34 protein-coding genes and 2 riboswitches (2 of these 36 cut by a window edge) are annotated in these 57671 nt (G+C 46.9%); of the genes, 28 read left to right on the top strand and 6 right to left on the bottom strand.

The window, feature by feature from the left end:
• The 8 genes from MWG26_RS05725 to MWG26_RS05760 all read left to right on the top strand — a co-directional run.
• On the top strand, positions 1-1154 hold the 3' portion of the coding sequence (locus MWG26_RS05725) for a cache domain-containing sensor histidine kinase (protein WP_025655095.1). The gene continues 667 nt to the left of window position 1, outside the view; 1154 of the gene's 1821 nt are visible here — the last part of the coding sequence; its start codon lies off the left edge, out of view; its stop codon occupies positions 1152-1154.
• Complete coding sequence (locus MWG26_RS05730; protein ID WP_117440758.1) at positions 1147-2733, top strand: response regulator; 1587 nt, start codon at positions 1147-1149, stop codon at positions 2731-2733. Before MWG26_RS05725 ends, MWG26_RS05730 begins: the two co-directional genes overlap by 8 nt.
• A 322-nt stretch (positions 2734-3055) precedes the next feature.
• A complete protein-coding gene (locus MWG26_RS05735; protein ID WP_025655097.1) occupies positions 3056-4084 on the top strand; it encodes a sugar ABC transporter substrate-binding protein in 1029 nt (342 codons plus the stop codon).
• 70 nt (positions 4085-4154) lie between these two features.
• The gene (locus MWG26_RS05740; protein WP_117440757.1) at positions 4155-5657 is read left to right on the top strand and encodes a sugar ABC transporter ATP-binding protein; all 1503 of its coding nucleotides are present in this window, start codon (positions 4155-4157) and stop codon (positions 5655-5657) included.
• The gene (locus MWG26_RS05745) at positions 5654-6625 is read left to right on the top strand and encodes an ABC transporter permease (RefSeq protein WP_025655098.1); all 972 of its coding nucleotides are present in this window, start codon (positions 5654-5656) and stop codon (positions 6623-6625) included. Before MWG26_RS05740 ends, MWG26_RS05745 begins: the two co-directional genes overlap by 4 nt.
• Before the next feature lie 17 nt (positions 6626-6642).
• Positions 6643-7803, top strand: a complete 1161-nt coding sequence (locus tag MWG26_RS05750; protein WP_044926544.1) for a uroporphyrinogen decarboxylase/cobalamine-independent methonine synthase family protein — start codon at positions 6643-6645, stop codon at positions 7801-7803.
• 877 nt (positions 7804-8680) lie between these two features.
• Positions 8681-12223, top strand: a complete 3543-nt coding sequence (gene nifJ, locus MWG26_RS05755) for a pyruvate:ferredoxin (flavodoxin) oxidoreductase (protein WP_025655100.1) — start codon at positions 8681-8683, stop codon at positions 12221-12223.
• Positions 12224-12364: 141 nt separating this feature from the next.
• Positions 12365-13858 (top strand): MutS-related protein, encoded by a 1494-nt coding sequence (locus MWG26_RS05760; protein ID WP_049915507.1) that lies wholly within the window; start codon positions 12365-12367, stop codon positions 13856-13858.
• A gap of 176 nt (positions 13859-14034) precedes the next feature.
• Here the strand turns inward: MWG26_RS05760 and MWG26_RS05765 are convergent, their stop codons facing one another.
• Both MWG26_RS05765 and MWG26_RS05770 read right to left on the bottom strand, forming a co-directional pair.
• Positions 14035-14958, bottom strand: coding sequence for a magnesium transporter CorA family protein (locus MWG26_RS05765; protein ID WP_025655101.1), 924 nt, complete (start codon positions 14956-14958; stop codon positions 14035-14037).
• A 192-nt stretch (positions 14959-15150) separates the two neighbouring features.
• Positions 15151-15372, bottom strand: a complete 222-nt coding sequence (locus MWG26_RS05770; RefSeq protein WP_309295970.1) for a helix-turn-helix domain-containing protein — start codon at positions 15370-15372, stop codon at positions 15151-15153.
• Between the two features lie 224 nt (positions 15373-15596).
• Positions 15597-15797, top strand: a riboswitch (cobalamin riboswitch).
• Between the two features lie 184 nt (positions 15798-15981).
• Here MWG26_RS05770 and MWG26_RS05775 point away from each other — a divergent pair.
• The 15 genes from MWG26_RS05775 to MWG26_RS05845 all read left to right on the top strand — a co-directional run bounded on the left by MWG26_RS05775 (position 15982) and on the right by MWG26_RS05845 (position 45443).
• Positions 15982-16857 carry a leucine-rich repeat domain-containing protein gene (locus MWG26_RS05775; protein ID WP_244062705.1) on the top strand — a complete coding sequence of 292 codons (876 nt, stop codon included), beginning with the start codon at positions 15982-15984 and terminating at the stop codon, positions 16855-16857.
• A gap of 47 nt (positions 16858-16904) precedes the next feature.
• A complete protein-coding gene (locus MWG26_RS05780; RefSeq protein WP_025655104.1) occupies positions 16905-17684 on the top strand; it encodes a sugar phosphate isomerase/epimerase family protein in 780 nt (259 codons plus the stop codon).
• A gap of 223 nt (positions 17685-17907) precedes the next feature.
• Positions 17908-18100, top strand: a riboswitch (cobalamin riboswitch).
• A gap of 269 nt (positions 18101-18369) precedes the next feature.
• Entirely contained in the window at positions 18370-22581 is a 4212-nt protein-coding gene (locus MWG26_RS05785; protein WP_025655106.1) for a cadherin-like beta sandwich domain-containing protein, read from the top strand.
• Positions 22582-22603: 22 nt separating this feature from the next.
• Positions 22604-26335 (top strand): cadherin-like beta sandwich domain-containing protein, encoded by a 3732-nt coding sequence (locus MWG26_RS05790; protein ID WP_117440756.1) that lies wholly within the window; start codon positions 22604-22606, stop codon positions 26333-26335.
• Between the two features lie 96 nt (positions 26336-26431).
• Positions 26432-27814: a cohesin domain-containing protein gene (locus MWG26_RS05795; protein ID WP_025655109.1), complete on the top strand. Its 1383-nt coding sequence runs from the start codon at positions 26432-26434 to the stop codon at positions 27812-27814.
• A gap of 213 nt (positions 27815-28027) precedes the next feature.
• Positions 28028-30277, top strand: a complete 2250-nt coding sequence (locus tag MWG26_RS05800) for a hypothetical protein (RefSeq protein WP_055154550.1) — start codon at positions 28028-28030, stop codon at positions 30275-30277.
• A 35-nt stretch (positions 30278-30312) separates the two neighbouring features.
• Entirely contained in the window at positions 30313-31248 is a 936-nt protein-coding gene (locus MWG26_RS05805) for an AAA family ATPase (protein WP_117440755.1), read from the top strand.
• Between the two features lie 10 nt (positions 31249-31258).
• Positions 31259-32434, top strand: coding sequence for a DUF58 domain-containing protein (locus MWG26_RS05810; protein ID WP_025655113.1), 1176 nt, complete (start codon positions 31259-31261; stop codon positions 32432-32434).
• A 67-nt stretch (positions 32435-32501) separates the two neighbouring features.
• Complete coding sequence (locus MWG26_RS05815) at positions 32502-34916, top strand: transglutaminase-like domain-containing protein (RefSeq protein WP_025655114.1); 2415 nt, start codon at positions 32502-32504, stop codon at positions 34914-34916.
• Between the two features lie 52 nt (positions 34917-34968).
• A complete protein-coding gene (locus MWG26_RS05820) occupies positions 34969-39909 on the top strand; it encodes a hypothetical protein (RefSeq protein ID WP_117440754.1) in 4941 nt (1646 codons plus the stop codon).
• A gap of 32 nt (positions 39910-39941) precedes the next feature.
• On the top strand, positions 39942-41336 hold the full coding sequence (locus MWG26_RS05825; RefSeq protein ID WP_129879220.1) for a hypothetical protein: 1395 nt from the start codon (positions 39942-39944) through the stop codon (positions 41334-41336).
• Between the two features lie 27 nt (positions 41337-41363).
• Entirely contained in the window at positions 41364-41936 is a 573-nt protein-coding gene (locus MWG26_RS05830; protein ID WP_025655118.1) for a DUF4430 domain-containing protein, read from the top strand.
• Positions 41933-42814 carry an energy-coupling factor transporter transmembrane component T gene (locus MWG26_RS05835; RefSeq protein ID WP_025655119.1) on the top strand — a complete coding sequence of 294 codons (882 nt, stop codon included), beginning with the start codon at positions 41933-41935 and terminating at the stop codon, positions 42812-42814. The genes MWG26_RS05830 and MWG26_RS05835 overlap by 4 nt, the downstream gene beginning before the upstream one ends.
• 149 nt (positions 42815-42963) lie before the next feature.
• Positions 42964-44700, top strand: a complete 1737-nt coding sequence (locus tag MWG26_RS05840) for an ABC transporter ATP-binding protein (protein ID WP_025655120.1) — start codon at positions 42964-42966, stop codon at positions 44698-44700.
• Entirely contained in the window at positions 44679-45443 is a 765-nt protein-coding gene (locus MWG26_RS05845; RefSeq protein ID WP_025655121.1) for an ECF transporter S component, read from the top strand. Before MWG26_RS05840 ends, MWG26_RS05845 begins: the two co-directional genes overlap by 22 nt.
• Before the next feature lie 263 nt (positions 45444-45706).
• On the opposite strand, the gene MWG26_RS05850 is transcribed toward MWG26_RS05845, so the two are convergent.
• A complete protein-coding gene (locus tag MWG26_RS05850; protein ID WP_025655122.1) occupies positions 45707-46366 on the bottom strand; it encodes a Dph6-related ATP pyrophosphatase in 660 nt (219 codons plus the stop codon).
• Positions 46367-46679: 313 nt separating this feature from the next.
• Between MWG26_RS05850 and MWG26_RS05855 the strand changes: the two genes are divergently transcribed.
• Entirely contained in the window at positions 46680-47138 is a 459-nt protein-coding gene (locus MWG26_RS05855; protein ID WP_025655123.1) for a DIP1984 family protein, read from the top strand.
• 539 nt (positions 47139-47677) lie between these two features.
• Here the strand turns inward: MWG26_RS05855 and MWG26_RS05860 are convergent.
• The 3 genes from MWG26_RS05860 to MWG26_RS05870 form a co-directional block, all read right to left on the bottom strand.
• Positions 47678-49243 carry a hypothetical protein gene (locus tag MWG26_RS05860; protein ID WP_025655124.1) on the bottom strand — a complete coding sequence of 522 codons (1566 nt, stop codon included), beginning with the start codon at positions 49241-49243 and terminating at the stop codon, positions 47678-47680.
• 17 nt (positions 49244-49260) lie between these two features.
• Positions 49261-50994, bottom strand: a complete 1734-nt coding sequence (gene ade / locus MWG26_RS05865; protein WP_025655125.1) for an adenine deaminase — start codon at positions 50992-50994, stop codon at positions 49261-49263.
• Between the two features lie 92 nt (positions 50995-51086).
• Positions 51087-52868, bottom strand: a complete 1782-nt coding sequence (locus MWG26_RS05870; RefSeq protein WP_025655126.1) for an adenine deaminase — start codon at positions 52866-52868, stop codon at positions 51087-51089.
• Between the two features lie 509 nt (positions 52869-53377).
• On the opposite strand from MWG26_RS05870, the gene MWG26_RS05875 reads away from it, so the two are divergent.
• From MWG26_RS05875 to MWG26_RS05890, 4 genes are all read left to right on the top strand, one after another.
• Complete coding sequence (locus MWG26_RS05875; RefSeq protein ID WP_025655127.1) at positions 53378-53959, top strand: glycerol-3-phosphate responsive antiterminator; 582 nt, start codon at positions 53378-53380, stop codon at positions 53957-53959.
• A 70-nt stretch (positions 53960-54029) separates the two neighbouring features.
• A complete protein-coding gene (glpK, locus tag MWG26_RS05880; protein WP_117440753.1) occupies positions 54030-55526 on the top strand; it encodes a glycerol kinase GlpK in 1497 nt (498 codons plus the stop codon).
• 81 nt (positions 55527-55607) lie between these two features.
• The gene (locus MWG26_RS05885; RefSeq protein ID WP_025655128.1) at positions 55608-56111 is read left to right on the top strand and encodes an L-2-amino-thiazoline-4-carboxylic acid hydrolase; all 504 of its coding nucleotides are present in this window, start codon (positions 55608-55610) and stop codon (positions 56109-56111) included.
• Positions 56112-56780: 669 nt separating this feature from the next.
• Positions 56781-57671, top strand: partial view of an NAD(P)/FAD-dependent oxidoreductase gene (locus tag MWG26_RS05890; RefSeq protein ID WP_025655129.1) — the 5' portion only. 546 nt of this gene lie beyond the right edge of the window; 891 of the gene's 1437 nt are visible here — the first part of the coding sequence; the start codon lies at positions 56781-56783; the stop codon falls past the right edge of the window.

The raw sequence follows: 57671 nt of genomic DNA on the forward strand, positions 1-57671 counted from the left end.
GGGACGGGCAGGTGAAGCTCTATGACGATGACAGAGTTACGCTGATCTGTGAAAATGGCATAGCAGGCCATGAGGAAGTGGTGGAAGCAATGCCAGAAGTTCTGGAGGCATCCAGGTTTCTGACATATTGGAAAAAAGATTTCCCGGAAAAAGATTTTGGGACCATATCGAAGTTTATTACGGCCTATCAGCAGCTCCACACGAATGACTGGATTATCGCCTATTACATGCCTCAGGCAGCATACTACAGTCTATTGATCACCGTGCTGGCGGTGTCGGTTATCGTAACGATCCTCCTGATTGTGATAAGCGGGTACATATCTTACCGGGTAGCTGGCAGCATTACCAGGCCGATTCTGTCCCTTAAGAAGTCCGTGGAAAAGGTGCAGGAAGGGAATTTTGAAATAGCGGTTACATGCGAATCAGAGGACGAGATCGGGGAGCTGGGGAGCCAGTTTAATGTCATGGTTGTGGAAATACGGAACCTCATGGAGCGCATTCAGAAGGAACACGAGCGGCAGCGCCACTATGAACTGCTTCTGCTCCAGGCACAGATCAATCCCCATTTCTTATATAACACGCTGGATTCCCTTATGTGGCTGATCCGCATGAACGAACAGAAGGATGCAGAGAACATGCTGGAGGCCCTGACCCGTTTCTTTAAAACAGGGTTAAACAATGGGAGAGAAGAAGTGTCCTTAAAGTATGAAATTTCGAATGTAGAAAGCTATCTGACGATTCAGCTTATGAGATATAAGAAGAAGCTTTCATTTTCCATATATCTGGAAGATGATATCAGAAATTTTGTCCTCCCGAAGCTGATTCTCCAGCCCCTGGTAGAAAACTCGATTTACCATGGAATCAAGGGAAAAGAGGACGGAGGAAAGATCCGGATTGACTGCAGGAGAGAAAATGGGAGGATCGTTCTTATGGTGGAAGACAGCGGGCTCGGAATGCCAAAGGAACGCTGCCGGAAAATCCAGAGACAGCTCTCGGAAGGGGTTGTGGAGGAATCTGAGAGCTACGGGCTTACCAATGTGAACGAGCGGCTGAAGCTTTTCTACGGAGCTGCGTGCAGGATGAAGGTTGAGAGCGAAGAAGGGGCAGGGACGAGAGTTCTGATCGAGATAAGAGAGGAGCGTATGCATGTATAGATTGGTGATAGCAGACGATGATGAAATACAGCTGAAAGGAATGTGCTGTGCGTTTCCATGGGAAGAGCTGGGGATTGAGGTGGCAGCCGGGGTCGAGGATGGGGATCAGGCGCTGGAAGCTGCGATTGAAAAGCAGGCGGATATCCTTCTGACAGATATTAAGATGTCAAATATGGACGGGCTGCGCCTGACGGAACAGATCAAAAAGCAGTGTCCGGAGATCCAGGTGGTCATCATGAGTGCTTATGATGATTTTCAATTTGCACAGAAGGCGCTGCGGCTGGGGGTGGACGATTATCTCCTGAAGCCGATTGACCTGAGCCAGCTCCGGGAGACGATGCGACAGATTGTATATCAGAAAAATGAAAAGAAACGGGCGGAGACTCTGAGAAAACACAGCAGCGGGCTGGAAGAGATCGTGCTTGAGGATGAAAAGATCCTCGAGGAGACCTTTTTTCAAAACGTGCTGAATCAGAAATACACAAGAGAAGTGTGCCGTAAACTGGAGAAGCCTTTTCAGAAACAGGAGAGTCAAAAGTGGCTTGTCATGGAGGCCATGTTTGACGATGATGAGAAGGAGGCGGAAATAAACCAGATCGTGAAGAGCGTCTGCCGGATACGCGGATACCAGTATATCTGTAGTTTTGGCCACAGGCTGATCTGCTGCTGGGGCAGCGGGGAAAGGATAGAAGCGGATGCTGGCAGCTTCAAAGAAGAATGCAGAAAAAGGATACGGGAGAGAAATATGCCAGCCACAATATCATTTATCATGGGGCCGGCGGTATCGGAGTTATACTACCTGGGTCTGTCGTACGAAAAAGTCCGCCAGATATGCAGCTACCAGTTCAGCGAGGAAAAGGGCAAGGATTTGACGGAGAAAGATCTGGATAAATATTTTGACCAGCATCATACCGTAAATAAAAGTCTTGTGGAATATCTGGCAAAATTAGTTCTGATGGGAAATACGGAGATGATCCATGAGTATGTGGAAAGGCTGAAAAATAACCTGAGGTATACGGGAAGTGATTCTTTGCTGATGCTGTCCTTTTCTCTGAGTTCCATTTTAGGGGAGCTGGGGAAAACCCGGCAGCTCACTGAAACTGGTGAAGCCGGTCTGGATGAAGTATACCGTCATGTGATCAAACAAAAAACGCTGGACGATGCAATGGAGCTTCTGGAAACGGAACTGCTAAAGATGGCTGATCATTTCAAGGCCGGAGATGCCATATCCAACGATCAGATGATCAAGAAGGCATGTGAGTATATAGAAGAGCATTTTGCCGAGCCGGGCCTCCGGATTGGTGAAGTTGCGGGGCATACGGGATTAAGTCCCAATTATTTCAGTTCGGTCTTTACGGAAGTGACAGGGGAAAGTTTTACAGATTATCTGATCGGCAGAAGGATGAAAGAGGCCCAGCTGCTCCTGACGAACTCCGATTATAAGATCCAGGAGATTGGCTATATGTCGGGATATGATAACCCTGCTTATTTTAGTGCGGCTTTTAAGAAATATACAGGTGTCAGTGTTTCACAATATAAAAAAATGATTAAAGGAATCGGGGGCGGAGAGAGCGTATAGCATCCGCCTTCTTTTTTATATAATAGGACAGCGCTCGGCACTTTCCTATTATATAAAACCCTCCGGAGGATGCACAAGCCGTGATAAGATATATAGCCGTAAAGCGTCATCGCGTCGCCAAAGTGCGCAAGCCCCTCATGAGTGAGGAGGGGAAGTTGAAGTGGGCTTGCCCACTTTGTTATTTTAATCCGAATTCTGATAAAAATGAAAGAGAGTATGATATCTAAAGTTTTTCGTATGATATTGGATTATCAGATTGGACAATGAAAATTATAATAGAACTATCTTAAATAGAACTGTTTAAATAGGAAGGAGAAAGTTTATGAAAAAGAAAGTTTTAAGTATTCTGGTAGCAGCTGTAATGGTGATGTCCCTTGGGGCATGCAGCCTGGTGAAGACTTCGGACGATTCAGCAGGAGGTTCTTCCGACACGAAAAAGAAAGAGGACGGAACCCTGAAGGTAGGGTATACCGTACAAAGCATGGAGAATGCGTATTTTGTTTCCATTGTGGAGGGGATGAAGGCAGCGGCCAAAGAAAAAGGCATTGAGCTGGTAGTTGCAGATGCTGCCGCGGATGCGTCCAAGCATATCAGTCAGATTGAAGACTTTGTATCCCAGGGAGTGGATGCCATCATCATCAGTCCAGTGGATCAGGAAGCGCCGGCAGATGCGGTAAAGAAGGCACAGGAAGCAGGAATACCGGTTATCAGCCTTGACCAGGAAGTAAAGGGTTCGGATGCATTTTTCGGTATCGATGAAGAAGAATACGGACGGCTTGGCGGAGAGCTTGCAGGGCAATGGCTGAACGAAAAAGAAAGCGACGGCACAATCGAGGATATTGCAAATGATAAGGGCGAGATCGAGGTCGTGGTTGTCCGCTATGACCAGATACCGTCAGTCATCAAACGTGCAGACGGCTTAAAACAGGGGCTGGAAGACACCTATACCGGCGACAAGAAGATCAACTATGTCTACGAGCAGAATGCCGCGGATGCCGATACAGGTTATAACCTGTCCGAAACAGCCCTCACGTCCAATCCAGGAGTCTCAATGTTCATCTGCATCAACGATTCCTCCGCGCTGGGCGTATACGAATCCTGCCTCACACATAAAGAGCACACACCGGACAATACTTGTATCATCGGTCTGGATGCACTGCCGGAAGCGCTCAAGCTGATCTCCCAGGATACAATGTATCAGGGAACCGTAGACATCAAGCCCGCCGAAAAAGGCGCGGAAGTATTGGATTTAGTCCAGGATGTACTGGAAAACGGACCGAAATCAGAACAGATCGTCTATGAAATGAGCCAGGTAACAAAAGAGAACATTGGAGATTATGATATTGAATAGGCGCTGAAAATCAAGTGTATATTTTAAGAAAATTCTGAAAATGGAGGGCAAAGGGGTCTGACCCCTATGAATGATGGAGCAGAAAATACTTGAGTTAAGACATATTACGAAGCTTTATCCCGGTGTGGTGGCCCTTGATGACGTCTCCCTGGGGTTTTCCCGGGGAGAGGTGCATGCGATTGTCGGTGAAAATGGAGCAGGCAAATCTACTTTTATTAAAGTGATTACCGGAGCTATTGCACCGACGCAGGGGACTCTCATATTTGAAGGAAAACAAATCGAGGACAATACGCCGCAGAAATCGATGGCGCTGGGGATCACGGCGATCTATCAGGAGCTTAATCTTCTGAAACACTTGTCTGTGGCAGAAAATATTTATTATAACCGGTACCGGAAAAAAAGAGGGCTTATTGATTTTCGTGGGATGGAAGAGGATGCGGCAAAGGTTTTAGACAGACTTGGCGTGAAAATAGATCCTAAAATGCTGGTGAAAGACCTGTCGGTCGGTTATCAGCAGCTTGTGGAAATCGCAAAGTCACTTTCACAGGATGTGAAGGTTATGATTATGGATGAGCCGTCCGCTGCTCTGACAAACAGTGAACTACAGTATTTGTTTGAGATTGTAAAAACCTTGAAGCAGGAAGGCATGGCAATCCTGTACATTTCTCACCGTATGGAAGAAATATTTCAATTGTGTGATAAAGTGTCTGTTTTCCGTGACGGGCATTACATAAAAACAATGGATGTAAAAGACACCACACAGGAAGAACTGATACGGCTGATGGTAAACCGGGAGTTAAATGATACGTTTCCGGAATTTATTCCGGATAGAGGCGAAAAAGTTCTGGAGGTACAAAACGTATGTACCGAGCTCTTAAAAGATGTATCTTTTGAGGCCTACCGCGGTGAAAGGCTCGGATTTGCAGGACTGGTCGGCGCCGGGCGTACAGAGACGGCAAGGGCGGTATACGGGGCGGATAAGATGCAGAAGGGAGAGATCCGGATCAAGGGGCGTCCCGTAAATATCCAGTCTCCGGAGGATGCCATAAAACATGGGATTGCACTGATTCCCGAGGACAGGAAGCAGCAGGGGCTGTTTTTGAACATGTCTGTTAAGGATAATATTAGTTTTGTATACGCGCCCCGGATTACAAATGTTCTTGGATTGATTAACCGAAATAAAGAAGAGGAAGCCTGCCGGCAGCAGATTGAGAAGCTGACCGTAAAAACTCCGACTATGCGGCAGCTTGTCAAGAACTTAAGCGGCGGAAACCAGCAGAAAGTTATTCTGGGAAAATGGCTCCTCATGAACTGTGATATCATCATCTTTGATGAGCCTACACGGGGGATTGATGTGGGAGCGAAACAGGAAATATACGAACTGATCAATGAACTGGCGAGACAGGGGAAAGCCGTGATCCTAATCTCCTCAGAGCTCCCGGAGCTGATGGGGATGTCTGACCGTGTTATCGTCATGGCAGAAGGGCGGATATCGGGCGAACTGAAAAAAGAGCAGATTCATCAGGAAAAAATATTAGAATTGGCGTCTAAGGCACAGGAGGTTATGTCATGAAGGAAAAGATGAATGCAAACAAAAAGAAAATAGAGTGGAATAATATGGGTATTATTATTGCATTAGCGGTAATGGTCATATTCTTTTCCTTTTCCACAACTTCATTTCTGACACCGAATAACCTGGCAAATATTGCCCGTCAGATTTCCATAGTTGGAATCTGCGCCGTTGGTATGACATGTGTGATTCTGACCGGCGGCATCGACCTCTCAATCGGATCATTGATCGGAGTTGTCGTCGTGACATGCGCTGCCTTAATGAGTAATGGCGTCAATCCCGTTCTCGTTGTATTCATAGGATTTGCCATTGGCATTGTGATAGGTATCATTAATGCAACCTGCATTACCTGTCTGAAAATACCGCCAATTATCACAACTCTCGGCATGATGATAAGCCTCAGGGGAGCCACCTATCTGATATCAGGTGGAATGCCTATCTATGGAATCCCCGAAGGATTCAAGATACTGGGGCAGGGGAGTATCGGACTGGTTCCAATCTCCATGATCATCATGGTGCTGGTATTTATCTTTGGATATATTATGCTGGGAAAAACGGTTTTTGGCAGGAGGATTTATGGCATAGGAGGCAACGAGGAGACAACCAGGCTGTCGGGAGTGAATGTTAAAAAGGAAATATATAAAATCTACACTATGGTAGGATTTCTGGGCGCTCTGGCTTCACTCATACTGATGTCAAGGGTGAACAGCGGGCAGCCGAGTGCAGGAGACGGTTACGAAATGGACATAATTACGGCCGTAGTCCTGGGCGGGGTAAGTGTCAGCGGCGGAGAAGGGAAACTGTCAAAGGTAATCGTGGGAGTTGTATTCATGGGAGTCCTTGCGAACGGCATGATGATGCTCAATATCAACGAATACTGGCAGCGGGTTGTGAAAGGAATCGTGCTGATTGTGGCGGTCGCCGTGGATATCCGGTCAAGGGAAAAGAAGGCAAAGCTAAAAACAGCGTAATGCAGAGGGAGACTTTTATGGAAAATACAAACTTAAATACCCAGGCGGCATCCTGTAAGGCTTGCCCTGCGGGCGGATCCGCAGTTAACTGCAGAACAATGTATGACCTGGGCCTGGAAACAAAACCAGATTTTTTAGAATGTATGAAACGGATATACGCGTGGTATGACGGAGAAGTTCTGGACCGTGTGCCCATACGGTTTTCGGCCCACAATGAAGAGTATGACACTGCAGATTCAGCGGACAGCTGGGGCAGTCTGAAAGAACGGTGGTTTGATACAGAATATCAGGTATCGGCCTTTGAAAAAAATTTAGATGCAAACCAATGGCTGGGGGAAACGTTCCCCATCTATTTTCCAAATCTGGGTCCCAACTTTTTCGCTGCGGTGCTGGCAGACTGCGAACTGGAATTCGGGGAAGTGACTTCCTGGTGCGAACCGCAGATATTCAGTGAGGAGGATCTGGAGAAAATATGTTTTCATCCCGGCAGCAGCTATTACCAGAAAATGCTGGAGATGATGGACTATGCTCTAGAGCGGTGTGAAGGGCGTTTTATGGTCGGCTATACGGATATGCACCCGAGCCTGGACTGTGCAGCAGCCCTGCGCGGGACGCAGGAGCTGTGTATGGATATGTACGACGACATAGAATTTGTAAAAAAACTGGTACAAAAATGTTTTGACCCCTTTTTCCCGATGATGGAAGTATTCCATGACAAGCTAAAACAAAAGAGGCAGCTTTCTGTCTCGTGGATGGATATCCCCTCCTATGGGACGATGCATATACCAAGCTGCGATATGGGGGCGATGATCTCCCAGGAATTCTTCAATGAGATCTCTCTGCCATATATAAAGAAAGAAAGCGAACACTTCGATCATAACATCTTTCACCTGGACGGAAAAGGCGTCGCAAACCATATTGACGAAATACTAAAAATCGATCAGATACAGGCCATCCAGTGGGTGCAGGGCGTAGGAGCGGATAAACCAATCATGCAGTGGGTGCCGTTCATCAAAAAGATACAGGCAGCGGGTAAAAGCATCGTTGTAGATCTCGAGCCGCAGGAACTGGAACCTTTTATAGATGCAGTATCCCCAAAGGGAATCTATCTGTGCATGAACGAAAAAAATCCAGAGGCACAAAAACAAATCATAGCGCGGTTGCTGAAGTGGGGGTAGTAGTGTGTGTGTGTGGGTGGGTGACTTGGGGGACGCCTGGGGAAAGGAGGAGACGGGGCGCGGCACAGGAGGCATATGTGGTTTTACTGGGCGGTCTATTTGCTAACTGCCACTAAAGGGGAAACAGCCGGATTTTATGGAACCGAAGGGATTCACCGCGTTTTCTGATGAAAACGCGGCTCAGCCCTTCTTGAAATTTGTTTTGGAAAACAAATTTCATCCATAAAATCCGGCTGTTTCCCCTTAAGTGGCAGTAACGCGCATTCTATGCCCAGTAAAACCACATATGCCTCCTGTGCCGCGCCCCGTCTCCTCCTTTCCCCAGGCTGGTTCTTCCAGACAGCAGGAAAGACCAGACCCCCTCGTGGAGACTACTGAGCGTGGCGGCGTATGAATCCGTTTGGGGGAACGTACAACTAATGGGGAGTGAAGGAGAGCTTTCTGGAATATAGACTTTAGCAAAAGAAAAAACATATTAATAGTTAAATTATAATGCAAAACGCCAGCACAAATCCGCAGTTCCTTTACAATCCCCTCTGGGATTTGCTCTTAACTGCCGATTGGATGCAACAGCGAATGACAAGGCGGGGACGGTGGGCGGCGGGGGCATGTACCTTCATTTTACTTCCGCTTTCTTCTACAGCTTCTTCGCGAAGTGTCAGGACATTTCACCAGCAGACATGCCCCCGCCGCCCACCGTCCCCGCCTTGTCATTCGCGTCCCCCATTCAAAATCAAGAAAAACGCCCAACCCGTTGTACTCAAAAATAAACAAAAAATGGGGTACCCTGACTAGACTTTTGCCGATTTAGGCGATATAATGGAAGCACATGTGAAAAAATAAACTTTTACAATGTAATTTTAAGGAGGAACAAGAAATGGCAAGAAAAATGAAGACCATGGATGGTAACCAGGCAGCAGCTCACGTGTCATATGCATATACGGAAGTTGCAGCAATATACCCAATCACACCATCATCTGTTATGCCAGAACATATCGATGAATGGGCTACCGAGGGCAGAGAGAACATTTTTGGACAAACTGTTCAGGTAACAGAGATGCAGTCTGAAGCGGGTGCGGCCGGAGCTGTACATGGATCATTAGCAGCGGGAGCTTTGACAACCACATTTACAGCATCTCAGGGATTGCTTTTGATGATCCCTAACTTATATAAAGTAGCCGGAGAACAATTACCAGGAGTATTCAACGTATCAGCACGTGCAATTGCAAGCCATGCACTGTCCATTTTCGGTGACCACTCTGACGTTTATGCCTGTCGCCAGACAGGAGCAGCTATGCTCTGTGAAGGCAGTGTACAGGAGGTAATGGACCTGACAGCAGTTGCACACTGTGCAGCACTTGAAGGAAAGATTCCATTTATCAATTTCTTTGACGGATTCAGAACATCCCACGAGATCCAGAAGATCGAAGCATGGGATTATGAAGACTTGAAAGATATGGTAAACATGGACGCCATCGACGCATTCCGTGCACACGCACTGAATCCGAACCACCCATGCCATAGAGGTTCCGCTCAGAATCCTGATATCTTCTTCCAGGCAAGAGAAGCATGCAATCCTTATTATGATGCTCTTCCGGGAATCGTTCAGAATTACATGGACAAGGTGAATGCCAAGATTGGTACAGATTATAAATTGTTTAACTACTATGGAGCAGAAGACGCAGAGCGCGTGATCGTAGCGATGGGTTCTGCATGTGACACAATCGAGGAGACGATTGATTACCTGCTTGCTGCAGGCGAGAAAGTCGGCGTTGTCAAAGTACGCCTTTACAGACCATTCTGCGCAGAGGCTCTGATCAATGCGATTCCTGAGACTGTTAAGACAATTTCTGTACTTGACAGAACAAAAGAGCCGGGAGCGCTTGGTGAGCCATTATACCTGGACGTTGTAGCTGCACTCAAAGGCTCCAAGTTTGATGCAGTTCCGGTATTCTCAGGACGTTACGGCTTAGGATCCAAAGACACAACACCAGCTCAGATCGTAGCTGTATTTAATAACACAGAGAAACAGAAATTCACAATCGGTATCGAAGATGATGTGACAAATCTGTCTCTGGATGCAGGCGCTCCGCTTGTAACGACTCCGGAAGGAACAATCAACTGTAAGTTCTGGGGACTTGGAGCAGACGGTACTGTCGGCGCTAACAAGAACTCCATCAAGATCATTGGTGACAACACAGACATGTACGCACAGGCTTACTTTGACTATGACTCTAAGAAGTCCGGCGGCGTTACGATGTCCCACTTACGTTTTGGTAAGAAACCGATCAAGTCAACATACCTGATCAGACAGGCTAACTTTGTAGCATGCCACAACCCATCTTATATTGACAAATATAACATGGTTCAGGAGCTGGTTGACGGAGGAACATTCCTTCTGAACTGCCCGTGGGATGCCGAAGGACTTGACAAACACTTACCGGGACAGGTAAAAGCGTTTATCGCAAACCACGGCATCAAGTTCTACACAATCGATGGTATCAAGATTGGTAAGGAGATCGGACTTGGCGGACGTATCAATACAGTTCTTCAGTCAGCATTCTTCAAACTCGCAGCGATCATTCCGGAAGAGGAAGCAATTGACCTGATGAAGAAAGCAGCTAAGGCTACTTACGGAAGAAAAGGTGACAAGATCGTACAGATGAACTACGATGCAATCGATGCAGGCGCTAAGCAGGTTGTAGAAGTTACAGTTCCGGAGAGCTGGAAAGATGCAGCTGACGAAGGCCTGACAACTCCGCATGTAAATGAAAAAGGCAAGAGAGAAATCGTTGATTTCGTTAAGAATATCCAGGCAAAAGTAAATGCACAGGAAGGAAATTCACTACCGGTATCCGCATTTAAGGATTATGTAGATGGTTCTACACCGTCAGGTACTTCCGCATACGAGAAACGCGGTATCGCAGTAGATATTCCGATGTGGAAACCAGAGAACTGTATCCAGTGTAACCGCTGTGCATATGTCTGCCCGCACGCAGTTATCCGTCCGGTTGCCCTGACAGAAGAAGAGGCAGCGAAAGTTCCGGAAGGATTCCAGACAATCGATATGGTTGGTATGCCAAACATGAAGTTTGCTATCACAGTATCTGCATATGACTGTACAGGATGTGGATCATGTGCGAATGTCTGCCCGGGCAAGAAGGGTGAAAAAGCTCTTGTTATGGAAAACATGGAAGCAAATGCAGGCGTACAGGAATACTTCGACTTTGGCAGAGAGATCCCTGTAAAACCGGAAGTTGTAACTAAGTTCAAAGAGACAACCGTTAAGGGAAGCCAGTTCAAACAGCCGCTGCTCGAATTCTCTGGAGCATGTGCAGGATGTGGTGAGACACCTTACGCGAAATTAATCACACAGTTATTCGGTGAGAGAATGTACATTGCAAATGCAACAGGATGTTCCTCTATCTGGGGCAACTCTTCACCGTCCACACCATACACAGTAACACCAGAGGGCAAAGGACCGGCATGGTGCAACTCTCTGTTCGAAGATAACGCAGAGTTTGGATATGGTATGCTGCTCGCTCAGAATACAATCAGAGAGAGAATGAAAGGCCACGTTGAGAAACTTGCTGAGAATGCAGGAAACGAAGACGTTAAGGCTGCAGCTCAGGATTACCTGGATACATTTGCAAGCGGCGCTACAAACGGAACAGCTACAGACAAGCTGGTTGCAGCTCTGGAAGCATGTGGCTGTGATTCCGAAGATAAGGCAGAACTGCTGAAGCACAAGGATTTCCTTGCTAAGAAATCCCAGTGGATCTTTGGTGGTGACGGATGGGCTTATGATATTGGATTCGGCGGCGTTGACCATGTACTGGCAAGTGGACAGGACATCAACATCATGGTATTTGATACAGAAGTTTACTCCAACACTGGCGGACAGTCATCCAAGGCTACCAAGACAGGTGCAACTGCACAGTTTGCAGCAGGCGGAAAAGAAACAAAGAAAAAAGACCTTGCCGGAATCGCTATGAGCTATGGTTATGTATATGTAGCGCAGATCGCTATGGGTGCTGATTACAACCAGACAGTAAAAGCAATTGCAGAGGCAGAGGCATATCCGGGACCATCACTCATCATCGCTTACGCTCCATGTATCAACCATGGTATTAAGAAAGGTATGAGCAAAGCTCAGACCGAGGAGCAGCTGGCAGTAGAATGTGGTTACTGGAACAACTTCAGATTCAATCCGGCAGCTGAGGGTGCGAAGTTCACACTGGACAGCAAAGAGCCAAAACAGGATGAATACCAGGCATTCCTTGACGGGGAAGTTCGTTACAATGCCCTGAAGAGAGCAAATCCAGAAAAAGCTGAAAAACTCTTTGCAAAGAATGAGAAAGAAGCTATGGAAAGATATGCTTACCTGAAGAAACTGGTTACTCTTTACGGAGAGGAATAAAAAGGCCGGTCTTCCCGCGGGAAGCGGCAGGTAATAAAAGGGGCGGTACACTTATTACAGTGTACCGCCTTTTAGATATAGCCGGCTATATGCATGGCCGGATAATGTCCTACGAGACGAGCTTGATTGTGAGGAGTCTGTATGAACGAAAATATATTTGTTGCACTGCTGATCGTCGGTATTCTTGTTATATTCTTCCTTATCTCTTTCTTTGACCAGAAAAGAAGGCTGCGGAAAATGAAACGGAGAATGCTTTACTATTACGGACGAGACAGAGAAATTGAATATTCGGACGAAATTCTTTCTGTGATCGGAGCCTATACTGAGGCAAAAGATACCATGGTGGACGACATCACATGGAATGACCTGGATTTGGATTCCGTATTTATGAAGATGAACCATACATGGTCTTTTGCAGGGGAGGACTACCTGTATTATCTGATGCATATCCCGGCTGAGGGGCCGGTAACCTGCGGGGAACAGGAGGAAATGATCAGTTACTATCAAACCCATGAAAAAGAGCGTCTGCAGATGCAGATGGAATTTGCAGCAATCGGTAAGAATCATTCGTCTTCCGCCTACCATTATATTATGAACAGCATCCATCTAAGTAAAAATGTTCCGATCCAGCACTATGGGGCGCTGCTGCTTCTGATCGTGTCAGTCATATGTGTAATCGCTGCCCCAGCTACAGGAATTGGACTTTTGATTCTCTGTATGGGCGTGAATATCGCGTTGTATATGTCTCAGAGGAGAAAACTGGAAGCATCCATACAGGCGCTTCACCTCTTTTTGAAGCTGGAGGGAAGTGCGGGGAGAATCCTGAAAAGAAAGCTTGTCTGCAGTGAGGAATACCGGAAGCGGCTGGAACAGGATTATAAAAAGCTGAAAAAACAGATTGGCAATGTATCATTTATTAAATCAGGAAACGCAGACAGCCAGTCATTGACGGAAATCGTGTTGGATTATATCCGGATGATTTCTCATGTAGACTGTATTCAGTTCTACAAGTGTATGAAAAGGCTGGAAAAATCTATAGATGTGGTGGAAGATATCATCAGTACTATGGGCTTTCTGGAGAGTCTCATATCCATAGGTTCTCTGCGGGAGTCGCTGCCGTATTACTGTATTCCTGAATTTACGGAAGAACCTGTGCTTGAAATTGTGGATGCCTATCATCCGGAATTATCCGAACCGGTGCCGAACTCCGTGAAAGCAGAGCGCGGAATACTGATTACCGGATCCAATGCCTCGGGAAAGTCCACATTTCTGAAAACGATTGCCTTAAATGTTATACTGGCGCAGTCCATCCATACCTGTTCCGCCAGACAATATAAGGGTGCATGGTTCCGTGTATTTTCCTCCATGGCCCTGCGGGACAATCTGTATAATGGTGAGAGCTATTATATAGCAGAGATCCGTGCATTGAAAAGGATCTTTGACTGGGAGGGAAATGAGACAGTTCTCTGTTTTGTAGATGAAGTACTCAGGGGAACCAATACAGTGGAAAGAATTGCGGCTTCCACACAGGTACTGAAGAAGTTCAGCGAGCGGGGAATTCTCTGTTTTGCCGCAACTCATGACATTGAGCTGACTTACCTGCTGGAAGAACGGTACGGGAATTATCATTTCTAGGAACAGGTTCTTGAGGAGGAGGTAGTCTTTGACTATCTGCTCTATGAAGGAAGGTCCAATTCCAGAAATGCAATCCGGCTGCTGGAAATTCTCGGATATGATCCGGACATCACAGCCGGTGCAGAAAAGATGGTGGAAGGATTCCTGGCGACAGGAAAATGGACGCCGGCAGCCGGTTAATCAAACCAGTTTTTGATCTTAAACAGCCAGATCTCGACTAGTACAATCAGAAGACTGATGACACAGACCAGAATATAGCCATAAGGAGAATCCAGCTCCGGCATATTGACAAAATTCATACCGTACCATCCCGCAATCAGAGTCAGCGGCATGAATATAGTTGTGACAATCGTCAGGAACTTCATAATCTGGTTCTGGTGCATATCCACCTGAGTCTGATGCATCTCCCTCAGCTGCATGGAATACTCCTTGAGCATCTGGACATTGGAATACAGCCGCCCTGCCCGGTCAGCAAAAAGACCGAACAGGAGGCTGTTTTTTTCGTCCTCGGCACAGAAACCATCCGACGCGAAAGTCTCTCCCATATCCTGCAGCTGTTCATAGTAACTCCCTAAGACTGCGAGTTTTCTACGAATCTGAAAGATCTGACGGTTAAAAGAAGCATCATTTTTATCTAGAAGCTGTTCCTCAAGTGATGTCAAGTTTTCCTCAAAATGCTGGAGGAAGAAGACATCGTCCTTAATCAGATATTCCAAAAAAGCTGCAAAAAAGCGAAGAACAGAGGTGGGATGAGATAAAGGGATTTCCTTCATCTGTTCCAAAACAGAGGTGGAGAATCCCTGGTCATCAATAAAGACCAACTCTGTTCTTTCTATAAAAAAGGCAAAAGCGGACCGTTCTCCTGTCAGGGCTTCCCTGGACGGACATGAAAAGGAACCGGATATGAAATCCCCCATCATATCTGCCTTACAGTACTGAATGTTGGCAATCCCCTGCTTCATCATTCTGTAATGACCAGTTTCATGAAAAAGTTCTTCATATTCACTTGAGGTAAGAACAGTAACCAGGCCGGCCCCTTCCGGCAGGGCATCTCCCTCCTGGACCGAAGTTAATTTGTTGTATAAAATATATCTTACCATAGCTGGAATCTTCCTTTCTATACAGAGTGCGGATTCTCTTGCATAAAAACAAAGACATCCGAGTGGGTGAACAGTTACTGAGGAATCCATTTGGGCGTATACAGCAACGTTGAATAACCCCATCGAAAAGTCTGTTTTGGCCTGCTCGACATGTTTATCTAATTCTGATAGAATGAAAAAGGTAAACAGTAATTAGTTTTCCTCTTCCCTATCTGTGAATTCAACAACGTCGCAGATATCACAATTCAATATTTTACAGATATCCTGCAGCGTGTTCAAAGTGATGCTCTTATTTTTTCTGAGGGAGTCCAGTGTCCCGTTTGAAAAATGATATTCATTAATTAGTTTATATTGTGTGAGTCCCTTCTTTTTCAAGGTCTCCCACAATGGAGCGTAACTTATGATAATACTCACTCCCTTCATTCCGTTAAACTAATTATAGGAAAGATCGTAAAATTTCACATTGCCGGTAATCCGGCTATACTAAACGGTTCAGAGGGTAAGTGTTTATTAAATTGGTGTTATATGGGCGAGCCTGTAACAAACTGCGGAATAATGTATTTCTAAAAAAAACACATAAAGACCTGAAAAAATTTCCAACCTTTTAATAGTATATATGATAAACTAATAAAAAATAAAAACAATTACCGGCTTTAAGTTCCTGGCGCTATGTACAAGAGGGTGCAGGTGTCAGGCCAAGAGGGAACAAGGTGAGAATCCTTGACAGTCGTGCTACTGTATGCGTGTAGGTTTTTCAGAACCATTGTACACTGGGTGTATGAGAAGGGAAAAGCCGCGATTGCGTAAGTCAGGATACCTGCTTAGAGCTGCTGCCAGTTATTACACGCAATGATAAATGGAGTGGGAAATTGTCTTAGTTATGGTACAGTTTTTGCTGTAAGGGCAATTTTCTATTTGCATGTAATCAAACTGCGGCGGTGTAGGTAATCTGTTAATAGCAATCCATTTCGTATTGGATAAAGACAGAGGACGCAGCAAAAAACTGCGTCCCTTTATATTCAAATGGTTCAGTCTTTAAGTTTAGGAAAAGGGGAGAAACGTATGGCAGGGGTGGTATCTCTCTGGAAAGCATATGAGAAAGATACTCTGGATAAGGTGCAGGGGAAAAACAATGGAAACATAAAAGAATTGGTGGCAGACAGCCACTATAGAAAGATCGGCGAAAGGGCATTTAAAAACAATACAAAGCTCCGCCGTGTTATTCTGCCTGAAAATGTTGTGGAAATAGGGGCACAGAGTTTTTACAATACGATGCTGCGGGAAGTTGAGCTGAAAGGTACAATCTTAATCCGTAAGGAAGCATTTTATAACTGTACAAAGCTGAAGCAGGTAAAGCTTCCTAAAACTACTAACTTTATTGGAAACAGAGCGTTTGCGCAGTGCAAAAGTCTGGAGAGGATGGAGATTGATGTAGGCAGCATATGCAGAGAAGTGAAGGCGGAGGCTTTTTCCGGGTGTGTTAATCTAAAACACATTGCCCTTCCGGCAACGCTCGAAAAGATAGAGCGGCGGGCATTTTATAAATGTACGGCCCTGGAGCAGATTGTTTTGCCGGATAGATTAAGGGAGATCGGCGCAGAGGCTTTTTATCAGAACGCATTGACATCCTTGGAACTGCCGGAGGGACTAATAAAAATTGGGGACAGTGCATTTTTAAAATGCAACAGCCTGCAATATGCAAAGATTCCCTCAACTGTAAAAGTAATCGAAAAGTGGGCGTTTCATGGCTGCAACAGGCTGAAAGTGCTTGAGATTGGTCATGATCCCGAAGAGATCGGGCCATGGGTCATCAACCGCAGTGCAAAGATACGATGTAAAAAGGGCGGGGCAGTGGAAAAGTACTGCCGTGATTCAGGGTTTGAAACAGAATATATCTAGGTAAAAAAAGAATTCAGGGGAACAGTCTGAATCGGGAGTGGAATATTATGGTATATGCAAGTCATCTTCTTAAGGATGAAGAGATGAGACAGGTAGTAGAAGCGACTGATGTTGGGATCGAGAGTATTGAGTTCTCCATTTCTGAAAATCTGGACTGCCTGAATGAAAAGATCGTTGAATACATAGAACGGTTAGAATACATAGGTACCAGGAACCTGACACTGCATGGGCCATTTCTGGATTTGAATCCAATGGCATATGACTCCATGGTAAGGGCAGTGACAAAAGCCCGGTTTACGCAGACATATGAGGCTGCGAAGAGACTGGGGGCCAAAAAGATAATTTTCCATACGGGCTTTCTTCCCGGTGTGTATTATCTGACAGACTGGGCAAAACGAATGGCTGAGTTCTGGAATGAATTTATGGAAGGAAAAAGCGGTGTCCAGATTCTTATGGAGAATGTGTATGATAAGGAAATATCGCCGATGATTGAAGTGGAACAGAAGGTTGAATCCCCGGATTTTAAACTGTGCCTGGATATTGGCCATGCACATTGCTATTCGCCCAGATCTTTGAGTGACTGGATTCAGACGTTTGGAGAGCACGCGGGACATGTCCATATCCACGATAACTGTGGGGACAGGGATTCGCACCTGGGGCTGGGACGCGGGAATATACCGATAGACGAGACATTGGAAATGCTTATGGCGTACATGCCGGATGCAGACTATACGATTGAGTGCAGCATAATGGAAGATGTGCTGATGTCCGGCAGGGCAGTGAGCAGCTGCAGGGAGAAAATGCAGTCAGCAATGAAGACCGGGTGATAAATATCGAATATTTTTGCATATCTATCTAGAAAAATTACCAAAGTTATATCTGGAAAATGGTAGTCTGATACAGTCTGTTAATGCTCTGTGAAATTGTGAAAAGTTGCGGAATTTTTTGTGAAAAATGTGAGAAAACCGTGTGAAAAAACAGTGGACTTTTACTAGTTGATACTATATAATGAACTACATAGATTAAATAGATTATTGTTGTTAGTAAGTAATTAAATATATATATTGCGGTGCATTTCCCGGATAATCGGGAAATGATAATAGGGAAACCGGTGCAAAACCGGTACAGTCACCTCTACTGTAACGTGGACGAAGAAATGATATACCATTGGCATTTATATGCTGAGAAGGTGTTTCGGAGGATGAAGCGAAGTCAGAAAACCTGCCGTGATGATTGTTACGATGTATTTCTGGGATGAAGAAATAGTCCGTTTTGTATACTTAAAATATAATATAGTAAAAAAGATGAGCTCTTCTATCGGAATGATGGAAGAGCTTTTATTTTTAGTTATAGGGTATTGGTTTGAAATAAATAGTATAGATACGGAAAAGAACAGAAGAATGCATTACTAAAAGATAGCTAACAGTCAATGCATGAAACGGGATGCTGGCTGTTTCTATAGTACATTTCAAGCCTATGGCTAAAAAGGAGAAACAGGAGGGATTAAAAAGAATGAAACGAAAGAAAAGAACAAGAAGGGGGTTGTCCTGGCTATTGGCGGTGGCAGTGATAATGACCACCGTATTTGCTGGAGGAATGCCGGTTTTGGCAGAAGGAACTGCAGCGGATACGAATATGTTGTCTGAGATCAGCTTTTCTTCTGATCCAAATGAAGAGGGTGAACCTGTCAAACTAATATCAGAGGTTGACCCTGAAACAAAAGAATGCACAGTAGGTGTTGTTGAAGAGTCGGGGACATTGGGCATATGTGCAGTTTTGAAGGAAGAAGCTGCAGGAGCTACAATTGAGGCTAAGTACCAGAATATTTATAACGATAGCGTGACAACAGCAATGACCAGTGGTGAAGAACTGCTGTTAGACAACTTGGTCGAGTATGGCGGGATCAAAGGTGGAGAGGTTCATATCACTGTCACATTAGACGACAAGATAGAAGAATATACAGTACACGTGGTTCGATTAACGCCTCTTATGGAAATTTTGGTAAAAGATGGAGATAATTCATATTTGACCGGCTTTGATGGAAGCAAAACAGAGTACGAGATTACAGTTCCGGGTGGGACAGAATCAGTTGAAGTCAGCCTGGTGGCCATGGTGTGGGGAGATATTGATAATAATGTATACACTGTCAATGGTGAGCCTGCTGTATTAGAAGACGGTGCTTTCTACGCAACACGCCAGGTTCCATTAACGGAAGAAAAAACTACAATTGTCGCCAAAGCAGAAAAGGAAGGGACTGTCGGGAAAGAATATACTCTTAATATCATCAAAGATATTAAAAAAGTCGACCTGACCGTTACAACGAACCCCGCAGATGCCACTGTAACCATTACAGACGATGCCGGAGCGGCAGTCCAGGGAACAGATGGAGTTTACAGTCTGGAGGCCGGAAAAGATTACAACTATACGATCGAAAGAGAAGGATTTGTAACTCAGACAGGGACGGTTAATCTGACTGACTCAGAGACCAAAAACTTCACACTGGAGTCCGCGGAAGCACCGCTTCTCCTGAAAGGTATTGAAGGATATCAGGCTCAAAATGTTGTATTTGACGTACTTACAAAAGAGGCAACGCTGGTATGCGACACATCCACAAACGTTCAATTAAGAGTCAAGCTGCATCAAGGCACGACAGATAAAGACATGAAGGTCGTTTATACTTATACGGATAGCGCAGGCAAGGATGTAAATGTTGAATCTACGGCAAAGAATCAGTATGAGTCTATGGCAGGTGCTATAAAAGATGATGGCACTCCTAATGATATCACCATTACTGCTACAAAAGGCGGGGTAACAGAAGTTTATACCGTGCATATAAAACAGCTCACGATTCTGACAGGCCTGCAGTTGAATTATGAAAATGGAGATACACTGAAATTTGATCCTGCATTTAAAAAAACAACCACAGAGTATAGGGCGAAAGTTCTGAGTGATGTGAATGCGGTTAACATTACAGTTAAGAATCCGGCTGCTGGTAATTCAAAGGTAATGGTTAACGGAACAGAAGTGACCGGCTCAACCTATAAAATGGATTTGGTTAATGGTGAGAATAAGGCTGTTATTAAAGTGGAAAAAGGGGCAGCAGAGCAAACTTCCTATACCGTCATTATCGATAGAGTACAGAAAGTTGAATTATCCGTGCAGGTGAACCCCAAAGATGCATTGTTTACGATCTATGATGAGGAGAATGAGCGTATATGGCCGGAGAATGGCAAGTATAATCTTTTCCCAGGTGACGATTACAGCTATGCAGTAACAAAACTCGGATATGTAGGCCAGTCAGGTATTCTGAATATCAGCCAGTCCGAGACAAAAGAATTTGAACTGAAGAAGGCGGCAGAAATCACGCTTCCTGAACTTGATGCGGATTATCCGGGCTTCCGTTCCGGCCGCGACAATATGTCAGTTGTGGATGCAAAGACTCCCATTACTCCTGATTCCATTGAAGTAAAGTGGGAACGCCAGACGGGGGAATATGTTAAGCCGACTAGCGGAACAACACCGATCATCGTTGACAACAAAGTCTACACACTTTCAGGGAATAAACTTTATGTTCTGGATAAGGAAACAGGAGAGATCCTGAAGACAAGCGAGACAGTAACACCAACCACATTTGGTTTGATGCCTCCTACATACGCTGAGGGAATGCTCTTTGTACCGCTGGGGAATGGTACAATTCAGTGCTTTAATGCAGAAACACTGGAATCCCTTTGGGTTTATGAGGATCCGGCAGGCGGACGGAGCGAGAGTGCAATTCGTTATGATGATGGATATATCTATGTTGGATTCTTTACCACTAAAAAATCAGGTTTCGTTTGTATTTCCGTAACTGATGAAGATCCATCTCAGCAAACGGAAAGAAAGGCAGCAACCTGGAGAGATGACACTCTTGGCAGCTTTTATTGGGATGGCTGCTGGACCAATGAAAATTATGTAATCTTGTGTACCAATAATGGAGTATTAAACTGTATTGATAAGATGACCGGTGAGATTAAGCAGCAGGTAGATTTAGGAGAACAGGTTCGCTGCGATGTTTCCTATTATAATGGAAGAATTTATGTTGCCAGCCAAAAGGGCAAAGTCCATTCTTATAATTTGAAAGAGGACGGAACACTGGATACAGAGAATCTGATTAATCCGCTGCCTATAGGCGTGCAGAGTACGAGTACACCGGCCATATACAATAACCGACTTTATGTAGGTATTAACGGCGGTGAAATGTTCGGCGTAGAAGGCAATGCGATCCTGGTGGCAGATATCGATCCGAAGACAGGGGCAATGACACCGGCATATGCAGTACCGACAGATGGTTACTGCCAGACTTCCGGTTTGATTATTACCGGTTATGAAAAAGAAGACGGATATGTGTATGTATACTTCCTGGCTAATTCAGCACACGGACAGTTATACATGATTAAGGACAAAGCTGGCCTGAAAGAGGCTGATCCGGCATCCGGTTTATTCTATACACCGACTCATGAGCAGTATTGCATCGCAAGTGCGGTTGCAGACAGCGATGGCAATCTGTACTTAAAGAATGACTCCGCATGGCAGTTCGTATTAAAGCGTTCAGACGTATATCTGAAAGAGGTAAATATAGACGGCGGAAACGGAATTATAGACGGTGGAAAACCATTTGACGGAAGTATCAATTCCCACACGATTCAAGTGGATCCGGGAACAGAAAGCTTCAAGCTGGATCTGACTGCAAATGAAGGTACAGAGGTTATGATTAATGGAGTACCTGGTTCAATGCAGGATATCAAACTTGTTGACGGAAGAGCTGAGATTGAAGTACAGCTTAAGAAGGGCGGTACAGTCAGAACATTTACTTTCCATGTTGTAACAGGACCGGTAGTAAAAGAAATCAGGATTGATAATTCTCCGAATGAAGGAATGGCAAGTGCAGCGTATTCGTTAGATCCTGCATTTGATCCGATGACTACCGAATATACGGCAGGTGTTGACAAGGTTATGAGTGATGCGTATATCTGGCCGACGCTTATGAGTTCAAAAGATAAGATGACAATGACCGTTATCAGTGGAGTTTATAATAAGAACGAAGGCGATGAGATTAAGGGCAGCACGAATTACAAAGGTAACACATATTTTAATGTTTCCTTTGCTGACAGAGAAAATCCAACAATTGCAAAGGTGAAGCTGACTGTAGCTTCAGAGGATGGAACACAATCTAAAGATTATACATTTACCCTGTTTACGCAGAATGCGCTTCCGATTATTACAACTGATGATGGCGCTGTCTCAGAACGTACAGATAACAGTGCAAAGATTAATATGACATCGAATAAGGCGGCAGAGCTGTATTATCTGGTTCAGGCAGCGGATGCAGCAGCGCCGGACAGCGCTAAGATTATAGCAGAAGGAACAAAGGCAGATGTTGTGGAAGGCAAGAATACGATTGAAGTAACGGGCCTGCAAAGAAATGCACAGAAGCTCTATATGGTTCTGAAAGACGCATCAGGCGCCGAATCTGCAGTACGTATTCTGGATATCGCATCTGTGATTATATCCGGTGACATGAATGGCGATGGGAAATTAACCAACCTGGATGTATCCATGCTGTTGAACAAGGTAACAGCAAACGAAGATGTTGATCTGGAAACAGGAGACATCAATGGAGATGGAAAGATAAGCAATTTAGACGTATCTATGCTGTTGAATAAGGTAACAGCAGGCAATAATTAAAATAATTTAGAAGGATGATAAGATGAAGGCTGGAATAGCAGAACACAGAAAACAGAAAAAAAGATGGATGGCGGGAATATTGGCTATGCTGACTGCTTTTTCAGCCATTATCTGGCAGCCGTTAGTCACGAAGGCGGAGGAGACCATTCCTGTGGAGGAATTTGTTCCTGCGGAAGAATCCGTTCCTGTGGAAGAACCTGGTGAAACGGTTCCTCTCGAAGGAATTAAACTTAATAAAACCGGCCTGGTGATGAAGTCGGGAGACCAGAGAAGCCTGACAGCACAACTGCTTCCGGAAGATACAACTGAGCAGCCGGAAATCATATGGAATTCGGATGATACGGAAGTTGCAGTAGTGGAAGGAAACGGAAATGAGGCAATTATAACTGCAGCAGAAGGCGGCGGAGGCACGGCTGTCATAACAGCATCGGCAGGAGATTTTTCTGCTGAATGTCTCGTTCTGGTAACCGTGCGGGAGCCGTTACTGGAGAGTATCATCTTTATGCAGAATAGTTCTGGCAGCAATCGGTATGAACTCACAGAAGGAGTACCGGGCAGCAATGAGTATACGCTCAGAATTCCGGAGAACACCAATGTGCTGTATGCCAGGCCCCAGCTCAGAGATGATGTGATGGGAACGATTACAGCCAGGTTCATGGATTTGAATACTGGTCAGGAAACTGCGGTTGAGATGCCGGTAGACGAATCCACATCTCTGACCAATAATACTACCGGGCGGATTATCAATGCCTATGATACAGAACCAAAAGAGCTGGTACTGGAAGTGACGGCGGATGATTGGACGGAAATTTATCAGGTTCATATCGTAAGGGGAACCTATCTGGGTGATTTTAGTCTTACGGATGACAAGGGGGAAGAGATTCCCTATACCCCTGATTTTAAAAAGACCGTTTATGAGTATGCCGTGCATGTGCCCTCGACTGCCGAGCAGATCAGGATTAACCTGTCACCGGCGGAAGAGACCAGTACAAGTCTGATGGTGAATGGAGAACCGGCAGAAAACGGCAGTTACATTTTGCCGCTGCAGGGTCAGGATACAACGGCAGTTTTGAGTGCCGGTGATGGATACCAGTCATCGCCTTATGAATACCAGCTTTCTGTGTATGTGGATCCGGTCTGCCGCTTGGATGTAAAGGTAGAACCGGAGGATGCGGTGTTTGCCATTTATGATGCCGGACATGTGAAGCTGACCCCAAAAGACGGAAGCTATGAACTGGTCAGTGGGGACGAATATACATATACTGTTTCCGCAGAGGGATATCAGACGCAGAATGGAGCAATCAGACTAATACAAGATGAAGAGAGGACTTTTACCCTGCATAAATCTTCCGGCAGCGGGCTTGAAGAACTGGATGCGCAGTGGGGCGGATACTGGAAAAATGAAAGCAATCAGAACATAGTAGATGCCATGGCGCCGGCTGCCCGATTGGAGGCGGAGGTTTCATGGCAAAAGCAGTATGGTGAGAATGCTGATTATGGCAAGAGTGTCAGTGACGGAATTCTTGTGGAGAATTATATCTGCTGCTTCAACGGCAATATACTCATGTATTTGGATAAGGATACTGGTGAGATTGTAAAAAGCGTAAAGATGGCAGCATGGGGGAACAGCTCTTTTACGAAGCCGTTATATGCAGCCGGGATGATCTTTGTTCCGCTCAGCGATGGAAAACTGCAGGCGTTTAATGCAAGAACGCTGGAGTCTATGTGGATCTATAAAGATAATGTGGGCGGAAATGCGGCATCGGCGCTTCGATACGATTCCGGATATATATATGCCGCATTTGCAAATGGCAATCTGGTGTGTATCTCTATAAATGACGAGAACCCGAACAGCACAAATGAAGAAAAACTCGCAGTGTGGAAACAGTATGACAGTAAGGGATATTATAGAACCGGTGTTTATACCAGTGAAAAATATCTGTTTGCCTGCAGTCATTCCACAACGCTGTACTGCCTAGATAAAAAAACAGGAGAGATCGTGCAGAAGACCTCTCTGCCCTTAGAGGCCGGGGCGGCTTCGACAGCGGTCAGTTACGAAAACGGGCGAATATATTTTGCCACAGAAAATGGATATTTATACAGTTATACATTGGACGAAGATGGAAAGCTGGATACAGAAAGCAGCACATCCCTGAAGCTGGGAGGCGCAGTCTTTGGAACGCCCCTTGTCTACAATAACCGGGTCTACGTGGGCAGTGCATCCAAAGATAAGTATGGTGTTGTCCAGGGGCCGTATTACCTGAATGTTGTACAGATAGATGAAACCGCCGGAAGTTTGACACTGGCGTATCAGATGGAGACTGAATATGGAGCAAAAGGGCCGGGTACTCTGACAACAGCTTATGAACAGCAGGATGGATATGTATATGTATATTTCACCACTGACAGTCCAAACGGAATGCTGTACCTCTTAAAGGACAAGGCAGGCGCAGATGCGCCGGGAGAGGGAAGCGGTTTATTCTATCAGCAGAGAGAGGTCTCGGGGGCTGGAAGCGGAAGTGTATTGATTGATCAGGATGGACACATGTATATTCGTTATGAATCCGCATGGCTGTATGCCCTGCGTCCAACAGGGGTATATCTGGAGAGCGTAGAGCTGGCAGGAGGCAATCCGGTGCTGGATGGTGGCCGAGAGTTTGACGGACAGGCGGTAAAGCACAGTATTCTGCTGGATAGTGGTGAAGATAAGGTCACTCTTACCCTGAAGGCCAATGAGGGAACGACGGTCTCTGTGGACGGCAAGGAGGGGAATGTACAGGAGATAACATTGACAGACGGCCGGGCGGAGGTGACCGTGATTCTGACAAACGGGCAGGAGACCCGCAGTTATCAATTCACTATCCAGCAGAGAAGCAGCGATATATTATTGAAAAATCTGCAGGTGAGTTTTTCACCCATGGTAACTGTTATGGAGATGGAAATGGAACCGGCTTTCGAGCCGGAGCGTACAGATTATAAAGCCTCGATTTATGGTGAAAGCAGCCAGGCAGCTTATTATATCTGGCCAAGGCTGCCGGAGGGTTCTTCATCTACAATAAAAGTTACGGTCGAAAGCGGATCAAGTGCGGGGACAGAACTGAAGCCTGTGCCGATTTATCTTGGCAAGGAAGTGTTGCAGCGATATACATTACTTACATCGGGACTGATACCGACTGAGGTTGCGGTTACCGTAACGGCTGAGGACGGAAACACTCAAAAAGTATATAGAATTACCTTGTTTCAGAACAATGAGCAGCCCAAGATAACAGCTGGTTCAAACGCGCTGATTACCCGCGCGGAGAAAAGTGTGACGGTTCGTGTGAACGCGAGTATGGACGGATACTTATACTATCTGTCCGAGCAAAAGACAGCAGTCACAAAAATGCCTACGGCAGCCGAGATACGAAAGAATGGGAAAAGGATGGCAGTGAAGGCCGGGGAAAATACCGTGACCATTGATGGGTTCGACCGGGAAGCCGCTGTTCTCTATCTCTATGAGATGAGTTATGCACAACGCTGGAGCAGCGGCGTGCAGATTGATATACCGGCTTACACATTTGTGCCGGTCGATCCCTCAGGAAAAGGCGACCTGAATGGGGACGGTAAGATAACCAATTTAGATGTGAGTATTCTGCTGGATGCAGTCACGGCGGGGCGACCGTTGTCACCGGATATAGCAGATATGAATAATGACGGAAAAGTAACCAATGTAGATGTAAGTGCGCTGCTGGATCTGGTAACGAAGGGCAGCTAAAACGCTTAGGGTGCCAGAAAAAGAGTGGACAACATGGTTTTTGAACCATGATAATCCTATATAAACAATATAATTACAAAGCAAAGGAGAATTATTATGAAAGTAAAAAGAAAGTGGGCGGCATTGTTAGGTGCAGTAGTTATGGCAGCATCCTGTGCCATGCTGTCTGATGGAAATGTCGTTAAGGCGGCCAGTAAACCTGTGGTTTCATCAAGTGCGGCAAATGCAACCGGAAATATTGGAGATACGATTGTAGTACCTGTCTCATTTTCAAGTGAGAGTGAAGATCTGGTTGCTATCCATGGGGAACCTTCTTTTGATACGTCAGTTCTGAAATTTGCAGGCGTTGATTATGTAGGGATTCCAGCAGGAATGCCCTCTGTGGCAGGTGGGAATTTTGGATTTGTAACAACAGAAAACTTCAGTAGCGGTACAATTAATGTGAAGTTTGAAGTTTTAAAATGTACTACTGATCCGATTACTGTAACAATTAATAATTTATACTACACCAGCAGTGAGGCAGACGGCGACCCAACAGTTGTTTCAGCAAATGTTACAGTGAACCATCCTGCTGACCAGAATCAGGTAGAAGAGACGAAAGCAACTTGTGTAGATCCGGGCCACAAGAAAGTGACTTGCGGTGTTTGCGGCAAAGTGCTTTCCGACGAAGATACTCCGGTTCTCGGACATGACGATGGAAAATGGAAAGTGGTAAAAGAAGCAACCTGTAAAGAAAAAGGTACAAAAGAATTACGCTGTACAAGAGATAATGCACTTCTGAAAACAGAAGATATACCGCTTCTTGACCATTCCTGGGATAAAGGAAAAGTAACAAAAGAAGCAACCTGCAAGGAAAAAGGCGAGAAAACTTATACATGTAAAGTTTGCGGAGATACAAAAACAGAAGCGATTGCACTGAAAGAACACTCTTGGGACAAGGGAAAAGTGACGAAGGAAGCAACCTGCAAAGAAAAAGGCGAGAAAACTTACACCTGCAGTATTTGCGGAGATACAAAAAAAGAAGCAATTGCAGTGAAAGAACACTCCTGGGATAAGGGGAAAGTAACAAAAGAAGCAACATGCAAAGAAAAAGGTGAGAAAGTTTACACCTGTAAAGTTTGCGGAGATACAAAAAAAGAAGCAATTGCAGCGAAAGAACATGAATGGGTTGTCAGTGATGATACCGATAAAGACGGATGGAAGGTAGTAACCAAGGCGACAACTACGAAAGAAGGAAGCAAAGAAAGAGTTTGCTCCATATGTGGTGAAAAAGAGACCGCTGTGATCGCTAAGCTTTCAGCAGATCCTGCAAAACCAGGAAACACCGATAATAAGAACAATACTGACAATAAAAAGAATACAAAGTCATCTACTGTAAAGACTGGAGATACCATGAACATTGCGTATCTGGTAGTGCTTCTTGCAGCAGCAGGCGGTGCAGCTGTTATTGCAGCAGGACGTCGTAAAAAAAATAAATAGCAATTAAAAAACAGTTTCTGCCCCAGGGTATCAGGTCATGCATACCTTTGGGCGGAACTGCGGCTTAACTGCAGAATAAGGCGTTCCCAAGGGCATTCCGTAATACATGCCCTGCGGGGATAAAGTGTTAGAGAATGATTCAGCCTTAAGCCTTCTGATCAGGGTTTTGAGGCTGGGTCATATTTTGAGTAAATTGGGAGTGGAGTTTAAAGTATGAAGCGACATAAGATGATAGAAACATTAAAAAAAATAGGTGCAGCATCCGCAGCAGTGTGTCTCGCAGCACTGTTTTTTATCATGCTGGCGGTTTCTGGCCATACAGCTCCGGAGAATCCCATGGAAGACAAAGATGCGGATGCATCCCGTATGTATTTGACATCGTCCACACTTGCTATGGATGAGACGCAGCTGGCAGATGTGGAGAATGCCAACATCAATACCGGAGAAGAAGGGCATAAAGAGGCCCAGGAGGAAAAAGAAAAGGAACAGGAAGAAGATCAGGCAGAGCAGGGGGAGATGCAGCAGGAGGATGATAATGCGCAGGAGAACCAGCGGGAACAGGTAAATGCGAATACCTCAGATCCGTCCTTAAGCACGCCTTCAAGAGACAGCTTGCTTGCCTTGATTGATAAGCATAAGAATAACGATCCATCCAATCCATCTCAAGGAGGAGAAGGACCAGGGGGGGAAGAAGGAGATCATGGCAATCAGGGAGGCGGGGAGCCGGGAGGAAATGGTAGCAAGCCTACGGAGGGCGGCAAGGTCATTACCTTGAATCCGGAGGAATCCAGTAATTTATTTGAGACCAATCTCAAGAATGGAAGGGTAGATGAACCAAAGTATGACTTAAAGATTACACTTACAGAGAAAGGGAAAAAATTAAAGTTACTCAGCCGAAAAGTAACTCGGAATGGTTCCTCATTCCTGTATCCGAAGGATAAGGGGATTTCACTCGAACAAGGGCACAATAAAGTTTCAGTGACGCTATGTTTCCGGGATCCAAAGACGAATGATCAGATTTATGCATCTACGGAGGTATATAATATTATCTACACACCGAAAGATCACTTTTTACTTACAGTACAGGTCTTAGGCACTAACGACATAGTATATCTAAAAAATGGAGACGATTATACCGTTTATAATAAAAACATCAGCCTGAGAGTTACTGTATCGAAGGGGACTAAGCAGTATAAAGAATATTTAAGGAAGATTCCCTCAGACGGGGACGATCTAACCCCCAGCGATTCTTCCGGCAGATATGATTTAAAGTTGAATGTGGGTCCTAATAAATATCGTGCACGTGGAGGAGATGGGCAAAACCAAGAAGTGTGTGAATTTACAATCACCTATAAAACAGAGATAGATACACTGCAGTTAATAAGCAGAGATAAGAAAATTGACGAAAAGGCTGAAAGTACCAGCTTTGGGGGTCGCAAGGAGCTAGACTATAAATCAAAGTCAGACGAACTTGAGTTTCTTGTTACTCTCTCAAACGGTAATGACCAGATAACAAGAGTCGATGTGGAGAATCGGTTAGGGTCTACCGCTCTGCATGAGCAGATATCTCCAGGTGAGTATATGTCTTATAAATTAGATGCCGCCGGGCCGACAAGTATAAAAGTGACATTTAAAGACTCCCAGGGGATGGAACAGTTTTATATTTGGGATATCAAATATGAACCAGACAGAAGTGAAAGCGAAAACAATGACAAGGCGCCGTTTATTAAAACTAATCTTGGATCAGAAAAAGTAGACCGCAGCCCGTGGCAATTTGAGGCTGCATTTTATGCACATGACGGGCGTAAACTTTCAGCAAGATACGCTCAGGTATATTTGAATGGAGAAGAATTGATATTTTCCGGTATAGCCGGTGAATTTTTTGTATATGATCTATACCTGACAGAAGGACCCAATTATCTCAGTGTTACAGTAACGGATGACGAACAGTATACAATCACGGAACAGTATACGGTGACATTTAGTCCGGATAAAGAAAGCGTTCAGGTGCGTTTGATTCTTTCGGCTAATGTAATAGGGCTGGGAACCAAGATAGATGAGTATGTGACTGTCCCTGGCGGACAGACCATTGCCCAGATTGTGAATGACCGGCTGGAGGCTTATGGATATACACCAATATATGAGGGCACTCCAACAGACGCTGCATATTTCCTGAATTATATCGATAAACCCGGGATTCTCGATGGATGGTCAATATCCGATGAACAGCGGGAAATGTATGAGTTGCAGGGAATTACTATTGAAGAGCCAGCCAGCAATGACAGTCTGGGAAAAGATGTATTCGCAAGCGGCAGCGCAGGGTGGATGGTTACACAGAATAATGGTTTTATCGGAAAGAGCATGGGCGTATATGGAGTTAGGGACGGTGATGTCATACAGGTAATGTTTACGATTAATAATGGGGAAGATATTAACGTGGATCCCAACAGCGGAGCCTACTAACAGCTAATAAGACGATGTACGAGGAGGAAGAAGAAATGAATAGTCAGACAGATTCGGTCATACAGGAGATTGAAAAGGTAATCATCGGCAAGCGGGAGGTGGTAGAGAGGGTGCTCATGGCGATCCTTTCAGAGGGGCACATCCTGCTGGACGATGTACCTGGTGTGGGAAAGACAACGCTTGCAGTTGCCTGCTCCAGAGTCATGGGGATGGATTATAACCGAATCCAGTTTACTCCGGATGTAGTGCCTTCCGATATTGTCGGATTCTCTATCTATAATAAAGAATATGGAAGCTTTGATTATAAGCCCGGCGTGGTGATGACAAATCTCCTGCTGGCAGATGAGATTAACCGAACTTCCAGCAAGACTCAGTCTGCTCTTCTGGAGGTTATGGAAGAGGGACAGGTGACGGTAGACGGCACAACCCATCTGCTTCCACGGCCATTTGTGGTGATCGCCACACAGAACCCCGTGGGGTCAGCAGGTACCCAGCTCCTGCCTCAGGCGCAGCTGGACCGTTTTATGATTAAACTGGAGATGGGGTACCCGGACTTTGAAAGCCAGGTGAATATCCTGCGGGACCGCCAGACGGCAAACCCCATTGACGAAACGGATGAAATTATCCACAGAGACACAATCCTTTCAATGCAGGAGGAAGTCCGTGGAATTCATGTCAAAGATTTCATTCTGGAATATGTAACGGCATTGGCTATGGAAACCCGGAAGGATGAGATGATCCGTCTGGGAGTCAGTCCCCGAGGCGCACTGGCGGTAGTAAGGATGGCAAAAGCCCACGCCTATCTGGACGGCAGAGATTTTGTGATGCCGGAAGATGTACAGCAGGTCTTTGTGGATGTCTGTGCACACCGTCTTATTATGAACCCGAAAGCAAGGGTCTCAGAGCTTTCGGCGGCGGATGTCCTGAAACAGGTTATGAATAGAACAAAATCTCCGGACAGCGGACGTTGAGGAGGCAGAAATGGTAAAATCCAGAGTTCTGTGGGCTATATGGCTGTTATTTACGGTATGCTTTTGTATAATGGCAGGCGGCACGGCCGGATATCTGCTGATTGCTGTTTCCGTGGTGCTGCCGCTTCTGGCAGGTTTGCTGACCAGGCTGGCAGCGTCCGGGCTGAAGGCAGAGCTTACAGCAGAGTCCTACAGTGAAAAAGGAGCCGCGGCATCCGGCCAGGTGATTGTTACGAATACCAGCTTTCTTCCGGCCGACCGCCTGCTGTGCAGGGTCAGCTGCGAGAATCTGCTGACCGGAGAAGTTGAGAATACAACGCTGCGGATGGCGGCACCAGGAAAGATGCGTGCGGCAACGGAAATAGAGATAAAAAGCCGGCATTCCGGCCGGGTGAGATTGACGCTGCGGCAGCTTACACTTTTTGATCCCTTCGGCCTGTTCCGGTTCCGCATCCGATTAGGCCGTGAGATTTCGGCGCTGACGATGTTTGCCCCGCGTACATTTTCTGTGGAAACGCAGATTGCCTATGGGGAAAATGCAAATCTGGACAGTGATGAATACTCCATGAAAAAGGCGGGATATGATCCGTCAGAGACATTTGCGGTTCGTGAGTATCAGCCGGGTGACCGGATCCGGCAGATCCACTGGAAGCTGACGGAGAAGTTCGATAGTCTTATGGTACGAGATTATGGCCTGCCGATTCAGAACACGATACTGCTGCTGCTTGAAACCGGAAGAATAAAAGGGACAGAGAAGACAGATCCGTCCTGTCTGGACGCATTGGCGGAGGCAATTCTCTCGGTATCCCAGGAATTGATCAGCCAGCAGATTGTACATACGATAGGCTGGCAGAATCATGAGGAGAATACGTTTTCCAGTATGGAAATTGAAACAGATGAGGATCTGAATATTGTGCTTCCGGGGCTTCTTGGAGCAGTTCCGGGAGAAGATGAGATGTCTGCTGCGGAACATTACCTGAAGACCCGTGAACAGCTGGAGTTTGCCCATGTGGTTCTGTTTACCCCGCAGCACCGTTCGGCATTAAGCTTTCTGGCAGACCAGTGTCTGCTGACGGAAGTTCTGTGTGAAGAAGGCGGGGCAGGTTATGACCGGCAGGATGGGATATCCATGATTGGAACCGGACCTGAGACAATGATGGAATATCTTTCTTATATAGAAATATAGAATCAACTGCAGTTGTAAATGAAAGCATATTAAGAATATATCAAGAGAAGTGGCGGAAGATAAGCAAATGGTAGAGAAAACAACGAAAAAAGCGAAGGCTGCTGAACAGAAAGCATTTCATCTGTACAGCGTTGAAAAACAGGGAAATAAGAAAAACAGAGCAGCGGCTTATCTTGTGGACTGGATTTTTTTGTGGCTGTATCTGGCCGGAAGCACAGGATGGCTGGTATCGGCGTTTCAGATTCCGGTCAGTCCGGGATTGTTCGCAGGTATGCAGGGAGTCATTGCCCTGCTGATGCTCCTGGCCGGAGCGGGCAGGGGAAAAGCCCGTTTTTTAAAGATCGCGGCATGGTGTGGCCTGTTGGCGGTTACGGTCCTGATGTTTAGGGATATCTGGAACGACGGCATACATATTTTATATAATCATGCGGTAGACGTACTGGGAAAGCAGTATCCCTATCTTTTGCCGGCTTATTATGTGGCGGCAGAGGGAACAATGGAGACGGCCTGCATGTATGCTGCACTGGCCTGGATGTCCGGAATGCTTGCAGTGTTAGGGCAATATCTGGTCCGGACCGGAAACAGACTTCTTCTGGGTATACAGATTGTGTTTATTCTGCTGGTGCAGATGGTTGTCGGGATCGCTCCGGAACTGTTATGGAATATAGGTTCTTTCTTATGCCTGCTTGCCGTGTGGATACGGGGGCATGGGGAGATGGTTCCGGCAGGGAAACAGCGTCTGGCTTCTCTCCAGGTATTCGCCCTCGTGGCAGCGGGAAGTGCTCTCCTGCTTTTGGGGGGCAGCATTGTACTTGGGAAGACCACTGTTACGGAGGATGATTTATTTGCAGGATGGAAAGAAACCTGGAAGTCTATGATGGAAGAGTCACGCTACAGCGGGGACGCAGAGGTTCTTCCGGAGGGCCGGTTTAAAGGGCTTGGATCTTTTGAAACCGAAAATAAGCCGGTACTGGAAGTGACCATGACAACACCGGAGTCCTATTACCTGAGAGGGTATACCGGCAGTCAGTATACGGGTACCGGATGGACAGATATTCCGTCGGAAAAGCTCTGGGAGGGAAGAAATTTGTTTTATTGGCTCCACCAGGGGGGATTCTACGGACAAGAATGTCTGGGAGATGCGGCAGTGGCGCTGGATGAAGAGGCGGCTGCGGAAGAAAAGAATACAGTCGCGGTCAGGAACCTGGCGGGCAGTTCCAAGTACTGTTATGTGCCATATGAATTACAGTCGGTGAAAGAAGCGGATCTGCAGACCAGGATGGATGCCCAGAAAATAGGAGATGCCGGACTGATTGCCGGAGGCTGGAATGGAGAACGAGAATATGTATTTCAGGCGCTTTCTAACCAGGTGACCAAATACCCGGCCTACGATGCCAGGCTGCTGGATGAGAAGAATCTTACGGAAGCGGGGAAAGCATACAAGCGAAACGAAGAATTCTACAATGAATTTGTTTATGCTACCTATCTGGATATCCCATTTGAACTTACGTCTGTCTTGCATGATCTTATCGATACGGGAGAGACAGAACAGGGTGAAAAGCATGTGGACTATGCAGAGGCGAAACAAAATATACTGTACGTGCTGACGGCAGATTATACGGATACGAAGAAGCTGGAGGGAAGCTGGAACGGGTCGGATTTCATACAGGAATTTCTGAATTATTCTAAAAAGGGATATTCTGTACATTTTGCAAGTGCAGCGGCTATGATGTTCCGTTACTATGGGATCCCGTCCCGTTATGTGGAAGGATATCTGATTACGCCGGAGGATGTCAAAGCAATGACGGCAGGAGAACCGTATATTCTGGATGATACTCATGCCCATGCCTGGGTGGAATACTATCAGGACGGTGTTGGCTGGCTGCCCTTTGAGGTTACCCCATCGTACATAGGTACTATGGATAAAGCGGAGGATTTCCAGGATATTTCCGGGCTTTCAGGCCAGGGATCGGAGAACCAGCCCGATGAGCCGGAGGAAGAAAAGGAAGAGCAGAAGAAAGAAGAGGAAGACGAGATTGACTGGCTTCTGATTCTGGAGATTGTTTTAATAGCAGGAATCTGTCTCATGCTCTTGGTTATGCTTGTATTTCTAATCTGGATCCTGCTGCAGAGACACAAAAGCAGGAAGACGAAAAAGCTGTTTGGCTCTGCGGACAGAAGGCTGGCGATCAGGGCGCTCTTTGAGTACAGTATGAATATTCTGTCCGTGGCCGGACTGGATATAAGGAACACGTCCCTTTACGATTACAGAGAACCGGTGGGGGATATGTTTGACGAAGAAACAGCGGCACAATATGAGGAGATCGTGAGAATCCGTCAGGAGGCGGTCTACAGTGACCATGAGATTACAGAGGAACAGCGGGAAATGCAGGATGCATTTAAAAATAAGATCTGGAATCGGATCTATAAGAATGGAAGCATCATACAGAAGTTCCGTCTGAAATATATCTATTTCCTGTAATAGAACAAATATGCCGGGGTTATGAATAAAAGGAAGCTGCAAGGAGGAAGAAATGAGGGAAAAAAACAAAAAATCACAAAAAAGGGTTCTGGCACGGATACTGGCATTGATCCTGATATTTACGATGTCTGTCACGCCGATTTCCCCGTTTCTTTCGGAGGTTCAGGCCGCATCCGTTGAGAATCCATGGGACGGGAAAACGATGACGGTTCCGGATCTGGATGAATACGGAACGTATCTGATCCGCACGGGGGCGGAGCTGGCCTGGTTTGCAGCAGAAGTAAACCGCGGGAATGGCGAGATAAACGGAAGACTGGAAAACTATATTTACTTGAACAACTATAATACGAACCATAATTGGACGATGATTGGAGATACAGAAGAGAATCCCTACAAGGGAAACTTTGACGGAAATGGTCAGAAAGTCGTCTATATGCGGGCCGAAATCACCCAAAAGGATCCCGAACACCGTTATGCGGGGCTTTTTGGAGTTATTGACGGAGGAAATGTCAAAAATGTGACAGTTCTGGGAAAAGTACTGCAGAATTATGGGAATTACGGACTGATAGGGGGAAGCGATGAGCTATATGTCGGCAGCGGCGGTATCGCAGGATATCTGAAGAGCGGGCAGATTACGAATTGTACAAATTATGCGCGGACAACGATGGACGGAGAAGCTATGTACCGGAATTCAGGCGGTATTGTTGGAATCTGTAAAGGGATAGTGATGCGCTGTACCAATGAAGGAAAGCTGTCTACAATCATTGGTTTTGCCCAGAATCATGTGGGCGGAATTGCCGGTCTGGTTTACGGAGCAAATGCCCAGGTGACGAATTGTATGAATAGTGCTACTGTACAGGGATACATTTGCGTCGGGGGTATTGCCGGAGCAGTTAAAGGCGGTTCAGAGATCAATGCAAGCTGTAACTACGGGACAATAAAAGCCAATTCGACTGCCGGCGGAATTGCCGGACGTGTATCCACGACAGGTCTGTACACAGATGGAACGGAAAAAGAATGTGCCGTACGTAATGTTTACAGCTTGGGCGATATGGCTACATACGGAACCGGAACAGGTGCTCAGATGGGCGGTATTGTAGGAGAAGCGGGCTATGACAACTGGACACAGGAGAAACTTCCGCCGAGGCCTGTAATTGAAAACGCCTACTCCACTGTGCAATTTAGTAATAACATGAATAGCAGGCGGGGGGGGATTATCGGCTATCTGATCAGCGGTGCTTATGGCACCGTTTATGGACTTGCTACTCCGGATAAAGGTCTGAATCCGGTTGGGGCAACAAGTGACAGGGGCATTCAGATTCTGGGTGAGGCGCTTATGTTAACGGAAGCAGAATTGAAGAGCGCGGGAATGATTGAAAAACTAGGCAATGGCTTCACTATGGCCGATACCTATGATATCCAGAACAATGGTTATCCGAAGTTGGTATGGCAGGGTCTTCCGTCTGCGCTGCTGTCTGCAATCGATGATTCCCTGATGGAGCTGAATGGCTGGCTGACAGCGGCAAACCGGAAAAAATATGGAAAAAATTATCCTCGGATTGAAAAATTAGTCAAAGATTATAAGGACAAATTGGGAGCAGTTATAAACCAGGAAGAGTTGGATACGGTCATGGAGGAGGCACGCGGAAAGCTGAAAGAAGTGAAACCGGGAATCGATGCGGATAATGAATTAATGGAAGCGATTGATAACAGCATAATAGCGCTGGAGAATTATCGGAGCAGGCTCATTGATAAGCATCCTGATCTGACAGAAGGGCAGAAGCAGAATCTGGATTCTGTAGTGAGCGATTACCGTAAAAAAATGAATGCGGCTGAGACACCAGAGGAGGTGCGCCTGCTGCTCAGGGACGGACGAGATACGCTGGATGCAAGAATTGCAGGTTTTGAGGCAGATAAGAGGCTGGAAGAATTACGGGCAGATGCTATCCAGCAAATGACGGATTACCGTGCAGATGAAAGTTACGACAGTCTCTGGATGTTTAAGATTCGTTTAGCACGTGAGAAAGCCTTGGAAGTGATTACACAGGCGAAAACGGCTGCGGAAGTTACAAGCGGCCTGGCAGAAGGGCAAAATAGTATTGATGCGGTGATCGACCAGATTCCTGAGGCAGGTGCATGGGATGGTAAGACCCTGACTGAGCCGGCAGTGAGTGAACGGGGGATTTATCAGATTACGAGTGGAAGTGAGCTGGCTTGGTTTGCAAATCAGGTAAACACCGTGCAAGATGCAGAGGGGATCAGCGGCGAACTGTGTAATGACATCAGTCTCGGTTTTAAAAACTGGAAACCGATTGGCAATACAAAAGCATATACAGGAAGCTTTGACGGTAAGGGATACCAGATCAGGGGGCTTTTTATTGAACGGGCAGATATTTATTCGGGACTGTTCGGTCAGCTGCGCGGCAAAAACCAGGTGATTCAGAACCTTTCGGTTTCGGGTACAATTCAGGCAGATGGCAAAGTGGATTATGCAGGAGGGGTTGCAGCCTATGTGTATGGAGCCGATTCAGCTAACCAGAGCCAGATGATAAACTGCCATAGCAGCGTCAGCATCAGACAGGATCAGATAAAGGCCTTAGGAGGCGGATCCGGTGGTATTGTAGGTTATGCGGCCAATGTGGCTGTATCAAACTGTTCAAACACCGGATCTGTGGTCATAGGTCCTGCGGGAAAAGGCGGGATCAGCTATGCGGCAGGCGGCCTGATTGGACAAATTGGACCTTCTGTCAGATTACAGACCAGTTATAATGCAGGAACTGTACAGTCAAGCCATACAGCAGGCGGTTTGGCGGGGGCAGTCGGCGGTAGAGGATCCGAAATCTATTCAAGTTATAATTGCGGAGAAATTTCTGCTAAGTATAATTCAGGCGGCCTGGTTGGCGGTGCTTTTACAGGATCCAGTATCAAATGGTGCTACACTTCCGGTTCTGTTAATCTGAATGAATCGGGCTTAAAAGCAGGGGCAATATTTGGAGATTTCAATCCGGGTGATTATGAGGTGTTATATGCACTGAAACGTAGTGACTCTCAGAAGATTGACCTGGTTGGCGGGTCAGAAGATTTCTCAGCGTCAGGAAGATTTCTGGAGTCGGACGCGTTGCACAGTGACGATGCGCTAAATGCCCTGAACGGGGGCGGCAGCTGCTTTATCCGGGATTACCTGGAATATCAGAACGGCTATCCGATCCTGAGCTGGCAGATAACGGTGGATGATTTTAGGACAGGAGCGGTTTCAGCACTTCAGAACTATAAAAAAGCAGAAGATTACAGTGGGGAAAACTGGAGTATTATTCAGCAGCTGATTGAGGAAGGAACGGCACAGATTCAGGAAGCAGAGGATATTGAGACAATTAACGCGGCATTAACCCAGGCAAGGAATATGATTGACGAGGTTGAAACAAAGGCCGAGTCCAATGATCGGGAGCTGCAGGCAGCTAAAGATAATGCCATCTATGAAATTGAACACTACGTAGATCTCAGTGAGTACCGTGATGAGGAAAAAACAAAGATTCTGAAGTATATTGAAGAAGCGAGAAAGTATATTTTAATGTCGCTTGACCTGGAAGAGGTCACCCGTCATTTGAATGAAGCGAAGGCAAATATCGACTATGAAGAAACAGCGTGGGAGCATGAGTATAATGAGAATCGGAAAGCCGCAGAGGAGGTTGAGACTTATATCGGAGAGATTGGTGAGGTAATATATATACCTTATGTGAAAACGTCAATTCAGACTGCAAGAAGTGCTTACGACAAGTTAACAGACAGGCAGAAAGAACTGGTAACAAACGTCCAGGTACTGCTGGATGCGGAAGCTGAATGGGAAAAGCTGGAAGAAGAGTATGAGGCCACAGAAATGGATAAGGAGATGGCTGCTATAGTTGACGAACTTATTGAAGCAATTGGTGAAGTAACCGCGGACAGCAAAGAGGCCATTGATGCGGCCCGAAATGCATTCGATGCACTAACAGAAAACCAGAAAGTACTTGTCAGCTATCCTGGAAAACTGACCGAGGCAGAAGCGGCATACAATAAGCTGTGTGCATCTGTTGTTGCGGGGATGATCGCGGCAATCGGGGACATTACCATGGACAAATGGGATGTGATAGCAGAGGCTCAGAGGGCATATGACGAATTGACAGATGACCAGAAGGCCCTTGTGAATGATTATCCGGTTCTTCAAAATGCAATAGCAACCTACCAGAACCTTACAGTGGCACAGAATGTAATTGAAATGATAGAAGCAATAGGAGATGTGACACTGGAAAGCCGTAATGTTATTATGGCTGCAATCAGCGCCTATAATGGGCTGTCCGGGGCTCAGCAGGAGCTTGTACACAATTACGACATGCTGGAAGCAGCGACAATTCTCTACGAATCGCTGTCAGCTATCCAGCAGGTAATAAAAATGATCGACCAGATCGGAACGGTAAGCCAGACAAGCGGTCCCCAATTGGAGGCTGCACGCAGTGCCTACAATAACCTGACACCGGATGAGCAGAGAAGAATCACCAACCTGTCTGTACTGGAGAATGCCGAGGCAGCATTTGCAGCATTGGAAACTCCTGAGGTAGATAATAATGACACACCGGAGGAAATTCCAACGAATGACAAAACGCTGCAAGAGGCCAATAAGAACAACGGGGATGGCGGCTCAGGGACGGAGAACGGAGAAACATCCGGCGGGGAAGAAGATAAAGAGAACAAAGAAGAGACAGCAGAGGCCGGTGTGGGAGTAGATGATAACGATGACCAGGATGGAGGGCTTCCCTCCTGGCTGGAGGATGAACTGGACGGAACAAATACAGAAGAGACAGCGAATCTTGCAGCAGAACAAAAAAAGACAGCGGCACGGAAGCGTTTCCTGCTGGTTCTTGGAATCATCCTGGCTGTATGTATGGTAACGACAGGAACGTTTGCTGTTGCTCTTCGCAAGTCAGCACACAAGCGAAAGGAAAAGAGAGTTCATTTTTAATGGCTTTTGAAAAAAGAGGGAGTGTTCTAAAGATGAATAGAATGTATAGAAATATAGAAAAAAGGGTGCTGCATAAAGTACTGGCGGTATTTTTGCTCCTGGCAGCAGCGGTTACCGCCGCCTATCCGAGGACAGTAACCGCTTACGCGGCTGAGAACTCAGTGGCAGAATTGCGTGGGATGCAGGATATGATTTTAAACTGGAAATATGCGAATGGCGGTGAAAATCAGATTTTAGCCGGAGATCTGCTGGATGGTGCAGGAGAGGGCGGCAGTGACTGGATTGCCTTTAATATCAGCAGAATGGGTGTAGAAGATAACCAGGCTGCATATTTGAGCAGGCTGCAGGACGTGGTGGAAAAATTATATCAGGATACGGAAGGCAATGGAAAAAAGTATCGTTTGTCAGATATATACCGGATGATTATTACTATTAAAGCGTGCGGCGGAAATCCCGAAGCATTCGGTAAAGATCCGGAGGGGAATTCCATTAATCTGTTAGATGACGGCATCTGGAACAGTATATGGGGAGACCCGGGAAAGCAGGGAATCAACGGTTACATCTGGGCGCTGATGGCTGTTGACAGCAAAGCATGGGAAGAGCCCCAGGATGCAGAATGGACAAGAGAGAAGCTTGTAACCTCCATTTTATCCAGACAGCTGGAAGACGGAGGATTCGGTTTGATTAAGACAGATGCATCGGATGTGGATCTGACTTCCATGGCATTGACCGCACTGGCGCCTTATGCAGGTTCAGAAGTACAGTATACATTTACAAGTGAAACAACCGGCCAGACAGTCACAGAAACCGTGGATAAAGCGGCAGAAGCAGCATTTACCTGTATTTCCGGTATGCAGCATGAAGACGGCAGTATGGTCACTTATGAGCAGCGGACATCTGAAAGCACCAGCTGGGCTTTGATGGCCCTGGCTTCATGGGGGCGTGATCCTGATACTGACGAACAGTTTATAAAGAATGGCAATACTTTGCTGGACGGATTGAGACAATTCCAGTTGGAAGACGGCAGTATCGTTCACAGTTTGGATGCAGAGAAAGAGGAAACCGAAGGAAATAATATGGCCGGCTATCAGGCCATGTACGGTCTGGAAGCTGTCTGCCGCCTGAAGGAAGGAAAATGTAACACCTTCGATCTGTCGGATGCCCCGACGGTTTCTGCAGAGGAGATAGAGAAAGCAGGCAACTCTCTGCCTGAGCTGAAAGCAGACCAGGAAAAAAGCGGCGAAGAGGCGCTGGAAGATACGAAAAACCGTACAGCTCTTATCACTGCAGGTATCGCTGCAGTGATTGTGCTGATCGTAATGATTTTTATAATTATGATGCTCAATAACCGCAAAAAGAAAAAAATGTTATCTGATCCTGATTCTGACAACAGTATAAGTACAGATGACGACGATGATGACTGGTAGAAACGGCGGGAGAAATGAGGGAAAGATTTGAAAAAGAATATTATAATGATTGGTGTTGTGATACTGCTGGTGGCAATTCTGGCTTCCGGCACGAAAATCCAGTCTGTTGACGAGTATTATCTGACCCATATGGAGGACATCAAAAAGGACTCGGAAACGGTGACCATCAGTATCCGCTGTGACACGGTCCTGGATAACTGGGACAAGCTGGACCCACAGCTGCGTGATGAGAAGTATGTGCCTTCTGACGGTGTCATCCTGCCGGAAACTACTTATGTCCTCCGGCCGGGGGACACGGCATTTGATATTCTGAACCGGGTCTGCCGTTACAACAAGATTCAGATGGAGTATCAGGGGATTGAGAACAATGCATACGGCAGCGCGTATATTAAGGGGATCAATTATCTCTACGAGTTTTCCTGCGGAAAGTTGTCCGGATGGATGTTCAGGGTAAACGGAGATTATCCGGGAAAAGGATGCAGTACCTACGAGATGAAAAATCATGATAAAATCGAGTGGATCTATACCTGTGACCTGGGCAGAGATGTAGGGAACGAATACAATGGTGCAGATATGCAGAAAGAGAAGGATAAGTCATGAATGGATTTGAAAGCTTTCATCCGGCAGTGCTGTTTATATATTATATTCTGGTAGTTTGTTTTTCTATGGTAAGCAGGCATCCGGTGGTCATTTTTGCGTCACTGGCCGGCGGATTCCTGTTCTTCGGGGCCTTAAACGGCCTTCGGAAAACGCTTAAGGAACTGTTATTTTCGCTCTGCCTGTTTGTGCCAATGGCAGTGACCAATCCAATATTTGTCCATAATGGAGAGACAATTTTATTTTTCATGAATGATAATCCAGTGACGCTGGAGGCTTTTATCTATGGAGGAGCGGCATCGCTGATGATTGTAAGCGTCCTGCTGTGGTGCAGGTGCTACAGTGCCGTTCTGACCACGGATAAATTCCTTTATCTGTTTGGAAAGGTGATTCCTAAGCTGGGGCTGATTCTTTCTATGGCGTTTCGTTTTATTCCCCTGTTTAAATATCAGATCCGAAAGATCAACCAGTCCCAGAAGACGATGGGGCTTTATGCTACGGACAGTGTACCTGACAGGATAAAAGGCGGGATACGCGTGTTTGACAGTCTAGTGTCCTGGTCCATGGAGAACTCTATTGACACGGCAGATGCGATGAAAGCCAGGGGCTACGGTCTTCATGGGCGGACAAATTTTTCTTTGTTCCGTTTTAAAAGGAGAGACGGAATTCTTCTTGGAAGTATAGGCTGCTTCACGGTTTTAATCCTGGCCAGCTTTGCGGCGGGGGGCTTTGCTTTCTATTATTATCCCTATGTGGCGCAGCTGCAGCGGGGGCCGCTGGATATCGTAAGGTATCTGATTATTTTTGCTTTTTATCTTATACCGGGCATCATAGAGGCCAGAGGGAAACTGACCGGAAAATATCTGAGGTCGAAAATCTGATTTTTCAGGGTGCAAAGACGGCCTTATGAAAAAAGATTGAAAACACTTTTTATAATTAGTAAAAGTAATAGGTTTTTAAAATTTTAAAGAGTGCACAAACGGCCCTGCTTTGTATGTCAGGGATAATGAAACTAAAGGAGAATCGTAACATGGAATTACTGAAAGTAGAGAATCTAACCTTTACCTATCCAAAGCAGGCAAAGGACACCAGCAGGATGGCTCCGGCGCTGGAAGATGTCTCATTCGAGATACAGGAAGGGGAATTTATAGTTGTCTGCGGGGAGTCGGGATGCGGGAAGACGACTCTGCTTCGGCTCTTGAAGAGGGAACTGGCCCCTGCAGGGGATATTACAGGAAAGATCTGGTTCTGCGGTGTAGAGCAGAAGCAGCTCTCTGAGCGGGAGGCCGCTTGTGATATCGGATATGTTCTCCAGAATCCGGAGAACCAGACTGTCACAGATAAGGTGTGGCATGAGCTGGCCTTTGGCCTGGAGAATATGGGTGTGCCGACGCCCGTGATCCGCAGGAGGGTGGCTGAGATGGCCTGCTTTTTTGGGATTGATGACTGGTACCGGAAGAAGACGACGGAACTGTCCGGCGGGCAGAAGCAGCTGCTGAACCTGGCTTCGATTATGGCGATGCAGCCTAAGCTTCTGATACTGGATGAGCCTACCAGCCAGCTGGATCCGATTGCGGCTTCAGACTTCATCAATACACTGGTGAAGATCAATAAAGATCTGGGCCTGACGATTTTGCTGACGGAGCACCGCCTTGAGGAGGTTTTCCCTGTGGCAGACAGGGCTTTTATTATGGACAAAGGGAAAATGCTTCTGATGGAATCCCCAAGGGAAGCAGGGAGAGACTTGAAATGCCTGAACGCAGACCACAAAATGCTTCTGGGACTGCCCAGTGCCCTTCGGATATATCACGGGCTGGATGCACGGGATGCCGAATGTCCTCTGACCGTACGGGATGGCAGAAGCTTTCTGGAAGAATATTATGATAATGAAATAAAAAGGCTGCACCGGGAAACGGACAGTACCCATGGAAAACAGATTACCATGCGTATGAAGGATGTGTGCTTCCGATATGAGAAAGATCTGCCTGATGTGCTGGAAGGCGTAGAGCTGACAGTTTACGAAGGGGAGATAGTCAGTATTCTGGGCGGCAACGGGTCCGGTAAGACGACTCTGTTAAGCGTAATTTCAGGAACCTATAAGCCATACAGGGGAAAGCTTGAAGTATTTGGAAAAAGAATACATAAGTATAGCGGTAGGGAATTATATGTGAAGAATCTGGCCTCTCTTCCACAGAATCCGCAGACCGTTTTTATTAAGATGACTGTCCGGGAGGATTATGATGAAATCCGTCATGTAATGGGATACAGCGAGGCCGAGATGAAGGAAAAGATTGAAGAAACAGCAGAGCTCATGGGAATCAGTCATCTGCTGGACCGGCATCCTTATGACTTAAGCGGCGGTGAGCAGCAGAAGGCCGCGATCGGCAAAGTGCTTCTCCTTCAGCCACGGTTCCTGCTTCTGGATGAGCCGACAAAAGGGATTGATGCATGGTCAAAAATGCAGTTGCAGAAGCTTTTAAAGGGATTAAAGCAGAGGGGAATTTCCATTTTAATGGTCACGCATGATGTAGAATTTGCGGCAGGAGTATCAGATCGGTGCGGACTGTTTTTCGACCATGAGATTACATCTGTGGACACTCCGGAAGAGTTTTTCTGCAATAATAATTATTATACCACGGCGGCAAACCGGATCTCCAGACAGAGATACGAGAACGCAGTGACCTGTGAGGATGTCATTGAGCTGTGCAGACAGAACGGACGGATACAGAAGGAGGGGAAACGCATATGCGGGAAAGTGACGGCATAAAAAATGAAAACACGATCGTGCACGCAGACGAGAATCTGCTGGAAAATACCCTCCCTTACACAAAAAAAAGAGTGGCAGTCTGGATTTGCCTGACGGCAGGGGTTATCCTTTTGATTGTTTTGGGGATCCGGCTGATGGCAGACCGGAAATACAATCTGGTATCCGCCATGATTGTACTGATCGCATGCGGTGCCTTTTATCTCGCATATGAGAAGCGGGAAGGGAGCATCCGGCGGATGGTGCTGCTGGCAGTGATGACGGCAATTTCTGTGGTGGGACGATTTATTTTTGGACCGATCCCTTTTTTCAAACCCGTGACGGCTATCGTGGTATTGACAGGAATCTATATGGGGCCTGAATCCGGATTTCTGGTAGGTTCGCTATCGGCAGTTGTTTCCAATATCTTTTTCGGGCAGGGGCCGTGGACACCTTTCCAAATGTTTTCCTGGGGAATCATCGGAATGATCGCAGGATTCCCAGGGCTGCGGGCACTTCTTCGTCACCGTATGCCGCTGATTTTTTACGGGATATTCTCAGGTATCGCTTATTCAGGGCTTATGGATATCTGGACAGTGTTCAGCCTTGAGGGAGGCTGGAATTGGTACAGGTATCTGGGGGCGCTTGCAACTGCGGTGCCGGTCACGATTACGTACTGTGTATCTAATGTAGTATTCCTGATGCTGACTATCAAACCGATTGGGGAAAAGATGAACCGGATTCAGATAAAACATGGGATTTTTTAAACGTATATATTTTCATGGGAGGGCATTGGGAAAGGGGCCGCCTGCTGAAAGTCTGCCGGGGAAGGTACGGCGGGACACATACGGGCATTTTGGCTGCGGGCCATTTGCTAACGCCCTCTAATATCAAAATCGGACTCTTATATGGAACCACCGACATTCACCGTGGAATTCTGATGAATTCCACGGTGAATGTCGGCTTGATGGGGCTGGCTTGCCGGGAGATATAGCCTGCTTTTAGTGTATATTATGGAATGAGGGATGTTTTATTCGACTTCGAGGGTCAGGTATCTGCCGCGGGGGATAGGGGCGGAGAATTTAATGTCCAGGGGCGTCTTGAAGAGGGGACCTCCTGTTACGAAGGTGTGGTATTCTCCGTTTTCCCCGCAGACGTCGATGTTATCTTTTTCCATAGCGGCTATGAGGTCAGTGGTCAGGGGCAGGCCCAGGTAGTCAGGGGACATTCGTTCGGTGTCTACTACGGTGATGTGGGGGGTGAAGCCTGCCTCAAGGAATTCCAGGACGGCCTGCCTGCGGCTTTTCTGCCAGAGCGGAAAGCATGGCTGGAGGCCGGTGTTCTGGCAGCGCGCGCTGCACCAGGCCAGATGTTCTTCCAGGTCGATGTCACCGAAGACACAGACCTCGGCTCCTGCTGATTTCTGAGTCAGGAGTTCTTTTTCGAAATTTTTTTCGTAATCCTCCCCGCTTGTTTTGATCAGGTTGATAGGAAGGCTCATGGATGTCTCAAGTTTATGGATGACTTGGGGGCTGATTCCGTGGAACCAGCTGCGTTCACGGTCTGTGTTGTAGGTCATGATCAGACCCATGGGAATCATGCCGGACTGTATTGCTTTGTAGATGGACAGGGTGCTGTCTTTTCCGCTGCTGTAGGATGCAACGAATTTTTTACCTTTTAGCTCATTCATTTGTTTTCCTCCGGATAATAGTGAAAGGAAACAGCCTGCGGCTCGATTAAGCCGGTGTATTTCCTATATGAATAGCCGTCTATGGGACAGCCTGTAAACGGTAGATATGATTTAGTATAACATAAAAGAGACAGTCAGGCACTCGTGATACCGGCAAGAAAATATAATTTTAATGAATTAAGCAATTGCAGAAAAGGAGATGCAATTCCTCTCTTTATTAAAAGCAAAGTTTCCATGTTCCTGGAATCGTGTTATGATGGAAGAAACAAAACGGAATATCAAAATAAATTATACAGACTAGGAGGAATATGCTATGAAACTTGCAGAGGCATTACAAGAGAGAGCCGATATAAACCGGAATATCGAACAATTAAAAAAACGTCTAAATAATAATGTATTAGTACAAGAGGGAGAACAAACAGCAGAAGACCCGGAAAAACTAAAGCAGGAATTAGATAATTCACTTGAGCGTCTGACATATTTAATCGCCCATATCAATCAGACAAATTGTGAAACTAAAATTGATGGCGAAACACTAACAGAACTTATAGCAAAAAAAGATACGCTTTTGCTGAAACTTAGTGTATATAAAGATATTGTTTATTCTGGAAGCCAGACATCATATCGGGCAAGAAACACGGAAATCAAGATAAAATCTGCTATTTCTGTGAGTGGCTGGCAGACAGAAATCGACAGGCTGTCTAAAGAATTACGGCTATTGGATAATAAATTACAGGAAACCAACTGGAACACGGATTTGATAGGGGAATGATTGTTTGGTAGCAGAAGCAGAGTGAATGTCACGCGGCGACAGCGCAAGTCGTATCTGGCGAACATTGAAGAGCAGATGTGAGGTTCGATTCCTCAAGGATTGTTAAGCTCCGACCGCGCACAAATGTATCGTGATCAATAATTGTTATTACCAGACATTGGCTGCATCTGTGAGGGTGGGAACGGGGAATTTATACAATCATTATGTAAGATGGACGTAGACGAGTTAGAAAGATGCAAAGATTGCGCGAAAATACAAGACAATCCATTCAATAAAAAAGCCGGCCGAGCCGGTTAACGATTCCATCCAAATAAAAAAGTCATGGCACCTAACTTTTCCACAAAACGACTCAATTCGCCACCCCCGCCCAAGATCCCCCGTGCAGAAGGAGGTGTCTCCCGTCATGATGCGACCAGCTGTGGGGAATTGGAATATGCCGGCTCCGATTTTGATTAGCGGCACTTATGCCCTGATTCCGCATCCAGGAGAGGCATATTCCAATTCCGCACAGCGGCCCCCATACCAGCCCCCCGCCCCCGCTACACATAATCGAAATCATCGGGCCCCTTAAACCAGCTGCTCCGTCCCAGATGCAGTATGAAGCACAGTACCGCCATGGAAAGATACCCAATCATAAAAGGTGATTTCGGATAGAACCCCAGAGCCGCGCTGTGTATAAAGCCAAAGAAGGAGAGCGCTGCCCCTGCGAGCGCTGTTACCGCCGCCAGATTTAATTTTTTATCTATAATAAATGCGGTCATGGTTCCCAGCAGGATTCCGATAATGATGGCTCCGGGTTTGACCGCCGGGACACCGTTCCACATAACGCCTGCATCAAGCAGGGACTGGGTGACGTCCGGTGTGTATCCGGAGTATCCTGACGGAAGTGTTTCCGTCCAGACATTGGCAAGGCCTGCGGCTCCCGTGATCTGCGTGAACAGGTAGTCTGCAACCGGCGGGATCATGGCGATTCCGACTGCAGCATAGTGTTTTTTGCTGCAGTCCTTGAAGGCCTGGCACACCATAACGATGGCGCACCATAGATAAGTGACGGCACAGACGGCCGGCGGTACCAGGCTGCTCAGGAAGGTGAAGAGCCCTAGCAGTCCGGCAAGGCCCAGCACCAGACCGGAGATGAAGGAATAGCCGATGCCGGCCTTTGCTTTTTTCAGTCCGGCATGTCCAAGCCACACGGTATTCGGTACGACGCCTCCAAATATGGCAGAGATCATGGTGCAGACACCGTCTGCAAACTGCGCTTCCCGTACATGATAGTTGTCCCCGGCGGCGTTTGCAGCCTCTACATTGTCCATTGTCTCGATAAAGTTATAGATCTCAATCGGGATGATAATCGTGAGATAAGGAGCGACTATGGCAAAGCCGCTTAACAGATGCTGGATGCTGTTTACCGGGTTCGGAAAATAAAAGCCGATCCCGCTGAAATCAAGGCTGGTCCGCCCCAGACAGAAGGCATAGACGATGCCGCCCACGATTGCGACCACAAGCGGAGGAATCTTCCCGGGAAACAGGTAACCGCCGAATACGCCGATCAGGGCAAGAATCAGGATCGGCATGCCGATGACCGGATCGCTGAATACGTCAAATACTCCCTGTGTCGCCATCCAGATGAATCCGATACCGGCGACGGTTCCGAGCAGTGCAGCCCTCGGGATTTTTCTCTTCATCCAGGGGCCGATGAAACCGCCGAAGAATTCGACCGCACCTCCCAGAAAGCAGGCTGCAATGGCTGCGGACCATGCCAGTTCCGGATCCTCCAGAGCGTAGTGAAGCGGCATGATTACACCGTAGAGAATTACAAACATGGCAGGGGTGGAGACTCCGGAAGGCAGCGCGGTCACATCCGAACGCATTTCCCTTTTAGACAGCCTGTATGCCATAAAGGCGTAGTAAAAGCCACTGAGCATCAGGCCGATTGACATTCCGGGGATGACTCTTCCGTATACAATCTCGTCCGGCCAGCCCAGGACACCGGATAAAGTAGCGATTACGATCAGATAGTTTACAATATTATTGGTGATGGAATAAGCCATTCCCCCAATATCTCCTCTTTGGAATAAAGGAACAAGCGCCTTCTTCTCTCTCAATACCCCGCCACCTCCATCTATTCTGCTTCCACAGGAATAAAGTCAAACTTTGTTACGTCGAATAAGCCCATATCGGTCAGCTTTATTTCCGGGATGACTGCCAGTGACATGAAGCACAATGTCATAACAGGTTCTACATCTCTGCTGATTCCCAGCTCTTCATGGGCGGCCTGGTGAATGCGTGTCAATTTATCATCTACCCACTCCCCGCTCTGGTCGCTCATCAGGCCGCCGATGGGCATGGGCATAGATTCCGTGACATGCCCGTCTTTTACAAGAACGATTCCGCCGTTTTGGCGGATTAACTCCTGTACGGCAAATTCCATATCCTCGTCGGTTACGCCTACGGTAATGATATTATGTGAATCATGGGCTACAGATAAAGCGGCTGCGCCTTCCCTGATTCCGTAGCCCCGCAGAAATGCGGCGGCAACATTTCCGGTCTCCTGGTGGCGCTCAATCACGGCTATTTTCACAAGATCCACATCGGGGTCTCTGACAAAGTCACCGGTCTCATCCAGTTCGACGTTGGCAGTGCCTTTTCCGGTTACTACGCCGCCTGGTAGAATGTCTATTACGTTAACATGTCTCGATTTCAGATGCATTTTCAGTTTGTTTTTTGAAAAATCTTTCACATGAAAGCTTCCTTTAACCGATGAGATATCCCGCTTTTCAACCGGAAGCAGATAGTTTCCTTCCGCAGCGGCAAGGGTTCCCCCAATCCAGACTTTGGAGACGGAGAAGTCTCTCAGATTATCGAGCAGTACGATGTCCGCGCGTAGGCCCGGTGCGATGGCTCCGCGGTCGTAAAGACGGAAACATTCCGCTGCATTCAGGCTTGCCATTCGGATCGCGGTAATTGCATCGATCCCCTCCTCCACGCAGATGGATAGATGATTGTCCAGATGCCCCTGTTCCAGAATCGTTTTGGGCTGGAGGTCGTCGGAGCAGAGCAGACAGCGCCGGTTGTTCATAGGGGTCAGACCCTTAAGCAGAGTCCTCAGGTTGTGGCATGCGGAACCCTGCCTCAGGAGTACATACATTCCCCGGGAAATGCGGTCCAGCATCTCCTCCACAGTGGAACATTCGTGGTCTGTGTGGATCAGAGCGGCGGCATAGGCATTCAGATCCCGGCCCGAGACTCCGGGGCTGTGGCCGTCTATCAGTTTTCCAATTTCTTTTGCGGTCATAATTTTATCGAGATCGCTTTCACACCCATGAATCAGACCGGGGAAGTTCATGTACTCCCCGAGGCCCAGGATTCTTTCGTCCTGAATCGGGCCTTTCATAGCCTCTGCATCTATATTGGCGCCTGCATGTTCAAAGGGAGTGGCCGGGACGCAGGAGGGAAGCATATATTTGATATCCAGGGCAGTGCCTTTGGCGGCCTGCAGCATGTAATCCAGGCCTCGGATTCCGCATACATTTACGATTTCGTGTGGGTCGGCGATTATGGTAGTGGCACCGTGGGGAACCAGAAGGCGTCCAATCTCTTCCGGGCTTACATAGGCGGATTCGATGTGAATATGGCTGTCGATGAAGCCGGGGACTGCATATTTTCCTTTTGCGTCTATTTCTTCCCGTCCCTCATAGTTTCCGATTCCGGCAATCAATCCCCGGATCACTGCAATATCGCCCTCAATGATACTGCCGTTTAAGACGTCAACAATCCGGCAGTTCTTGATGACGATATCCGCGGTGTTTCTGCCGGCCGCTGTGTCGATCAGTTCCTTCAGAGCCTCTTTGCTCATTTCATTCATGCATATTCCTCCTTGCTGGAAATCATTATGGACAATTGTTCTATTGTAACCGTTTAGGCAAGCCTGAACTGTTACATTCTGTTCTATTGTTCTCTCAGATTTAAAATCGGATCAAAAATAGTCAGATTTGTATAATCAACAGGCCCCACATCAGTGATTGCGTAATCCGGAATCGCGGTGATCGGGAGGAAGAACATATACATCAGTGGTTCGGACAGCGTAGAGCCGAGCTCCTGCGCCGCCTTGTTCAGACGCTTTTCCTGTGCTGCGATGGTTTCCGGTTCTTCATCGCTTGCAATACCGCCTACCGGCAGCGGCAGGAATTCCAGAATCTTGCCGTCCGCGGCAACGACCTGTCCGCCGCCCTGCTCGATCAGATAGTTCACGGCGAGCGACATGTCCTCTGCACTGACTCCCATCACGATCAGGTTATTGTCATCCGGTGCGGCGGAGGAAGCCATGGCTCCCTTTTTCAGGTTCCAGCCGGAACAAAAAGCGAGGGAACGGTTGCCGTTTCGTCCAAACCTTTCCAGGACGGAGACGAGAGCCACATCCTGTTCGGGATCGGGAAGCACAATCCCGTTCTCTACCTTTAAGACAACGTCTCTTCTCTTGCGTACAAATGGCCCCTGGACATCCATTGCCAGTACGTCGGCTGTACCATTTTGGATGGAGGTTTTGTATGAAAAGTCTGCTTTTGTTGTTTTCTTACATTTCAAGACACTTTTGAGGACAGAACTTCTTTCCGGCGCTTTCAGTTCAAAGGCAAGCCTGCCGTCTCTCGCGGCGGGGCGGCCGTTGGCAATGACTGCCTCCACATGGAATTCCTCCGGCGAATCTACGAGCAGAATATCCGCAATTCTTCCGGGAGAGATGGAGCCGACCAGATGATCGATGCGGTAAGCTTCCGCGCTGTTTATGGTACCCATCTGAATTGCCGTCATAGGATCCACGCCTGCGGCTATTGCCAGCCGGACAACATGGTCCAGGTGTCCCTTCTCCAGCACATCCGTAGCGGTTACGTCGTCCGTACAGAAGCTGACACGGCGAGCCATCATAGGGTTGACTTCCGTGACCGCGCGGATATTTTCCGCCAGAAAATGTGTAACAGAGGATTCACGGATCAGCATATGCATACCTTTCCGAATCTTCTCCACAACTTCTTCGTGGTCATAGCTTTCATGGTCCAGACGGACGCCGCCGCAGAGATAACCGTTTAATTCCTCCCCCCTGGCCATCGGTGCGCATCCGAAAACAGGGAGGCGGTTTTTAAACGCCTGTTCAATCGCGCCCAGTGTATCTTCGTCTTCTTCCTGAAGAAATTCCCGCACGGTTTCCCATACCCCGAAGCATTCCGGCCACTGCTGCACCTGTGCATGAACTTCCTTTTTAAAGTTGAAGGCTACCGTAGATTCCGGGATTGTATAGGGGGTTTTGAACGGTGCACCCCAGAATACTTTGAGCGGACTCTTCTTTACTTCCGCCAGCACTTCCTTCAGTCCGTCCAGTCCGGATACGGAAATGTACTCGTCCAGCCCGGATATGATGCTTGTTGTGCCGCGGGGTACTACGGCCTTTGCAAAGCTGGTGATGCTGAGTTTGCTGCATTCGCTGTGGATATGTCCGTCAATCAGCCCGGGAACCAGGTACTTTCCGGTCGCATCGATGACTTTTGTCTCAGGTCCCATATAGTGTTCGATATTCCCGACGGCCGTAATCATATCCTTGTAGATAGCAACATCTGCGGGATAGATTTCGCTTGTCATGACATTAACCAGGAGGCCTCCTCTAATGGCAATATCTGCAGGAATGATCCCTCTTCCTGCACGAATCATTTCTTTTAAATTTTCGATGGTTCTTTCCATATAAATCCTCCCGTTTATGGATACTTTAAAATGGGTGAGTAAAGCGTACACTCATGTATGATAGAAGAAGCAGGGTATAAAAAATAAAAAAAGCAGATAGATGTAAATATGATAGCAGGGCTTCAGCGTGCTGCTTCTGGCGGTTTTGTCTATCCATCATATCCTGTAACCGATAGGAAGTAGTTTTGCCGACGGTGTTGATATTTATTCAGGAGCGGGGCGCAAAAAAAATGCTTGCAAAACTATTTTTTTGAATGGATTACCAACGAACGGACAGTAGTTGAAACTGAGCACGCCCGTAGGATATGAACAGGAACACCTTTCTTTCTGGATTAGTGACAAAAACGTAGACGTTTGCTTGTGTGCAGGCACAACGCATGATAAAATATAACAAGTAAAAGAATATGAAAAGTTGGACTTATATCCCCGCAAACTGGGACAACATCTTGCAACAAGCAATTTTCAGACGCGCTCAAGTGGGATGTGGATTTCCGGCGGAGAGGGAAGGAATGAATAAAATGCGGGAATTTTATGAGATCGTCGAAGAAAATCCGGTGATCGCGGCAGTGAAGGATGAAGAAGGTGTGGAAACATGCTGCACCATGGAAGAAGTGAAGGTGATTTTTGTACTTTACGGGGATATCTGTTCTATACCCGGTATTGTGAAGCGGATCAAAGAGGCCGGAAAGACCGCTTTGGTACATATCGACCTGATTACCGGGCTGAGCGCCAAAGAGGCGGCAGTTGATTATATAAAGAACAGTACCTCCGCCGACGGGATTCTGTCCACAAAACCGCTGATGATCCAGCGTGCTAAGGAATTGTCTATGTATGCTGTGCTGCGCTATTTCGTCATAGATTCCATGGCCATTAAGAGCATAGAGAATCTGGACAGGCAGCGGGGCAAAAAACCGGATTTTATCGAGGTCATGCCGGGAGTGATGCCCAAAGTGATCCGGAAGATATGCAGAAGCAGCCGGATTCCGGTCATTGCAGGCGGGTTGATTGCGGATAAAGAGGATGTGATGGGGGCCCTGGAGGCGGGGGCTGTGGCGGTATCGTCAACCAACCGCAGCGTATGGGAATTATAACGCGTTCAAGAATTGCGGTATGTATGGGAAGAAAAGCATATGCAGATATCATAAAAAGGAGGGTTTTACTATGGCAAGGTATGTGATGGCGCTGGACTCGGGGACAACCAGCAACCGGTGTATTCTTTTTAATGAAAAGGGGGAAATGTGCAGTGTGGCACAGAAAGAATTCACACAATATTTTCCGAAGCCGGGCTGGGTAGAGCACAATGCGGAGGAGATCTGGTCCAGCCAGCTTGAGGTGGCACAGCAGGCAATGGCGAATATCAATGCAACGGCTGCGGATATAGCAGCCATTGGTATTACTAACCAGAGGGAGACGACGATCGTCTGGGATAAGGAATCCGGTGAACCGGTTTATCAGGCGATTGTATGGCAGTGCAGGCGGACATCTGAGTATTGTGACAGCCTGAAAGAAAAAGGGCTGACAGATAAATTCAGGAAAAAAACAGGGCTGGTGATCGACGCCTATTTCTCCGGGACTAAGGTAAAGTGGATTCTGGACAATGTGGATGGGGCCCGGGAACGTGCCGGGCGAGGGGAGCTTTTATTTGGGACAGTTGAGACATGGTTGATCTGGAAGCTGACAAAAGGGGCGGTTCATGTAACGGACTATTCCAATGCCTCCAGAACCATGCTGTTTAATATCAATACGCTTCAGTGGGACGCCGAGATACTGGCGGAGCTTGGAATACCGGCCTCCATGCTTCCGGAGGCGAAGCCGTCCAGTTGTATATACGGTGAGGCGGATGCCGGGTTTTTCGGGGCGCCCATCCCGATTGCGGGGGCGGCAGGAGATCAGCAGGCAGCGCTTTTCGGGCAGACTTGCTTTCAGAAAGGCGAGGCCAAGAATACATATGGAACTGGATGTTTTTTATTGATGAATACTGGGGAGAAGCCCGTCTATTCCGAGAATGGGCTTGTGACCACAATTGCCTGGGGTATGGACGGGAAAGTCAATTATGCACTGGAAGGCTCCATTTTTGTAGCAGGTGCGGCGATCCAGTGGCTGCGGGATGAGATGCAGTTGATTGATTCGTCACAGGTGTCCGAATATATGGCCCAGAAGGTGGAGGACACAAACGGGTGTTATGTGGTTCCCGCATTTACCGGCCTTGGAGCGCCTCACTGGGATCAGTACGCCAGGGGAACCATCGTGGGCCTGACCCGCGGTGTAAACAAGTATCATATTATACGCGCCACTCTGGAGTCTCTGGCATATCAGGTAAATGACGTGCTGCGCGCTATGGAGGCTGATTCCGGGATAAAACTTTCTGCACTGAAGGTAGACGGCGGCGCCAGCGCAAATAATTTTCTTATGCAGACACAGGCTAATTTGAGTAATGCCCCGGTAAAACGTCCGCAGTGTGTGGAGACGACCGCCATGGGAGCAGCTTATCTGGCCGGGATTGCTGTGGGATACTGGAAGAGTAAGGATGAGGTGCTTACAAACTGGGCCATCGACCGGGTATTTGAGCCGGATATTGAGGCTGATACGCGGGAAAAGATGCTCCGGGGCTGGAACAAGGCTGTGCGGTACTCATACGGCTGGGCAAAAGAAGAATAAAGACAGCGCAGTGAATCAGCAGCATCAGATCATTTGCAAAAATATGGATATGTGAAGACATATAGAAATGTGAGGCAGGACATGAGCAGGGTTAAAAATGAACCAAAGATCAAAAATGCATTAATAACGGCCATCCGGGAACAACTGGAGCACAGAGCAACCTGGCTTTATCTGCTGTGTGATGAGGCAGAAAAAAGAGGCCTGGACAAAAAAGATTTCGGTAGCGCCGCAATCAAACGCTGCGGGCTTACCCAGGGAGCGGCACTGGTGAAAAAGGGCGGCACAAAAGATTTCACAGGACTCAGGAAAACCTTATTCACAAAACCAGCCCAGTGGGTATTTGAAATGAAAATCCGAAAAAGCACGCCAGAAGTATTGGCAATAGATTTCCATTACTGCCCGCTGGTAAAAGCGTGGCAGAAGGCGGGATGTTCCGATGAGGAAATCTCTAATCTGTGCGATATAGCCATGTGCGGAGACCGGGGAATCGGAGAAGCATATGGGGGAAAACTAAAGCTATTAAAGAGCATTGCCAAGGGAGATGAGGTATGCAGATTATATTACCATAAACCGGATATTAGCTGACGAGCTTAAGTCTCGGCAGCGGATGGGGCCTCCGAAACGATGGCAGAGTATTAATTAAAACGGTGGAACCGCTCTAGGCCAACTCAGTACAACCAAACGAATTAATCCGCCGCCACCGTAACGGAACCCCACCCAGAGGGTAAGCTTTACCTATCGGCCGGAAGTACCAGCTGAAAAACCGGGAAGCCTGGCCCATGGCGGGAGCATCTATGCCCGTTTAAAAATCCTAGAGTTTTCGTTAGAGGCCCTTAAGGAAAAAACACAGAAAATAGTGGGCAGAATTTGACGTCTCACGTCAAATTCTGAAGCGGCCTAAGGCCCGAAATTATCAAATTTCGGGCTGCATGCCGCTGGCCCGCTATTTTCTGCGTTTTTTCCTTTAGGGCCTCTTACGTAAACGGAGCGGACTTTTAAACGGGCATAGATGCTCCCGCCATGGGCCAGGCTTCCCGGTTTTTCAGCGTCCCTCCTCCAAAAAAACAAAAGTATCCCCCCTAATTTCCGGTTGTAATTTGGGGGAGGGGGGCGTATAATATATATAGAAATAAATAACTTATGCCGATGAGAACAGAGCCTGGCAGATAACATATCAGCGATATGTTTGTTTGCGGGCTCTATTTTTTTGTCTTTAAAGACAAAATACTTTTCTGCATCCAGGAGGGATGAAATATGTATGATGTGATTATAATTGGAGCCGGTGTTTCCGGTGCGGCGGCAGCAAGGGAGCTGTCCAGATATAAGGTGAAGGTATGCGTTCTGGAAAAATCAGAGGATGTATGCTGCGGGACATCCAAAGCTAACAGCGGGATCGTTCATGCCGGATATGATGCACGGCCAGGTTCTCTAATGGCCAAGCTGAATGTGGAGGGAAACCGCATGATGGGGATGCTGTCAGAAGAGTTGGATTTTCCGTTTCAGAGAAAGGGATCGCTGGTTGTATGCAGGAATCAGGAGGAGCTTCCGGTTCTATTGAGGCTGCAGGCACAGGGAGAAGAGAACGGTGTGGAAGGCCTGGAGATTCTGAACAGGGAACAGGCGATTGCACTGGAGCCCAATATAACGGAACAGGTGGAGGCCGCCTTGTATGCACCTACGGCCGGAATCGTTTGTCCTTTTGGACTGAATATCGCAATGGCTGAAAATGCTTGTGCTAACGGCGTGGAATTTCGGTTCGATACAGAAGTTGATGCGATTGAGAAGTTGGAAGGCGGTTTCCTTCTCAAGACAGATTCCGGTGATTACAAAGCACGGTATGTGGTAAATGCTGCGGGTGTGTATGCGGACCGTTTCCATAATATGGTGAGCAGCAGGAAGCTCCATATCATTCCGAGAAAAGGAGAATATTTCCTGCTGGATAAAGGGGCAGGAGATCACGTTTCCAGAACAATATTTGCCCTGCCTGGGAAATTAGGAAAGGGAGTTTTGGTCACGCCGACTGTGCATGGGAATCTGCTGGTTGGGCCTACGGCGGCAGATATTGAGGATAAAGAAGGAACGAATACTACAGCGTCAGGGCTTGCTGCGATTTACGAGAAGGCCGGCCAGAATGTAAGGGATCTG

It is taken from the genome of Faecalicatena contorta, assembly GCF_022835095.1.
GTDB lineage: Bacteria > Bacillota > Clostridia > Lachnospirales > Lachnospiraceae > Faecalicatena > Faecalicatena contorta.

Bases quoted from the DNA above. Each gene is read 5' to 3' on its own strand.
- MWG26_RS05730 (WP_117440758.1), top strand. From the start codon at position 1,147: ATGTATAGATTGGTGATAGCAGACGATGATGAAATACAGCTGAAAGGA.
- MWG26_RS05735 (WP_025655097.1), top strand. From the start codon at position 3,056: ATGAAAAAGAAAGTTTTAAGTATTCTGGTAGCAGCTGTAATGGTGATG.
- MWG26_RS05740 (WP_117440757.1), top strand. From the start codon at position 4,155: ATGATGGAGCAGAAAATACTTGAGTTAAGACATATTACGAAGCTTTAT.
- MWG26_RS05745 (WP_025655098.1), top strand. From the start codon at position 5,654: ATGAAGGAAAAGATGAATGCAAACAAAAAGAAAATAGAGTGGAATAAT.
- MWG26_RS05750 (WP_044926544.1), top strand. From the start codon at position 6,643: ATGGAAAATACAAACTTAAATACCCAGGCGGCATCCTGTAAGGCTTGC.
- nifJ (WP_025655100.1), top strand. From the start codon at position 8,681: ATGGCAAGAAAAATGAAGACCATGGATGGTAACCAGGCAGCAGCTCAC.
- MWG26_RS05760 (WP_049915507.1), top strand. From the start codon at position 12,365: ATGAACGAAAATATATTTGTTGCACTGCTGATCGTCGGTATTCTTGTT.
- MWG26_RS05765 (WP_025655101.1), bottom strand. From the start codon at position 14,958: ATGGTAAGATATATTTTATACAACAAATTAACTTCGGTCCAGGAGGGA.
- MWG26_RS05775 (WP_244062705.1), top strand. From the start codon at position 15,982: ATGGTTCAGTCTTTAAGTTTAGGAAAAGGGGAGAAACGTATGGCAGGG.
- MWG26_RS05780 (WP_025655104.1), top strand. From the start codon at position 16,905: ATGGTATATGCAAGTCATCTTCTTAAGGATGAAGAGATGAGACAGGTA.
- MWG26_RS05785 (WP_025655106.1), top strand. From the start codon at position 18,370: ATGAAACGAAAGAAAAGAACAAGAAGGGGGTTGTCCTGGCTATTGGCG.
- MWG26_RS05790 (WP_117440756.1), top strand. From the start codon at position 22,604: ATGAAGGCTGGAATAGCAGAACACAGAAAACAGAAAAAAAGATGGATG.
- MWG26_RS05795 (WP_025655109.1), top strand. From the start codon at position 26,432: ATGAAAGTAAAAAGAAAGTGGGCGGCATTGTTAGGTGCAGTAGTTATG.
- MWG26_RS05800 (WP_055154550.1), top strand. From the start codon at position 28,028: ATGAAGCGACATAAGATGATAGAAACATTAAAAAAAATAGGTGCAGCA.
- MWG26_RS05805 (WP_117440755.1), top strand. From the start codon at position 30,313: ATGAATAGTCAGACAGATTCGGTCATACAGGAGATTGAAAAGGTAATC.
- MWG26_RS05810 (WP_025655113.1), top strand. From the start codon at position 31,259: ATGGTAAAATCCAGAGTTCTGTGGGCTATATGGCTGTTATTTACGGTA.
- MWG26_RS05815 (WP_025655114.1), top strand. From the start codon at position 32,502: ATGGTAGAGAAAACAACGAAAAAAGCGAAGGCTGCTGAACAGAAAGCA.
- MWG26_RS05820 (WP_117440754.1), top strand. From the start codon at position 34,969: ATGAGGGAAAAAAACAAAAAATCACAAAAAAGGGTTCTGGCACGGATA.
- MWG26_RS05825 (WP_129879220.1), top strand. From the start codon at position 39,942: ATGAATAGAATGTATAGAAATATAGAAAAAAGGGTGCTGCATAAAGTA.
- MWG26_RS05835 (WP_025655119.1), top strand. From the start codon at position 41,933: ATGAATGGATTTGAAAGCTTTCATCCGGCAGTGCTGTTTATATATTAT.
- MWG26_RS05840 (WP_025655120.1), top strand. From the start codon at position 42,964: ATGGAATTACTGAAAGTAGAGAATCTAACCTTTACCTATCCAAAGCAG.
- MWG26_RS05845 (WP_025655121.1), top strand. From the start codon at position 44,679: ATGCGGGAAAGTGACGGCATAAAAAATGAAAACACGATCGTGCACGCA.
- MWG26_RS05850 (WP_025655122.1), bottom strand. From the start codon at position 46,366: ATGAATGAGCTAAAAGGTAAAAAATTCGTTGCATCCTACAGCAGCGGA.
- MWG26_RS05855 (WP_025655123.1), top strand. From the start codon at position 46,680: ATGAAACTTGCAGAGGCATTACAAGAGAGAGCCGATATAAACCGGAAT.
- ade (WP_025655125.1), bottom strand. From the start codon at position 50,994: ATGAGCAAAGAGGCTCTGAAGGAACTGATCGACACAGCGGCCGGCAGA.
- MWG26_RS05870 (WP_025655126.1), bottom strand. From the start codon at position 52,868: ATGGAAAGAACCATCGAAAATTTAAAAGAAATGATTCGTGCAGGAAGA.
- MWG26_RS05875 (WP_025655127.1), top strand. From the start codon at position 53,378: ATGAATAAAATGCGGGAATTTTATGAGATCGTCGAAGAAAATCCGGTG.
- glpK (WP_117440753.1), top strand. From the start codon at position 54,030: ATGGCAAGGTATGTGATGGCGCTGGACTCGGGGACAACCAGCAACCGG.
- MWG26_RS05885 (WP_025655128.1), top strand. From the start codon at position 55,608: ATGAGCAGGGTTAAAAATGAACCAAAGATCAAAAATGCATTAATAACG.